The following is a 57,671-nucleotide window of genomic DNA, read 5'->3' on the forward strand; positions in this document are numbered from 1 at the left end:
TGGCAAGTATTATAAGGATGGTTACAACCTGTATAAACGAATGGAGAAATACATGCATAACCATCTGCTGTTCCTTCATGATAAAAGAGTTCCGCACAATAATAACTTAAGTGAGCGTCAGGCTCGTAAGGTAAAACGTAAAATCAAGCAGGTCATGACATACCGGTCATTCAGCAGTCTAGAGTATTACTGCGATGGATTGGGTGTGCTGGTTACGCTGCGCGAAAATGATCCCAGCAATATTTACACGAATGTGTCAGAGATATTTGATAGAAAATACCGGTGGTCCGACTGATAAAAGTCTAGATCACCGGTATTTTTATCTCAAGTTGGGGTCTGAACAGTAACCCAAAAGGAAAGGAGCCCCATCATAGTGAAGCTCCCATGCTTTAAATCATTGAATTATATATTTTCCCTTATATCAAACTGTTGCCTCATACAGAAGCTTGTCACCAAAATAAACCCTCTTAACTCCGATTTCTTTGCTCTTATTAAAATTGAAACTGAGCATATACCCCGTAGTCAGATTAAAGTAGTCAAGATACTCACTTATCTGCTTTTCTCCACTTTCGTTATATCGCTCGCCATGCCAGATTTTCAATTCAATGATGTATTGGTGTCCAAGATAATCAATTATGATATCTGTCCTTTTCTGGTCTCTCGTTTGAGCTTCAATATAATAGTTCCCAGTTCCATTGATAATGGGTTTTAGGTAAAGAAGAAACTGTTCTCTGCCATCCTTCTCTTTAAATTTATCCTCAAGCGGGCCATAGATCTGCTGATAGGTCTGTATAAAATGTTCCAGAATAAGACGTACATTTAGCTTGCCGTTTTCAACAAATATATTTTTGGCAAGGTCACCCTCTCTAAAAAACACACTGCTTTTCATCTCTTCTTCAGAAAGAAAAAGATTGTACAACCTTGTTTCAAATATCCTGTTATCTATCCTTACGCTATTATTGGCATTTCTGACAAAGCCATACATTTGCATGAGAACGATATCCCTCTGATCCGGATTCCATGTAAGTTTGGTTCCTTCCATGAGGATACTCCTGAGAGAGGCTTTTAATTCAGGAAGGTTATTAAGCTTTCCTGTCAACGATTGGAACAAAGTGTTGTCCTCAGATAGTATCATCTTAACAGCTTCATCTATACCATCCCTCGTCCATCTATCTTTTGCATTTACTATTTTTTTGCTCACCTCTGTATCTAGCAGTTCGCAGATACGGCTGACAAGAAAAGGATACCCATTAGTAAAATCCCTGATCATGCCTGCCATCTCCTCAGTATTCATTCCGGTATGATGGTCTGCCTCATACTCATCCAGCATTCCTTTTATACCATCTGCCGAAAGGCTCATATCAATAGTAAAGTCCGCAGCGATATTCCATGGACTGTTTTCTTTGGAATCCGCCTCGCCACGTATCTTAGACTTAAGGTGCTTGACATCCGTCACTCCTGCAAGGATAACAGATTGGAAGGTTTTATAATTGGGATTCTTTTCTTTTTTTAAATATCCAGATCTTAATTTTCCTAAAAAATCAAGAAAAACCTGATTGTTAGTAGCAGTATCAACTTCGTCCATTATCCATACAATGGGTCTGTCTGCTTCTTTACACAGCTCCTCAAATATCCTGAAAATATCATTGAGCTTAGCATCTTTCTCCTGCAATGAAAGATTTTTAAGCAAATCATAATACTTCACCGGAAGCGCAATGTCCATACTGTCTTTTGCATCACAGAGCACTCCCGCAAGCCCCTTTACAAACTGATTCTCATCAATATAATCAGCACCGGTAATATCCTGAAAATCTATACTTATAACATCATATCTATCCGAAAGATACTGCTCTAACGCGGTAAGTGTAGTTGTCTTTCCATACTGACGTGCTCTATTAATAGTAAAATACTTGCCAGTATCAACCAGCTGCTTAGTTATCTCTCCAACTCTTTCAGAAAGATCAACCATGTAATGTTTTGTTGGAACACACACCGCAGTTGTATTAAATGTTTTCACGCATATCCCCTTCGTTACTGTATCGCCATTTATCACGTCATCTATACATAATAATATCATCCCTGATATCTTCCTACAACGCTCGCCACAATTATACCATAGGCTTAGAGCCCAAAAAATGATAGAATGGTCAGTGATATGAATATACTAATAATAAATCCAATTCCATATACCTCAGAAACTGAGCATATAAAGAGAGCAGGCTCCATAAAGGATACCATGATATACGGCCTTGCCTCGGCTTTTGTCAGGGAAGGTCATAATGTCACACTCTTTATGGCTGAGTCCTATAAGATCACCGGGGAGGAAGATTATCCCTTTAAGGTGATATGGGCACCATGCAAGCTCGCCCGTATATTCAAGGTCCATAGGATCCCCTATATGCCAGAGCTGTCAAAATATATCAGACAGAACATTGATCAGATAGATATGATCATCAGCGGAGAGATCTTCGCCCTGCACACACTCGCAGCAGTCAGACTCGGTAAGGGCAAGACCATCATATGGCATGAGCTTGCCAAGCACAATAATCTCATGCATAAGATACCTTCCAAAATCTGGTATAACATCATTGCACGTATCTGCATGAGAAATACCCTGGTCATAGGCAGGTCAGAGGCAGCAAAAGAATTTGCTTCACGCTATTGCCATAATGTATCAGAGACTGTGATCGGACATGGCATAGACCTTGGTAAATTCGCTTTTTGCGGGGAAAAGGAAGATTATTTCGTCGTGGTATCCCAGCTGATAGCCAGGAAGAGAATAGATGGGATCATCAGGGCTTTTAGTGAATATGGCAACAAAAGCCTCAGCAAGCTGGTCATCATAGGAGACGGTGACAAAAGAAAAGAGCTGGAAGAGCTGGCCGGCAGTCTCTCTATCAGCGACCGTGTGGTCTTCACCGGGAAGCTTGGCCACGACAAGATGCTGCCCTATCTGCAGCATGCAAAGGCAATGCTGATCAATACTGAAAAAGACAACAGTATGATCTCCATAATAGAGTCCATTGCCTGCGGTACACCTGTGGTCTCCACTCCTGTGCCCCTTAATACACCTGAGATCATAGAAGGCAGCCTTGGCATCATAGCAGAGAAGATCAGCAGCAAGCAGCTGGCTGACATTGATAGAGATAACTCATCTTATGTAGAGAACTGCAGATTATATAGGGATAAGCTATCCAATGAAGCTAAGGTGAGGGAGTTTATAAAAGTGTTTACTAACAGATAAATACTATAAATGACAAATACATGCCCTATCCAAAAGCAATCGTTTTGTTCAATAGTCATTTAGCATCTGTCCATTGCAACAAACTAATACTCCAAATAGGGAAATTCTACTTTAGATGGTTTTCCACCCTCAACTATAGGCCGCTCTCTTTCACCAATCTTGATTGCTGGTGCCCCTGCAACAATAGCATAATCAGGAACATCCTTTACTACAACAGCATTTGCACCAACAACCGCTCCCTTTCCAACCCTTACATCACCTATAATTGTAGCTCCTGTATAAATTACTGCATAATCCTCTATCCAAGGATATTTACCTTGGTTACGATTCTGTCCAAGTGTAACATTTTGGAAAACAGTCACATAATCTCCTATATGAGAACTTCCTCCAATTACTATGTTATTGGGATGCGGAAAATACAGCCCTTTACCAACCTTAACTTCTCCGCCAAGCTTGATAAAATGTTTATTATAATAATATTTTGCTATTCTCCTGCATACAAAATGCCTAAGTCCAAAAGTTTGATTGTTTTTGGAATACCAAGAAATATTCATTGCATTTCTTACTTCAAACCTCCTGATATACCTAACTATATTCCTAAGTGTATTATTTTTCATATAATCCTCAATCGCCACTCCCAACACTTTTCAATCCAACAATTATCATAACCATCATAAAAAGATATAAGAATTCTAATAACATCATCGTTGTGCAGGGGCTTCTTTTTTCCACTCTATCATCAGGACATCATCTGATCTATACAGATCATAAAAGAGCCTCCTGGCAACGAGCTGTGAATTATCAGCATGATCATCCCACGATACCAGTTCATACCTACTAAGTCCAAAATATTCTATGAACCAAATCGTCCCCTCTGGTGCTTCTCCCGGAATATTGTAGACCATAAGCTCATGCAGCAAGCTGTTATCTCCTGCTACCCTTTGGACTATTGGAGATAATCCTAGCGTTCCATTAACTGCTATCTTATTTATCTCTCCATTCATTGTACATTCCACCTCATTTATATCTTGAAGTAGAAGCTGAAGCCGCATGTCTGTATATCTTTTTTGCTCAGCAAGACAATTGCCATAAGTCAATGAATAGATCAAAAAGCACCATGTCAGTGCCAGAGGAATCAGACAATAAATATATCGCGCTCTATCAAGCCAGATAATATGAAATCTATCTGATATCACAATGCAGGATACCAGTGATAAATATACGCCTATACCTATCATAGACCTGGGATAATAATTGTCCCTTTGCAAGACAACAAGCGCTCCAAATATCAGCAGCGCTGCAAGCAGTAATACCAAAAGCCATATAAACAACCTATACATTAGCTGCAAGCGAGAATAAAACACCTGTACCACCAAAGCCAAAACTATCAAAAGAATGATCAGAAGTAACCAGCTGTTCTTGTAATCAGATAAAACGCATGAAAACCATGTGGAATATCGTGTAAAAATCAAACCTGCGCCAAGATGTGAAAGCTCTGTGTTCTCATGGCGCATCAATACAACGGCAAAAAAGAGCAATGCTGCAATATATACAACTGCCGAACGAAGCAGGAATAAAAGGGAGTCTATGATCGACTTTCCTTTATGAGTATGCAGATGTGCCACATAAAAAAGCGCAACCATAGGATATACTCCGGATGCCGACTGATATGATGAACACATAGCTATTATGCATATAAAGGATATTATCTCATAACGCCAATGGGACTTTTTTCCATAGCTATCACTAAACATAAATGGGAGAATACTGATGCCAATGGCGAAGGCCATATAGGGCGAGTCGTATTTATAAGATATACACCCCAGGAAATACGGGCACAGTCCTAATTGAGCGACAGCACCCACTCGAAGGATCTTCTCCAGCAATGATGCCTTAGTGCTCACATCAAAGAACAGACAAATAAGCATAAGGCCACTCAGCGAAAGAATGATCACGGCAATCAATTGAGGTAAGGGCGAAATATCAGAAAGGTACCAATCCGCATGGAGGATACTTGAGACAAAAGTATTGATATATCTGGAAAAATCAAGCCAGCCATGGTAGCCAAAAGCCTTTCTCCTCACATCATCCGCATAAGTAAAATCAGCGCGAAACAAAGCGGTATAAGCCACAAGATACACTCCAAGCAACATAAAGAAGTATTGTTTTGTATCTTTTTGACTCATCTTTTGGATCATATTCTCCTGCCCCTTAATTAATTAAATTATTTTAGATATTATCACATTATCACCCGCATAAATACACGGTCAAGAGCACTTTTAAATAAATCGCCTGTATCCTATACTCACATTCGACTACGATTTAATTGCCATCAGCGGAATCCGTGCCACACTCAAAGGGATTTTTCTGATAAAATAGTCAAGACGATGTGTCAGTCACATTTTTACGATATATTCGATAAAGGGAATACGTTATGAAAAAAGTATTATTTTTTACCCATAATCTCAGCCACGGCGGTGCTGAGAAAATAGTAAGATTTGTACATGAATATATTAATAGCCATGACTGCGGATGGGAGTCATGGCTATGTATTGTATACAGTGATCCGGATATCGAGAGTGATGTGAAAAATCTCATCATCATGAAGCATCATTCAAGGAAGACAGACAATAAGTTTTCCAAGGGCATCAATGTATTAAAGCAGATCAAAGAGATGAGAGCTATCAAAAAATCTCTTGGAATAGATGTCTGCGTCAGCTTCCTCTCGGGTGCTGATATCATCAACGTCCTGTCAGGAACAGGCGAGAAGCAGATCGTCTCTGTCAGAAATGAAGAATCCAGGTTCGTCAATAATATACTGCAAAAAGAATACAGGCTTATTTCTTATAGGAATTGCGACAGGATATCTGCCGTATCTGCAAGAGCCAAAGTCGATCTCACCAGCTTCTTTGGTATAGATCCACATAAGATTATAGAGATCCCAAATCCTGTCAGCAGGCCCCAAATCAACCAGGTTGACGATAGAGCCTTTACGGACTTTGTCAAAGACAGATTCGTGATTATGAATGTTGCACGCCTGTTTGAAGCCAAGTCTCAATTACAGCTGATCAAGGCTTTTCAGAAGCTTCTTGATGAACTAAAGCAAGATAGTATCTATTCCAAAGCAGATGCCGGCTCCTCTTCTATCGCCAAGAGTCCCGTCCTGGTAATCGTGGGCGATGGCCCGCTCAGAAAAGACCTGGAAAACTATATAGCAATAAATAAACTGGAAGATAAAGTACTCCTGGCGGGAGAAAAAAGAAATGTCGCTTCATACCTAGCAGCAGCAGACCTCTTTGTCCTGTCATCCAGAGCCGAGGGCATGCCTAATGCTCTCTTAGAAGCCATGGCCTGCGGCCTGCCCTGTATATCTACAGATTGCGGAGCGAGGGAAATACTGGCTCCTGACACTGACCCGATGTATCTCACAGACAGTATAGAAAAAGGCAAATACGGCATTCTGATCCCTACCTGCAGCAATGACCCTAATGACAAGAACTATCTGATCATGAGCAAAGCCATAGAAATGATGTTAAACGATGAGGAAATGCGATCTCGTTATTCCAAACTAAGCAAAGAAGCTCTGGAAAGATATGACAAGGATCATATTGGAGAAGAGTGGATAAAGCTACTGAATGAGACGGGTGGTAATAGATAAAGCTCGCAGGCGCCTTGCCTTCATAGATATCCCATCATCTATCTGCCGTGCGGATCCGGGGCATGTGAAAGCTCCCGTTCAAAAGAGGAGCATATCTACCTACAAGCCAGCAAACAGGTATCAATACCACTGCCCCAAGATAAGCTATTATTGGATTAACGATAGCTCTGTTTGAAAGAATACCAAGCCCCGTCTTATCAGCCAGATACTCAAAGATCTTATTAACAACAGACATACCGTGACTGCCTATAACAAAGTATAGGAGGGAGTATTGCCCAAAGAAAGGCAAAAGCTTCAAGCCCGGAAACAAACGCGATGAGAAAAGGCCCGATATCAAGCATAGGAAAATAAGAGGCAGAGTAAGCGGCAGCATGCCCCAAAGATTTCTAGCCGCGCCCACTGTAACCAGAGAATAATCATACCGGCTACCTACAAACAATACTATAAGTATATAGGCAACACCGGTCAGTAAAGCTTTTACCTTTAGATGACTGTACCAGTGCGGCTTTTCATATTTCTTTAGCAAATGCCCCATCACAAAGAAAAGCTGGCATACAAGGGCAGTATCTGCGCTCCATATCCGCTTCTCCCCGCCAATAGCTATAGATAATCCAAATCCAACTATCGAAACAGCAACACTGCAGATCAGTAGCAGAAGGTCATTTGATCTGGACAAACTCTTTATCAGCAGAAAAATGATGTTAACAAGAATCAGGCAGGCAATGAACCAAAAGCACTTGCCATAGATCACGTTACGAACAGCTCCATATAGCTTGCTCATGATCAGTAAAGGACTTTGGATGATCCTCTTCACCTCAGACACGCTGAGAAACGGCTCCAATAGCCCATATAGAGCATATACCAGGAAGAGTTTGACTATCCTGTTATAGAAAAATGAAGGCGCGCCCTTCCCTTCATATTTGGTCAGATAACCTGATACAAGAAAAAATGCCGGAATCATATACATTGATAGCAGAGCATTCTCTACTATATTAGTATCAGGTGTGTGATTAAGCAGCACGAGCAGCACTGCCAACCCTCGCATATTATCAATCCATTGTTCACGTCGTTGTGACATGCTCCCCCCTAGGTCCTGATCATTCCCCTGTAATCATCATATAACTATAGTATATTCGCAGCGACCTTTATCCTCAACCGATTTATTCTGAAGACTTCAGTATTTCAAATAATCCAACAGCACCTCTCCTTTGTAGTCTTCCATGATAATGCTATTAAACATTTCCCTATCATATACATTCCCATCGAAATGTACTCCGTCCTGAGACTGGTCAGCAGAAAAATAATCTATCATATCAAAATAGTCAGGATTGATCTCATATAACTTAGATGAAGCAAATTGCTCTGACATTGCTTCTGCAGAATCTTTATTACTCTCGCATACAGGACAGGGATATAAATGAAATTTGACTCCTCTTTCATTGCAAAGCTCTGCGATTTTACCCACATACTGATCTGCCAGTTCAAAGGGGGATGAAAGCTTGTAACTATGAGAGTGATCAGCAAGATAATTAAGATATATTTTCCTGTTGACTGCTGATAAGTGCAAACCTTTTACTACCAACCCGTTCAAGAAGGGTCTTCCGTATGTATCTGCCATAATATCCAGAGTATTATCATCCAAATGATACAGTGTATCTGTCAAAGCAAAGGGCATAACAGCATATGTATATCCAAGATTCATGCTATAGGTCTGCTTTAAAGAGGCGGGCAGCACGATCAGAAACACATCTGTAGCTGAAGGATGATGATCAAGATACTCTTTAGCCAGTATATACTGTCCCGACATTGTTATCGCTGCATTGCTGCCTATGATAGCAATATCTTCATTTTGCTCCTGGAGATCATTAAAAAGCTGCCTGCACACGCTGTCACCTATTATAAGTTTAGTAGTTCCATCTTCACTCTGCGCACGGACAATCGCCGGCATTATTTCATCCGGACCACCGCCAAAGTATTCGCTGCTGTCCGTCAGATCAGCCAGTATCCTATCAAAGGGTTTATACATTGACATTATATCCAGGCACAACAAAACTATAAGCAGTAAAAAGGCAAGCAATGCAGCTTTTTTATAAAAACTCTTCATAATACACCTACAGAACTTTCGATAACGCTTTAGAATCTGGCATAAATAAACGACGAGGAATCTCCGCCATAATCATGTATGACACCGATCAGTATGATCACTATAAATGCAATATATACACTCCACCGTAAGGGTCTTGTCATTTTATTGAGGACTTCTGTAATACTTATTCCTTTTTCGTGGACAATATCCACCAAAGCAATGAATATTATTTCTACCAGCAATATAATAAAGCGTCGCTGCTCCATCCCAAACAGCCATGAGCCCGACGAAACAGTAAGCCCTAACTGCATATCTGTTAACATCAGTCGTAAAATTTCTAATCCCGAAGACAAAGAAGATGCTCTAAAGAATAACCACGCAAAATCCACCAAAGTAAAAGTGATCATTATCTGAAAAATCCTGCGAAGCCAATTATTACGCTGCACTTTATCAGTGCCACGAAAATGCAATCTGACAGGTTGTATAATACCTGCCAGAACCTGATAAATGCCATGCAATAGTCCCCATGCAAGATAATGTACACCTGCTCCATGCCAGAAACCACTGACAATAAACGTAATGATCAAATTGACAGACTTACGAAGCTTGCCCTTCCTATTACCGCCCAAAGGGATATATACATAATCTCTAAGCCAGGATGACAAGCTTATATGCCATCTACTCCAAAACTCTGATATGCTGCATGAAAGATATGGCTGTTTGAAATTCTCAATCAGTTCAAATCCAAGGATCCTGCCTATGCCAAGAGCAATCAATGAATATCCTGCAAAGTCAGCATATAACTGTATAGCATACATAATAAGAGCAAACAGCATAGCAGCGCCTGTCTGAGCTGTATGATCATCAAATGCCGCATTAACTATAAGCGCGCATCTGTTCGCTACCAACAGCTTCATGAAATATCCATACAGGATGGTAATAAAGCCTCTTTGAACCTTCTTCTCATCAAAAGATCCGGGCTCCCTGATCTGTCTGAGGAGGTTACCACTCCTCTCTATAGGTCCGGAAAGTATAGCAGGGAAGAAAGATATAAATAACGCATACTTGGCAATATTACGCTCAGGAACTGTATCTCCCCTATATACATCTATCAAATAACCTATAATAGTCAGCGCATAAAAAGACAGGCCAATGGGCATCAATAATGTAAATAGCGTTGTGGATGGATCAACCGCTGCACCAAATATGTGCAGCAATCCACTTTTAAAATAATCAAAGAATTTAAATACAGATATGATGCTTATCAAAAGCACCAACGATAATGACAAAGCAAGAGTCCTACGTTTCCCTTTACCATCCGCACCATCTAAATGATGTGAAATCCCAAAAGAAAAGATAGTCAAAAGAAGCAGTACTGCTAAATAGCGCAGATCCTGGCAAACATAAAAAAACAAGCTTGCAGCCAGGAGCCAAATGTATCTATACCTGGCCGCAATCAGCCAATTGACGCAAAATACTATTGAAATAAAGATAATAAACTCAAACGAGAAAAAAGTCATTTGCTCAAGAATGATGCATCTGAATGATGCATCACATTATCCCCCAAAATAATTGAAAATAAGCACGGCCGAATACAATCAGGATTGATGTCGTTTTTTCATTCATGTCTTTCCACCGAGAATAGGAACAAAGCAGTTAATACTATTCGCAATACAGCAACTTATCGCCGTAACCACCACCACAGACATAATCAGCTCGATTCCCCATGGAACTGATACTAATGAAAATACTTTAAACATGACCGTTATAAGTGGTTTATGTACTGCGAATATAGCCATAGTATTTATACCCAAAAAAGATAGTACAGATTTATTAATTGGTGAAAACTCCAGTATTTTAGCCATCCCAAGGACCATCAGGCAACCGGAAACAGCAACTATAATGAATACTATAGGGTTTCCAATAGACCTTTTGGCCATTAAAACATAACCATTATTGGTTGTATTATTGAGCCTATACAATTGGCTTCCTGCACATCCAAGGATGAATAAGACTATATATGTAGTAATACCTCTGTTGTGTTTTTCAATAAAAAAGCCATTAAATATATATCCAAATAAAATGAATGAACTTGCGAGAATACCAACATCAATACACCAGGGATAGCCGTGATCCATACCTGGTAATAGTATAGCTATTACATAAAATATAAATGATATTATCGCTTGCAGGTAGATATTAGGAACAACATTAATTACTATTTGGGAAATAATTACCGCTATAAGCATCGTCGGTAAAAACCAAAGAGAAGTGAGTGAGTTTGCAGAACCTAAAGTTTTATAGCTACCATAAAGAATGTAAAGAATATTCTTCCCGTTTAATTCTGAATATATCATAGCCCAAATAAAATAAGGGACTATAAGAACTTGGATTTTTCGTATGATAAACGAAAGATTTATCCTGGATTGTTTAAAAGCAAGTCCCGTAGCAAAGAAAAACAAAGGCATGTGAAATGAGTATATCCAGCTTTTTATCCCAAAATATGAGTTTGCAAAGTTGATATGGCCTATTATTACAAGTATAATTCCAATTGCTTTAATGTAATCAATATATTTTTTTCGTTCAGTTTTCACTTAGGGCCCTCCGCCTATATAGCAAAAATTCTTTCTTTCATAATAGGCCAGGATAAAAGTATAAACATCTTTTAGCAATTATGACATCCTAATCATTTATCAGATAAATATTTATTTACAATAGTTAAATATTCATCCCAATTTCCCATATCTACCCATGACTTTTCAGATACAGGAAATGCTCCAACTTTCTTATCATCATTTATAAGTTTATTTATCAGATCGGGAACATTAATAAACTCTTCGTTCTGCAAATAGTCAAATATCTCAGGCTCCATAACATAAAAACCAGAATTAATCTGATAAATATAATCCGGTTTTTCGCGCATATTTTTTATCACTCCATCCACGCCTGTTTCAAGTGTTCCATATGGAATATGAATAGTCTTGATAGCGCTAACTACAGTGACAATGTTATTATTTCGTTTATGATACTGAAGTAAATCATTCAAATCCAGATCCACCAAAGTATCACAATTAGTCAAGAAAAATGTTGTATCAATCTTGTTCTTCAGAAAAAATAAAGCCCCAGCTGTTCCAAGTGGTTTGGTTTCGTGTATAAAATCGACATTCCAACAGTCACGCTTAGAGAAAAAATCCTTAATTATTTCCATCATATAGTTAAGCGAAATATAAAAATGATCAGCTCCTGCTTTCTGAAAATTTGACATTATCTCTTCAATTATTGTTTTGTCTGAAACCGGAATAAGAGGCTTAGGGATAACATTTGTAAGCGGAAGCAACCTTGTTCCCTTTCCTCCTGCCATAATAACAACAGGGCAATTAACTTTAACTATCTCCTTTGAATCATCAAATAACTGATCCCATTCTATAACATCACACAATACACCATTATTATCAACAATAGGCATGCATTCTATCTTCTGCTCATGCATTTTCTTTTTGATTGTGTGGATATCATCCCCCAGCATAGCATAAGTTATCTTAGCTCTTATTGATGTGCTTACAGGCAGAGAGAGATCCTGTTTTTTTAATATCGCACGCTGTATATCACCTATGCTAATAACGCCTATAAATTTACCGCCATCACAGACTATTAACAGTTTACGATCAACTCTATCCATAATTGCTAACGAATCAATCATAGACGTATTTGGATCAATAATAATCTCAGAATTAATCATTTCTCATTTCCTCAAATAATCCCTTTATTTCTTCTGAAACATAAAAGATATCTTCCTCTGTAATCTGGGTAGATGAAGGAATATTCAGTATTCGTTCAGCATAGTAGCTTGCTTTAGTGATTTTGTATGTTATCTCATTACGATAAGGTCTTTGCTCATTTATAAGCCCCCATATAGCTCGAGTCTCAATCCCTTTTTCGCGTATTCTTTGTATAATCTCCTTCATAGGAGCTTTAATAACGTTGCGATTAATTTCAATAGAATAGAACCATTTATTAGATGATGTCCCCGGCCTAAACTCTTTAAGAGATGCATACTCGCAGTCTTGTAAATACTGCTTATACATATCATAATTATGTTGTTTTCTGAGAACAAACTCAGGCAACTCTTCCAACTGCGCAACTCCCAATGCTGCCTGCAAATTGGTCATACGATAATTATACCCAACTTCATCATGTACATAAAAGACAGGATCTGTCTTTGCTTGAGTTGATAAAAATCTGATATGATCAACCTTTTGAGGATCATTTGACGTTATGGCACCACCACCACCGGTTGTTATTATTTTGTTTCCATTAAAACTATAGCACCCAAAATCGCCAATTGTTCCTGCGAATTTTCCTTTGTACTCGCCTTCTGTATATTGTGTTCCTAAAGCTTCAGTAGCATCTTCTATAACTTTTAGGTTATATGTGTGCGCAATCTCCATAATCGCGTTCATGTCAGCCATATTACCAAAAACATGAACTACTATCATTGCCTTAACAGCCTTTCCCTGATACGACAACTGATTGCCATCCCAATGGCATTCTTCCTCACAAAAGCTTCTGAGCTTAATCGGGTCTATACAAAAGCTATCGTCACAATCAATAAAAACTGGTATGGCAGATTGATACTTAACAGGATTAACCGCTGCTATAAACGTTAATGGCGGTACAAGAACAACATCTCCCTGTCCAATTCCAGCTTCAATTAAAGCCAAATGCAAAGCCGATGTACCACTTTGACATACTGCCACATTGGGAACCAATAAGTATTGAGCAAGAGCTTTTTCAAATTTGTTAACATAGCTACCAACAGTAGATACAAATGTCGAATCCAATGCGTCATTAACGTATTTTTTCTCGTTTCCTTCAAAGTTCGGAATAGATAAGGGTATAAATTTAGACATCAATTCTCATCTCCATTCATTATTACATTTTGCCGTCAAGTGACTTACCTTTTTCTATGTGTTCGAAATTTGGCAAATACTCCTTGATTATATTTACTATAATTTGCTTTGAATCCTTCCTGTCAAATGCTTGTACTAATTTATCTATCAATATACTTATTTTATGTTTATTTGGAACCGGCTTATCTATAATAACTCCCAAAGAAGAAAAACTCTTCAAATCAATAACCTCAGTATCAGTATAAAATTCCTCGTAGGCCTTCTCGCCGGATGTATCCGATCCAGAAAAATGCACAGGATACTCAATACTACCGTGCCTTAATGCTTCAGCTTTATCAATTGCCTCTTCATCTGATTCACATTCCAATACGTCAAATCCGTGCGCTTTTAATAGTTCACGTGCAATATTATCAAAGGACATCATTTGTTTCGTTTCAAGTTTAGGAAAAAAAATACTTCTATTATCTCCAAGCATACAAGCCAGCATACAAATCTGTCCCGCTTCTTCTTGAGATACAAAAAACCGCTCCACATCATTTGGAGCTGACAAAGGTTGAAGCTTAGATATTCTCTTTAAAAAACCATCAGGAAGAGAACCATTGGAAAAAGCAACATTTGCAAATCTCGCAGTTTTTACCGGAAACCTATCCGAGTATGAAAAAATCAGATCCTCCATGATTCGTTTGGAGGCTCCCATTATATTCACAGGGTTAGCTGCTTTATCAGTAGACACGCAGAAATAGTCTTGGGGTGGATATTCTGCCAAGAGATCCAAAAGGAAGCTTGCGTGGATTACATTATTTCGTAGTAACGCTTCAACACTATAGATGTCCTTTTCAGATCTAACATGCTTGTGCGCAGAAAAGTTGCCAACTATATCAAAACCTTTTCTATCGCGGAACATCTTCTCAAAAACAGTAGAAGCAAAATCCATAGGATAAGTTATATAATCATCGGGCACAAACATGCCCTTTGTAGACCTTAAATCCCTTGTCAGTTCAGCCAAAGAATTCTCATTTACATCTACCACAACCAGACACCCCGGCTTAAAAGGGAGAATAGCCTTAATAAATGAAGAACCAATCGATCCAGCCCCTCCAATAACCAATACACTTCTACCGGAAATCTTTTCGATGAGAAGTTCTCTGTTTCGCTCAATATCTTCACGAAACATCGAAATATCCCTTTTAGTAACATATTCATTTACAAACAAATCAACATTAAACATTTACGTCACCTTACTTATTTATTCTCTTTAATAGCGCAGGCGCTATTTTGTGAATGATCCATCTTAATGATCCTCTGTATTCAAAAATCACCAATATGTAACATAGCATTGCCAATATTATACTAAAAATATCAAAATCAAGAAAAGTGTTATATCCTGCAAATACTATGGACACAAGAGTAACAAGAATTAGTTTTTTAATATTAAATCCAATATAAAAGCTCTTTTCCCCAAAATAAGTTCTTAATGCCAAAAACACAATATACGATATTCCGGTCGAAATTGCTGCTCCTTTTCCACCAATCAACGGAACCAGTATTGTATTACCAATAAAGTTAACAATGCATGCAATCAATGCAACGATTATATGTAACGAACTTCTTTGAGTAAAATTTATACCCCCAACAGTAGTTTCTGAGATTGTATACATAATAGGCTCGAAAATCAAAAAGGGCATTATATATGCTGCATCTCTATACTTCGCCCCCAAAACAAAAACAAACACATCCTTAAATAATACAAGCGTGATGCCGAGTATAAACATTACTAATGTCACTGCTTCAAAAGCTCTCTTATAGAATTCCTTATCTTCTGGATTTTGCGTATAATGCTCAATAGACTTTGGCGCCCATACAGTATTAAAGGATGACTGCACAACACTAAATAACGATATAAACATCATAGCAGAAGAATAAATACCAACTTCTCTATAACTACAGAAATGCTTAAGTGAAAGTTTATCCAAGCTCTGAAATAAAGTTGCAATTCCCGTGGATAAAATAAAAGGAAAACTGTACTTAACTAACAGTTTTATTTCATCAACATCAACAGGTGAAGTTTTACCATAAAAACACTTCCATTGAGACAATAAAGCCAAGACAAGGCATACTGCAAAGGAGACAACAAGCGAAATAACAAGCGAATGTATATCTGACATTATTCGTATTTTCAACAAAACAATAGCCAACAGTACATATGATAACTTCTGAGTCACATTAAGTATTGCATACAATGTATTATTATGATTCAATCTAACAGTCAGACTGCAAAAACGATAAATAACATTTATCATTATATGAATAGCCAATAACGTTGTTACAGTCAGATCAAATTCTATAGGAATAATTTCTGTCACCGCTCCCGAAAGATATATACATAATACAACAAGCGAAACAAGAGCTGGTAGTATAAGTACCTCTTTGATAAGCTTTCGTTTATAAGCTATATCCTCTGATCGATAATAAAATCTTACCAATCCCTGATCCAAGCCTAAACACATAAAAATCATTGCCAGATTTGTATATAGCGTAAATATCGAAAACTGTCCATATTCAGTCGGATCCACTAATCTCGTAATAATTGGAGTGGTCAGTAAGCCCACTAAAAGATTCAAAAATGTACCCACTCCAACAGTAAATAATCCTTTAAAAAATGACTCTCGTTTCATATAAGCACCATCAGTTTTTATAGATTTTTCTCCAATCATCAATATAATAATCCCATGAGAGAAACCTACTTATTCTATCACGATTTTGTTTTGTCTCATTAACATACTTACTCTTGCTCTTCAAAAAGAGATTATCCTTAAGAATACATGTCAATGAATCAAAGTCCTTATATTGCAAATAGAATATATCCTCTTCAAGTTCAGGATAAGATAACCATTCAGGATTAATAACAAGACTTCCACAATAAAGATGTTCGCACATGGTTGATGACAACACATCTGTTGGCTGAGCTTGAATAAATATATCTGTAATAGATGTAATATCTATCAATTCATCAACAGTCAAAAATTCACGGAAGCACATTACAGAACAGCCTGTAGATAAAGCCTCTTTATAAACAGTATTTATGTATTCATCTCCGCCAGTCCCATATGTCATTTTTAAGAGTATATGGATGTTTCTCCTGTGTTGTTCATCCAAGGCTTTTATACTATCAATAACCTTAAGGTGTTGTTGTAACGGGTTTGAATTTTGTCCAATCGAGATAATTACTTTTTCCAATCCTATATTCAATTTTTTTCTGATATCTTTTTCTGAAAATTCATACTCCTTAAAACGTTCAAAAGAAGGTGAACCAAACTTAACGATTGAGCTTTTATTTATATATTTACTTCCGGTCATCTTTACAAATTTATCATTAAGCCTATTACCATTCAGAGCAATCTTATCTGTCATTTTAAATGCCAGATGATAGGCCAGTCCAAATCGATTTTTCCTTAGTACATCACTTCCCCACGCCACCAAAACAGTTCTTTTACCAGCCATCTTCGCAATCGGCAATAAACATAAGTTCAAATCTGACAAAAACTGGAAAGTAATAAGCTCATAGTCATTAACTATCCTACTCATAAAAATAAAGACCGAAAGAATTTTTGCTAATTTTCTATTTTTTGTCTTAGGAGAAAAAACACTTATACCTTTTTCACTATAATATTCTTTAAACACCTTATTTCTAATTGAAACAATGGCAATTCTATCATTAAAAGGAATCATGGTGTGTTCAATAAGAGTCTTCACCCATATCGAATCAGCATTCCCAACAACCAGTATTCTCATTAAAGCTCCTCTTTAAATCCTTAGCGACATAAGATCTATAGCTGAAACGCCTTATCTAGATATTTTGATAATTGATTAACTGTTTTGTTTACCCCCAGTTTATCAAATAGCATAAGTCGAAAACCATCTATTATACTACATATGATATAAATAAAAACAATACAGAATAATCCGTGAACAACTTGATATAATGAATTAATATATTTGGTACTTCCCATGAATATCCAAAGTTTATCCCTGATCAAAACAAAACTATGAATAAAGAAAACTCCAAATGATGTTTTCCCCAAAAACGTAACCCATGGAGTAATAGTAGAAAAAGCAGTTCTTTTATTATTCACAACCATAACAAATATTGCATATGATGCAATAAATACAGGAATCGAATTATATGCATACATTGATTTTTCTACAGCTGGAAGCCAAAACTTACATATCGGTAAAATTCCAATTGATACCATCATAAATACTGAGTATCTACAAGACAAGCAGACACTATATTTTCGAATATAACCAGCCAATAAATACACAAAAGAAAACCAAAGAATGGAATACCCTTTTTTCACAATAAACGGATCCGAGCAATAGCCAATTGTTGGATATACACTAAAGAGAATAAATTGAATAATAAGAATTCGCTTAAAAACATCTTGTCTTATTGATCTGATAATTATATTTAATAAAGGGCTCACGAGCAGTATAGCAGCATAGCAGGTCACATACCAATTGCTTTTGCTCCCTATAATTGGAAAGACCTTAATAATATTTTCAAAATTAAGCTCAGAGATGTTTGTTAAAAAACAGAAAACAGATATACATGCAGAATAAAAAAAGATAGTTGTATAAAACGATATGAATCTTCTCCACGAATATTCTTTTACGCCAAGGTAATAACCGCTTATAAACATATATAGATTAACAGAAACATGACAGAAAGCCTCTATAATCCATATCAAATAAAATGACATACTAGTCTTATCAGTTAATTCAAGCACTTTTCCTTGATTAAGATAATGTAAAAAAAGTATCATCAACATAGAAATGATTCTTAGTAATTCTATGTTATAGTTTTTTTCATGTTTGATTTGCATTTTTGTCTTTTGACCGCCTTTAAATCAACCATTTTCCTTAATTATTCTACACGGGTTTCCATATGCTACAACATTATCAGGAATGTCCGATACTATAACACTTCCAACACCAACAAGTGTTGTATTTCCAATTGTCAATTGTTGCTTAACAACCGTACCAGCACCAATGTGACTTTTCTTGCCTACTTTAACTCCTCCACAAAGAATTGCACCGGGGCTAATATGAGCAAATTCCCCAATATAACAATCATGTTCAATTATCGCGCCGCTATTTATTATAGCGCATTCATTAATCACAGTTCCTGCATTAATGACAGCATTTTTCCCCACAAAAACACCATCATGTATTTGGGTATCCTTGGCCACAATTGCAGTAGGATCTATAATTGAAGGTATCCTAAAACCAATTTGAATTATATGTTCGTAAAGTCTTTCTCTGATATGTGTATCACCAATGCTTCCAACAGTAATAAATGCTTCACTCCAGCCTTCTGTATATAACCTGGGAAGATCTGCATCGCAATAAACTTTGATCGAGTTTACCTGTATGCTGCTATCATCTTTATCCACAATGGCAACTTCATCATAGGAGCCAGATGAAATCACTGAATCAATAACAGATTTACAGTGTCCACCATTTCCAATCAAAAGAATTTTACGTTTATTCATTATTATCCCCTATTCTTTTTGGCGGATTATATAGATTTCAATAACCCCAAAATAAGTATGTATATTTTATTTTCATTTTGTTTCTATTCTGCATTCTATATCCATAAAAATATAATGAAATAAAAACCAGAGATCAAAAGCATAAAAAACAAAACATCTAACATTGTTTCGCGTAAGCATGGTTAATACCTACTTTGTGTCAGTTAGAGTAAGAATTGCAACTGCCATGCCTCGTCTTGTTTATGAGAATCCAGAATAAACCAGTTAATTACAAACTATTTTTCGATAAAAATCCTATTCATGATAGTTCTTCTTAGGTGCTTTACTAATTCATGCACGTCTCTAAATATGTATTTTATATTCCAAGGGTCAACACCACCTCTTCGTAACATTGAATTAATCTTAATAGCCTCTGATAACCCGAATCCCAACTCAATTGATTTGAACAAATAATACTTACCATTAAAAGCCAGGTAAGAAAACTCCTTTGGGGATAATCTAGTCTTTAAAAAGTTATACCGATCTATAAATACACCTACCCTTACTTCTAACCATTCTTTACTTTTCTTTGTTGTTAATGTATCTTTAGTAGCTGTAATACAATAAATGATATCCTCAGCGACAGCAACTGTTTTTGCATAATAAGATGTTTTCATAGAAAACATTACATCATTGGCAACAATTGTCTCATCAAATCTAATATTATTATCCTTAACAATTCTGGTTTGAATCATTTTTGACCACGGCGAATCCCACTTATATCGGAGTTTTATTTCACTTGAGGAATCACCATTCTTTATATAATCCTTACAAAGTTTTTCATGATGCAAATGTCTTATTGCTTGGGTATTTGTTCCCTCGTATACCGATGTTGGAGGAAAAAAAATAATATCATTATCTGATTTGATATATTTTTTAATATAACCAGTAAAACCATCAATAAAAAAATCATCCGCATCAGCAAATAAAAGAAATTTACCTCTAGCATTTTCCAACGCAATATTGCGACATACGCCCGCTCCTTTGCAATTAGAAGAATTGCGTAATAAAATACCATTAATTTCTGCTAAGGCTCTCTCTATTTGATCATATTGCATCGAGGTGACATTATCTGATTTATCATCAACTACGATTACCTCTACAAAAGATTCTGTATCAGCTGGAATAGACTTAATAAGCCTCATCAATTTATCAAAACTGTTAAAATGAGGTACTATAATAGTAATCATTATTTGTGTCGATTCTATCTCACCCATTTCATTTCCTCGTAAAGCTTTTTCCCTATGCATCAAAACAATAGACATATATTTAGATTTGTGACTATCCGATTGAATAATATCTTGATGTCAACACATGGATATTCATCATCAGAAGAATGACTAATAAGATATACTATTCATTCCCATTTTCAACAAATCGCTAACACCAATACAAATGATATAGTTTATTTTCATCTAAAAAACGATCAATACTAAAACTCATTTTCGTATCCTATTCAAATATGTATTACGGATTCTGTTAAGTAATTCGCATGCCCAAAATTGTCTTTTCAAAATCAAGAAAGAAAGTAATCTCTCTTGAATAGGCAAATATCCAACCTTGAATCCATTCATATTGACAGGCAATAAATAATCATTGTAGAAATCATTGAATATAACTTTTCTAGACGTATAAGAATCAGTATTCCTAATATTGCAAAAATACAGAACAATGGCCGTTCTAAAAATTGTCACCACTCTACCAAAATACGCATTTTTCATTGATTCTGTATTATGTTTTTTCAGATATTTTTCAAACCAGTCAAGCATCACTCTCATCTTGTCCGGAAAGTCTGACTGATATCGTTTTGTGACGGAGTTTTCATTAAGACAATATACATATCCAATATGATTAATAAATATCGCCTTTTGAGCAACATCATATACCATAAGATTAAAAGTCAAATCCTGAAGTTTTGGAAAATCAGGAACAAAACGTAAATTGTTGCTGATTATCATATTACTTCTATAAAGCTTATTACACGCCGTAACAGAATCAAATATTTTATAATTATATTCATACCTCCCGAGACGATCCATTGTCGAAAGGCGCAATTGTTCAAAATCTTTATCGGTATTCAATTCAATAATAGTATCACTTTGCTTTTTGGATCCAATTATCCTTTTCCCATTTTCGATGCGTTCATAATTGAAAATAATAATCTCATAGTCCATATTCAAATATTGCACCAACGAGGAAAAAACATCTGCCGTTACATAATCATCTCCGTCAGCTATATATATCCATTCGCCTGACGATAAATCAATCCCCTTATTTCTTGCTCTATTTGCTCCTTGATTATTTTGATTGACTAGTTTTATCCGATTGTCCTCAAGAGCATATTTTTGGCAGATTTCTTCACTTCCATCTGTAGAGCCATCATTAATCAATATCAACTCTATATTTTTGTAATCCTGAAATAGAAAGCTTTTAATACATCGTTCAATATACGGCGCAACATTGTATATTGTAACAATGCAGCTTATCAAAGGTTCATTACTGTTCATGGCATAATCCCTACACTTTGCAAACATTGGCGGCAATATCACTTATAAGCTTGGCTAAAGCAGCAGCATCACCCATTTTCACAAAACGATGACGATTATCTTCCTGAAATAATTCATGATTGGCTTTACTATCACCTAAAACCATCGTTTTATTCATCGCTTCATATATATATGCCTTACCTGGAATAGTTCTATTTGCTTTTTGTATATTATCATTAAAATGACCAGCCAAACATAAATCTGCCATAGCAATATAATCTGCCAATTCTTCTTGGCTCAGCCAATCTATGTATGTGACATTGTGAGTATGGGGCTTTTTATATTTTGATCCTATCGGTCCAATCATAAGAAAATGTATATTATCTGCATCTCCTAATAAGTCAATAACATCTAATACTGTATCAACCCCCTGCAGAGGAATAATGGTACCAAAATACAAAACCAATAATTTGTTATTCCACTGTTGGTATTTTTCTATACTCTTTGGAAAATAAATATTCTTATCAGCTTCTAGGTATAAGACCTCTAACTCCTTATCGCATATGTCAAATTCTTCAGTAAACCACATAGCATCAGAATTAGTATCAGCAATTATCAGCTTTGCATCTTTCAAAGTTAATGAATCTAATGTATGGCATATCCTAGCTCCTATGCTATCTTTTTTGAATACTTGCCGATCATAAACCAATGAATCGTATAATGAGATAAAAAAATCAACAACAATTGTCTTTCGAGACAATTTCCAGGATAGTACTGGAATTATAAGTTGACTCATATACGAAACAAAAATAACATCGTACTCCCTGATGGATGATAATAATAAAGCTATAAAAATTTTAATCGAGCTCAATATATGATTATTATGCTTTCCATAAAGAAGTTTAATCGATTTAGCATGTTGTTCAATCAGTTTTATCTCTTGAGTATTCCTTATATAGTCAATTCTATGTGTAGTAATAAATAAAACATTTTTCCCTTTGATGTACTTTTCTAGTTTTCCTTCCATTATGTTAATTAGATTATCTCCTTAATATGACTCTCTGAATATTTTTGACGACTACTGATATCGACAATCAAGTTTCCAATAAATCCCATTGCTATAAACTGGACACCTACAACAAGCAGCAAAACTCCCAACAATAACAAAGGCCTTCCACCTATGCCTATTCCTCTAAACCATTGTGTTGTAAGATAAAAGCAAATAATGAATCCTAGCAAAGCTGAATAGACACCTATCCTGCCAAATAAATACATCGGACGATCACTATACTTCAAGAGGAAATTGGTTGTAAGTGAATCAAACGCCCCCCTCATATATCTTTCCACACCATATTTAGACGCCCCGTGTTGCCTCTTATGATGTTCTACAGTTATTTCTGTGATTCTAAAACCGTTCCTATAGGCAAGAACAGGAATATATCTATGAAGTTCTCCATACAAATCCAGGCTTTCAACAACCTCGCGCCTAAAGCATTTAAATCCACAATCATGATCATGAAGTTTTACTCCTGATAAAGAAGAAGTAACCTTGTTGAACAATTTGGATGGTAATCTTTTCTCAGCCGGGTCCAATCTATTGAACTTCCATCCGACTACCAGATCATATCCCTCGTCTATTTTCTGTATAAACCTAGTAAATTCCTTTGGATCATCCTGCAGATCAGCATCAAGTGTAAATACAAGGTCCCCTGTCACATGGTGAAAACCAGCATTTAAAGCCGGAGATTTACCAAAGTTTTTTCTAAAGGAAATAAGATGAACTTTTGAATCCTCTGCTATAAGCCCTTTTATCACACTTTCAGTATTATCTTTACTTCCATCATTAACAAACCAGATTTCATATTCTGAAGCCTGCTGCGCATCAAAGCACATTTGAAGCCCAGAACGGACTTGCTTATATAACTCTCCTAATGATTCTGCCTCATTATAGGCAGGAACTAATACAGATATTTTTCTTCCCATAACAACTTAATAACCAATTATACTATTGGTCATTCCCCTTTCCTGTAATTGATATCTAATTATCTTGATACGCTTTATTTCATGCTTTGTATTTTCTCATCTTCATAAGATATACAACATTGTGGAAATCATCAGCGATTCTTGAATTTCAATATTCCCCCAATATATTATTTCCCATTTTTGTACTGTAGCAATAGTTATAAATTCGCAAATTATTGCTGATATATATTCGTTGATTTATCATCTACAACAAATACCACAACTAGACATTTCTTTAACCAATATTCTAACTAATATTCTATTTTTTTTGAAAAACAGAACATATTTTATAGCCATCAACCCAAACAGTGTACTGTTCTTCATATCCCTGATATTCAATATCATTTCCTTTTATGTTTCGATAATCACATATTATATACTTTGGTGTCTCTTCGGGTATTATTCGTTTCTTATCATCATCTGTTAAAAGATCAATTGTCCTTGATCCCCCTTTTAGGGAGAACTGACCGTCTTCACGCTTAAGAATCCAGTTTATTGCTTCATAACTCGTTGTTCGCCACTCCTCGCGGTCAAACTGATCTCCCACAGGGCGCCCAATAATATTCAGATATGCTCCTTCATGAGGATGATTACTCATTATCCAAGCAGCTTGAATAAGTATATAAACAAAGCATATCCCCACAACAATATGCCTAGTATTCCTTTTTTCATAAAAATAATTGATTCCAAAACACGTCAAAGTACAGAAAAACACAAAAACATAGTACATGTGATGCCAGCCAATATATATCCTGGAATGCATTAAGATAACAGCAAGTACATTCCCCCAAAACAAGGCAATAAAACATACATGCCACTTATATTTAGTAATAAGTGCGCTCCATGAATGACCACTTTGAATCCAGTCCTTAATTGATAGAACATGGCCAAATACAAAAAAAACTATATATAAAATAGGGATGCTAATACCAAACCAAACAAATAAATAATACCATGGCATTTCATCGCAAGTTATGAGTCGTCCCATAAAAAGCATAGTTTTATCCCATATGTCGTAATTTGAAAATGTCTCATACGTCTTTGAAAACGTTCCGAACGGATTCTTCCATGCCTTTGGTGTTATTAAATACCAAAAAAACGTAAAAGACAAAGATAAAATAACATATTTATATACAAGATTAAACGAAAGGATACTCTGTGCATTACGCTTTTCTGAAATAAAGGCAGTAATATCAGTCAATAAATAATAACCTATCATCAATGCCAAAAATGAAATTGCCATAAATCGTGTATTAACCGCGAGAGCTATAGACGCTCCTAAAAGGATTTGATTAATCGCCTTAGGATGCTCTATCGAATTAATCATAAAAAAGACAACAATCATGTTAATCGCAGCGAATACTAAATTTTTAATATCAAAAAATTGCATCGCAAAAAATCTCGGATATAACATCAACATAGCCGTTCCTATGATTGGCACAATTCTATTATGTGTAAATAACTGTTTTAGAGAAAAATAATAAAAAACATACCCAATGTAACAAATCAGAAAAGTTGCCAAGTGTCTTATTAAATAGACAGTCCTAGTTGGCAATGAAAAATTATATAAATCTTCAATTAAGACCAACGGAAGTTGAAGTGCCACCCCATAATAAGAATTATACTCTTCAAGAGAAGGATATTCCGACAATTGATCTATTTTTCTGTCAAAAATCACCTCGTTTATGTATTTATAAGTTACCAGTGAATGTCTTCTCTGAACCGCTTCATCCGTAGAAATACCATAATCTTTGTAAGCCATAATACCAGCCAAAAAATATACCGCGAAAAATAATATCACTGATACAGCAAATAAGTTATTTTTATATTTTTGAAATAATGTATTGTTACATTTTATTTCTTTTTTCATACATAATCCTTTTTCTATGAATTATAGATTCCTAATTGCTTCATATACTCTTTGACAATTCCTATCATCTGGAGTAAGAAAAAAGCCGTCAATCTTAGCAGCATAATTGGTATCAACATGGCTGCCATCATTCATTCGATCCAAGCAATAATCCACTACATCTTCAGATCTATCATAAACCGGTCCAAAGCCATCTCTTTTATAAGAAAAATAACCTTCTTTATAATGCTTTTTCCTAAATTCAGTAGCATCAAACTGATAGTAAACAACCGGTTTATGCATATAAGCAAAATCAAAAAACACACTTGAATAATCAGTGATCAAAAAGCTTGATCTGATAAGTAAATCCTGAACATCGTACTCAGATCTTTTCGCAACAATTACAATGTCTTTGATATCAGCTTCCAGATTTTCTTCAAACAGATACGCATAAGGTTGAAATGAGAAATGCAAATAAAAAATAATCTTATATCCATTATCTCTGGCCCATTGCGTCATGCGCTTATCATTTAAAAGAGACATAAATGCACTATAATATTCGCTCTTTAAAAATGTTTGTTCTTCTTCAGCACTAGCCCTCTTCTTCATAGAATCAGACGTACGAAGCCAGCTGCGAAAAGTTGGCATTATCAGTATTATCTTCTCGGTGCATGATGTCTTCATGGTTCGATACAGCTTGTCATATCTGCACAAGCCTGTTAATGCTATCTTATCATCAGGAATAGAATATCTTGCCTTGTAGTGTTCATATTCAGGTCTTGCACCTGTTGTCATTAATGAATATCCGGATTTTCTGTAGTCATAATGATTATCCAGATCATCCTTCTTAATTCCATGACCTATAAATATTGTCTTTTGATCATGCCTTACAAATCTGTTTCTGAGTCTGTAATAGGATGCATAGGGTTTGTTGGCGTGCAGCTGTCCTCCCACACAATACTTTGCAGCCACATAGTAAAGTAGATGCTTGAAGGACATATAATATATTATTCTATCACCGGGAAGTCTTGATACATCCGGAGAACCCTTTACAATAATATAATAGGCACTAACATCCGGGTGTTCCCTCATCATATAATTCATAAAATGATAGCCATTATCGCGAGCTTCATTTTTCTTTTCGCCTATTAGCCAAATCTCCTGATCCAGAAGCTTTCTACAAACTGAGTGTACAACAATCCATGCTAGGCAGAGTCTTATATATGCAATTACAAATCCCGGTATTCTACTTATTTTATTGATCATGTTCATATATTATCCAGGTGCTACTATATAGTTTCATTAGCAGTGACCCTCTTCTTTGGGGCCTCAAATTCCATGATAAGACCGTCTGAAAATATCACTTTCCTGGGATAGTGACACCTTCTCTTCTCTTCCGGAGGTAACTCCATATACTTTGATCCATATGTTGTCTTCAAATGATAATCATAATCTGTCGGTATTATATAATTACGGTCTTCAAATGAATGTAGCACTCCCTCTCCAAACGTCTCTACAGGATAAGTCACTCTTTCCCCTGGATACTGGGAAGCAAAACGAGTATAATATCTACCTGTTTTAGATTTTCCAACAGATATCCAATCAAGCATTGCAAATAGCAATTTTCTGGGTATCAAACTGATTATGACGTTTTTAGGAAAGGGTAGTCTATCTGTAATATCCTTTTGTTCTATGATGCCTAATACTCTTCTGTATCTTTCCTTGGTCTGTGCAATCTCATCAATTGAGCCATCAGTGAGATCAATCGGGAAAATATCAACGAATATTCCCCATTTACTGACCGTCCGACCGTTGTCCTCTTGAAAAAGAGTGCCTTTTTTGCAGACTTTTGCAAAGCCGCGTGAATACTTTTTTTCTGTAGTTATCCAGGCAAGGCTAAATCTATCACCTAGTTTGTCAGAGCAAATATTGATAAACCTGTTAAAGTCCTCTCTGGGCATCATGATATCCAGATCATCATCCCATGGAATAAATCCATTATGACGTATCGCACCTAATAGCGAGCCTGCGCAGAGGTAATATCTTAACCCGTTATCTTTGCACAGATTATGGATTTCATCCATAATCTCCAATATCTCATTGTGCAGTTTTGGCAGATAGGCCTCTTTATTGATAGCTTCCATTTAGTTAATCCTCTTTTATAATTCGTTATAATATTTTTGATCTTTTATTTTTAAACATATTAGCCATTTTACTGATGAGCAGCCTGCTCTCGCTATTATATACGACTAGATCAACAGTAATTGTAATTGCAAAAGCTATTGCAGTTGTAGCTATCGCACCAAGTATCCATTCAAACGCAGTATCTATCTTACTAGTATAGTTCTGAGCAATCATATACACAGCACAACCAGTAGAAAGTGCGATCACAATATGAAGAATACATATACTCATACTTCTCTTGATAACATTGTGACTGAGATATATTGAATACTGAACTGTCCTGAAAATAGCTGATGCAAGGGTACCTATAGCAACACCTATAAGGCCAAATTTAATAACAAAACATATGGATAAAACTATGTTGATACCCGCCTCTATAAATGCACCATTTCTAGTCTGCTTATAATGTCCTATTGATGTAGTAATCGTCTGATATGGCAGTCTGAAGCAGCTAAATGCACCGGCTAGTGTTAGTATAACACCAAAGAGGGGCTGGCTATAGTTTACATCATTAACACCTTTAGTATATAAGAGAGCAAAAGGTGTAACCATCGCAGCAGTAACAGAGTATATTACTGAAGTCAGTGAAAAAACTATAAGCTCATATAAGCCCAGGTTGATCCTCATTTGATCATACTCTTTGCGAGCATACATATTACCAAATGCAGCACCAAATCCACTGACAAAGTTTAATAAAACCTTCCTTATATTCACTATTACATAATTATATACTGTATATACAGATATCAATCCAAGAGAGCTAAATACTGTCAGGATCATTATGTCTGTATTAGCATTAACAAAGTTTGCCACTTCATGGCCTACCGCATCCCAGCGCTGTTTGATCAGATCCTTTGAAGAGCTTGCACCTTTAATGATTGAATATCTTCTCTTGGTATACATGTTAAGGATGATCGGCCCCAAAACAAATACCAGCGAACTTCCCAGCTTCACAATATGTATTCCAAAGCCAAGTTTAATGATGATCACTGAAATAATAGTGCTGATAATAGTTTTGGCGATATCAAACAATGTAGTTATATACTGCCTTTGATCAGCAGTGAGTAGCATCTGAGCAGACAGACCAAAATAATACTGAGCGAATGTTGACATTGATATGATCAGTATCAGCGAGAAGGAAAATATAAAATCAAAGTCGTGATTCAATACAGTGGGATAAAAAGCTGCAAATGCCAAAACAAATCCCACAAAAATAAGAGCTATCCTGTGCATAAACTTTTCGGTCTGGCCAATAATTGCACTGATAGCATAAGTATCACATTCTGCTAATGGTTTATATAGAGAAGCTCTGGTAACCCCCCCAATTCCGGATTTCATTAATGCTATAACAGAAATGAACTGATTGATTGATGATGTCAGTCCATTATAGTTTGATCCAAATGTCGTCAATATAATCCTAGGCAGAATAAGGCCGCATATCAGAGTAACTCCTTCGCTGGCAAAACCTGCGATCATATTTATAAATGCTTTTTTACTTCTACTACTATCTTTCATTGATAACACTCACCATCTCAAAAAAATAACATCATCCTAGATTATCATTGACCTAACGAAAAAGCAAACTTCGAACATGTAATAGTATGTTATATAAGCTCAAAGATCTATATGCTATCTTAAGCGATGCTTTTTGGGGAATAGTTGCAGTTTTCTTCTCCGAAATGAATGCTCTTATAAGATTTCTGTTTTTTCTCCTATCAGACTTAGGCAGCATACAATAGCGGTTAATGATTGATAATACTAGTACATCGTGATAGTACAGGCATAGGTTTTTTTTACTCTTGTCTAATTTTTCCGATTCATCCAGTAGTCTGGAAGCGACATACGAATAACTGTCATAGGACTTTTTGTAATTCTCACTGGTAATAATAGAGTTTGACCTAAATCGTCTTTGATAATACTCATCAGGTATTGTCTGAACCCTACTAGCTCGTAGATATGCCAAAAAAGTAAAATCTTCATCTTCATGAATATGTATCTCATTGAAGACGAGATCTATCCCATTAAGAAAAACGCGGCTAAAAAGTCTGATACATACACTTGGCATATATTCTTTGTTTTTAAGCTCTATTTTAAGAGCCTCTTCCCCAGTCATCGTCTGGTAAAACGGGATTTTTTCTCTGGTATATTGATAGAGCACCTCACCCCCTTTATCAGCAAAACTGTGAGCACCAAAAGCTAATATATCAAGCTGCTGATCTACTGCCCTATTCATAAGCTTTGATAAACAGTCACGGCTTAAATAATCATCACTGTCAACAAAAAGTATATATTTGCCATTGCAGGCCTTCATTCCTGTATTCCTGGCACTGCCCAATCCTCCATTTTTCTTATGGACAACAGATACAATATCGTGATCTTTTGCATATCTGTCACATATCTCTCCGGATGAGTCAGTTGAGCCGTCATCTACAAGGACTATCTCATAGGAATCATAATCCTGATCCAGCAAACTCCGAACGCACTCATCCAGATATTTTTCCACATTATAAACCGGCACTATTATGCTTAACTCTGTATTTCTATGCTCATTGACCATTTAATTTTTATCTCATTTCAGAATATTATACGCTTAGTTATTCTTTGATTGATTTCCCCTCTACTACTCGCAATATAGTACTACTGACTCCTTCAGTATGTTTCAGGTAAACAACATCCACACCATATTTTTCAAGCTGTTTTTCTGTGGCCGTCCATCTCTCAGAACCTTTCCAGTCATCTCCAATAAAAACAGCATCAAATCCGATAGATTTATATAATTCTTCTTTATCGAGTGTATTTACAATAATTGTCTTATCTACACTTTTGATATTATCTACGATAGTACAGCGTTCCTGTTCATTTATTACCGGAGTTTTGTGCTTATAATCCTCAACCAACAGATCCGAGTTAACTCCCACCACCAGGTATTCACAGTACTCTTTTGCCTGATTAAGCAAATTCAAATGACCTATATGAAACATATCATATACGCCTTGCGTATAACCTATTTTATATTTTTTCATATCTCTCGCTCGCCTGTATTATAACAACGGATTCCAGCTCCATCCACTCACCTGTTTATCCTACCATAAATACGGCTATCATTCACTGTTTTCTTTCCTTTAAATACCTTCCGGCATCGATTACAAAGCTATACACCATCATCATCATGATAATGCCGATAGGAAAGGCAGATATAATGCTGATTGACTGAATATTATTCATAGAGCTTTCTGAGAATACCAATGCTATAGGCAGTATTATCAGTAGGATGCACCAAAGCAATATCACTGCCGTATGTGGTCTCTCATCCTCTTCTATCTTCTTATAGCTATAGCAAGCTGCAGTGTAAGCTATAGAATCAAAGCTGGTAGCATAAAAGGCAATCATGCAGAGCATGATCCATATCAGGAAGACATCGCCTGCAGGCATAGTACGAACGATACTCATGATCAGTTCATACAAATCTCCGCTTGCTTCATAACGGCTTATATAGTCTGCTGCTCCAATGCTCTGAAGGCCAAGGCTATGATTACCCAACACTATAAATGAACTGATAGTGGATCCTACGCCAAAGACATAGCCTCCCATAATGGTCTGCCTGACAGTACGTCCCCTGGATATATTACCGATGAAGAAGGGTGCTGCTATGCACCAAACCATCCAATATGCCCAGTAATAAATTGTCCAATCCTGCGGAAAGTTATTAGTCCTGGCCGGATCCATATATGTACTAAGGCCTATGAAATTCTGGATCATCTTACCCATTGATTCCACGCCGTTTTCTATAATGAAGCGTCCCTGACCACCTAGCAGTAAAAAAGCTATCTGTAATCCGAAGAAAAGGTATATACAAAGCTTTGCCAGAAAACTGATACCCTTAAATCCGTGAAGTACCGCATATGTATATACCAGACAGGTAATGATCAGAATTATTATAGTTACTGCTGTCCTTGATATGGATACCCCAAATAATGTAACAATAATCTCAGCCATAAGCGGAGTAGCAACCGAAAAAGTGGTTGCAGTACCCGCCAGTAGTGCAAAGAGTGCAAAAAGATCGATCACACGCCCCATGAAACCATGAGCATTATTCTCGCCGATAAATGGAAGACATGCTTCACTGTATCTTTGTTTATCCCTCTTCCTGCAATGGATCATAAAACCAAATGCAGCTGCCAGTACAAGGTAAAAGGACCAGGGTATAAAGCTCCAATGAAAAAGGGGAAATACACCTGCCCATTCCATGATATTGTCTCCCATCTCTGCAACATGTGGATTAGTTGCATACATTACCCACTCTGCAAAACTGTAAAAGAGAATATCCGCAGCCAGACCACAGGTAAACATCATGGATCCCCAGGTAAAGAAACTATACTTCGGTTTTTCTTCCGGATCTCCCAATACAATATCTCCAATTTTTGAAAAGGATAAAAATATAGAGATTGCCAAGAACCCCAGGCCAATCAGTATGTAATAGCTGCCAAGGCTATCCCCAAAAAAGAAACGTACCTTGGATATGGCCAGATTAGCCTCTTGCGGAAACACAAATAAATATACTGCCAAAGCCATTATAATAACAAATGGCACTAATGTTATCATCCAGTCTATTCTGTTACTATCAGCTATCTTATGCTTATTGTCCCCCATTTATACTTCCTCCCATTTCTCGTAGCTTTTATCCAGCTCTGCCAGTTCCTGCAGACTATCAACCTCTATCATATCGCCTTTCTGCATAGGATATATCCCCAGCTGATAATCCTCAAAATGACAAAACATAGCCAGGTCATCCCAGTATATATCTCTGTTACCGGCTTCAAATTCCATCTCCAGATGTTTCCTAAGGCGCATGCCATCTTCCATAGTCCACCGGGATACAGAGTAGAGCTGCCAGCCATTACTTCCTCCCGTCCTGGAACAGGATCTGACTATACCGTCCTTCACTTCCATCAGCCATTCATCGGTATGAGAATCAGTCCATATAGCATTGTAGCCTGACCTGACAAACTCAGGTTTTAATATTTGGGGATTATATATTATCTGATCGCCATCTAAAATAATACAATCGCCCAGATATTCACGGGCCACATAAAGCGAGCTTATATTATTGCAGCTGTCATAATATGGATTCTCAATTAACTGTATAAAAGGTTTATCCTTTGACCAGCTCTCAAACTGTTCTTTAAGATATCCTACTACTAAATATATCTCCCTTATCCCATTGGCTTGCAGTGCATCCACCACGGTATCTATCATTGCCGTACCATTCACTTTTACCAATGGTTTTGGAGTTTTAAGCGTCAAGGGCTGCATCCTCGAGCCCACCCCCGCGGCCATGATAATAGCCCTTTTCACAAGATGTTTCTCTTCCACTTCAGTCCTCCACTATTAGTCGCCTCTCATTATTTGAGTCCTGGTACCCGCTCATCTGCAAGGTAACGATAATAGTCCTTGGCATACCTGTACTGCCTGAGTGAATACTCTCCAAACTCCACACCAAAACCCGACTTATATTCGCACCAGTTGGACCATAACAGTCCACAGGCTGATATGTATGCATATATCTTGAGTCTGGTCATATGATCACATCCATCTTCAAAATACATATCTATAAGCCGGTCTACTTCCTCACGATCATACAGACTATAGATAGCAAACATCGCTATATCCACATGAGGATCCTGCATACCTGAGTATTCCCAGTCAGTTAACTGTACTTCTTCCTCAGCTTTTTCATCTGTTTTATAAAACAGAAAATTATCCGGTACCGCATCTATATGCGTCAGACAAAGCTCCTTATCCATACTGTCAATAAAACCTTTGAGCTTTAAGACATGTTCTTTGGTTTGTTTATAATCCTCATAAACAGAAGGTCGTCCCGCCCATAGATTTTCATAAAAATCTATTTGTCCAAAGATATCAAAGCGGTGATCAACCACAAGTTTCATATCATGAAATTTTTTTAACTTTTTCATGCATATCCTGACGTCAGAGAGATCCCCGGGATCACATACACGTACTCCGTCCAGGTATGCTGTGATCTTATAGCCGTTTGCAGGATTGATATATACAGGATCATCACAGAGTCCCCTGCCGCTAATGGTTTCAAACACCCTTGCTTCATGCCTTCGATCTATGAGCATATCAGTGCCCTCACCGGGTATACGCATAATATATTTTTTTGAGCCTACAGTAAACAGAAAAGATCTGTTAGTCATTCCTTTCTTCAAAACCGAAATATCGACTACCTGTCCGGGATCAGTATGGAAAACATTTGCGATAAGGTCCAGAGCATCTGATTGAAGCTGGTCTGAATTCTCATCTACCTCTCTAAGCTGCTCATACGTATTGATCTCGAGCACATCCCTGCCGGCTACCAACCTGGCAGGGATCATCATCCTGTCAGACTGATAGAGCGCTATCTCCCAAAAATCATTATCATGTAGTCCGCTGCTTGCAGCATCCATAATATTCTCACGTATAACTTTCGCATCATTCCGGGTCAGATAGGATATCCCTATCATGCTATTACCTTTTTCTGCTAAAGCCACTCTCACAAGTTCTCTTTTCCGGTTTACCCTGACTTCACTTTCAGGATCCTCTTTATCAGATACCATATACCAGGAATATAACTCATGCTTACTAAATGGGTTATATCGACACCATATATCAGAAGGGATGATATATGTATCAGATATGTCATCAACCGCCAGCAATAGTGAACAGAGATTATTTTTACGGCTATACTCAGGGTTAACTATAAGCTTGACATTATATTTGTCTATGAGATATTCAAAGCTCTCCTTCATAAAACCGACAACCACAGTAATGTCATCTATACCGCTTTCATGCAGCTGTCCTATCATTCTCTCGATCAGTCTTTCATTATTGACCTCCAGCATAGCTTTTGGTGTTGTCATATTGATAGGTACCATTCTCATACCAAATCCCGCCGCGAGAATAATAGCATTCCTGGGTCTGCTGTTTTTGAATGTTTCCCTTGCTTTAGAAGTGAGGCTGTAGTCCTTATCCAGATATCCGTCAGATACCAATGACTTTATGCTATGATTCACTGTCCCCAGGCTATACCCTGTGGACTCTGCCAGGATTCTCTGATTAACAAAGGGATGCTCATTTAATTGTTTGATAATATCTGCTTCATGTATGTTCATGAACATATTATAACTCCTTTTTGATGAACATGAGACCATAATTATTTCTGACACTAATTTATTAGCCGCTTATAGCTTCCAAAAACCAATCTTTGCCAACATTCTCTTAAAGGCTGCCTTGGCAAACACAGGCACTGCAGCTGTTACCGATCCCCCATCTGCCATATACTTGCTGTAATACTCCCTGATATCACTCCCGCTGCCTTTTTCTATGCATAAGGCAAGCTCTGTCTTTCTTCTCAATACAAGCAGCCTGGGATTCTGCTCAAATACATCTCTATATTTATTGATGATCAGCTCAAAACCATCTATTTGCCGTTTCAGGCTTCTGGTGATAGCCTCATCGGAATAATAATAGTTAGTAAGACATTCATTTATGGAGGTTACCTTGTGATCTTTACATATCCTGATCCACAAGTCCAGATCCTGGCAGGAAGGAAAAGCTTCATCAAACATCCCCACCTCATCCAGGATAGACCTTCTGATCACAGGAACAGAACATCCTCCGATGGCATTACCGCCTACAATCTCAGGAAAAATATCGTCGTCTTTAATATATGGGTAGAATCTTCTCACTCGATTGTTGGAATAATAATTCATCCCGCCATATACCATCGCCACCTGTGGATCATCAAAAAAAGGCAGGTGGCGTTCCAGCTTGTCAGGTTCCCAGCTATCATCATCATCAAGAAGGGCTATATATTCCCCCTTTGACATGCGGATACCTCTGTTTCTGGAATAACACGCTCCGCTATTAGATTCATTAACATAATAACAGATACGATCATCCCCCAGGGCTGACAAAGCACTGCTTATCTCTAAGCTTGATTCTTCATCGGGATGATCATTTATGATAATAAGTTCCAGATTATCATATGTCTGGTCCAGTACACTTCTGACTCCTCTCATGAGAACATCCACAGGTCTTTTATATGTTGTGATTATTACTGATACCAATTTTTGAGTTCTTTCCATTTATCCACCATTATCAATCTTCTCCGGGAAACTTGCATTCTACAATCCCATGACGATTTACTCTGTCCTCCAAGGGAGGCAGCTGCATATAATCACCATAAGCATCCGTAAGATATCTTACATAACCCTTGGGGCACTTAAACAGCTCTCCCTCAAATTCCAGTTCTGTAGTCTCTCTTATATCATCATAATGAAGTATCCAGCTTCCATAAGCTGAATCTGTAAATGCCAGCCTGTCCTGAGAACTACTGCCATTATATCTTTGAGCTACGCGGTCATAGAGTCTGATCAGCGAATCTCTGCTGTAAAACATTGCCATTATCTCTATTGGAATAAAAAGAGCGTGCTTGATATACCTCACAGGGCCTGTGTGTCTCATCCACTGCTTGTAACCACATTTCATAAGCATCATCTTCTTGGACAGCTCATAAGGGACCGATTGCAGTATCCGCTGATAGGCCTTAGAAGGAAATATATCATATGGAAAAATGTCTATAAAAAAGCCATTTTCGCATTCGCTATCCTTGGTAATCTCTTCTACATATACCGTATCTCTCATTCTGAGCTTGGCATAAGACTGTGCATAGTTGATATCACTCTCCCTGGTCTGCAAAAAGAATCGTTTATCAAGCAGAGCCGGAGCCTTACTGATAAAAATCTCGTAGTTCTCTCTAAGCATTCCCACGTCCGCATCATCATCCCAGGGAATGAATCCCTTATGCCTGACTGCACCCAGCAAGGTTCCGGAGTCCAGATGATAATCCAGTTCCAGAATATCGCACACTCTCTTAAATTCCTTCAATATATCCAGCATACATAGCTGAACTTTTCTCAATAATTCATCATCCATTATCAATACCCTGCTATTATTTTTTTGCCTTTTTTCTTCCACCGGTCAATAGTCCGTAAATCCCCGGAGTCCAGCGCTCCAGAGCCATGCTTAGGCCTATGCAATAGCATAAGATCATGATCGCTGTTGCGAAATAACCAAGCACCATAAATAATACAGTCTCAGGAAACAGCGTAATAAGTATCTTTTCCAATATGGTAGTGGGTATCTGATGGAATATGTATATTGGAAAACTATACCTGTAAACCAGCTCCAAGAGTTTTAATAGTCCACCCCTGAATGAGATGACCGTAGCAGAAGCCAAAGTCCAAAATACCAATCCCACCCAGATCACCAATAGCTTGATCACTTTATGGACAAACAGTCCCTTGCTGAGAAAAAATAATGGGATCAAAGACACATATACTGCAGCTACTGCAGGTTTATTCACTTTATTTATATCCCGGAAATGTATATCATACTTTACCAGATAATACCCTGCAGCAAAGTATACGATTGAAGTAACTGTATATGAGGAGCCTTTAATAAACCAGGAGGCCACGATCAGCACAAGTAAAGCTGCAGCAGTCAATACAGGGGCTTTATCTATAATCTTCTTAATAACCGGAGCAAAAATATTTAATACAAAGAGATTTCTTACAAACCACAGGGGGCCATATATAAGATGGACCGCGTTGCTCGTTCCAAATCCAAGATATGCGTCCAAATATTCCAAAAGTCCCCAATCAGCTACTATCTTGTCAGGATTAGAAAAAAACACCTTTAATGACGGACTGAGCTGAACACAAGCGTAAAATACTATCCAAAATGTGTTGATGATAAAATAAGGGACTAAAAGGCTTCTTATCTTTTTGAGGATATTATCTTTCCAATCAATTGGCTTCTTATACAAAAGAACTCCGGATATCACGAAAAATCCCGGTACAGCACAAGTCGGAAGCACGTCAGAAAGGATTTTCTTTAGTATTTCAAACCATTTTGGTAATTCAAATACACTGTTACCTGTAGCAAGATTTATACCATTATAGTGAGTATGGATCATCACTATCATAATGGTCAAAATAGCTTTTAATACACTGATAATCTTTGAATCCTGATCTGATATCAGGTAGTTTTTTTCATTGCTCATTTTTAATGACCTCTGCAACTGCTGCTACATTTCCTCTTTCTACCAGCCTACTCTCCTCCAGGCTTATAGTCTCTGCGCATCCCCCCACATCATATGTGATGACAGGAGTCCCGCATGCTTCTGCCTCCAGATTGACTGTAGGAAAGGTATCCTCATAGGTCATATTCACAAAATAGTCAGCGGCATTATATATCTCTACCAGTTCGCTGACATTGTTAGTTCTTGATAAGGGCAGGATATGACAATCCTTTTGGCTAAGATTCTCTATCTGTTCTTTATCAAGGCCTACCAGCACTATCTGATAGTGCTCAGGATCCAGCATGTTATCAAGCTTTATAAAGTCACCCAGCCCTTTTCTATCATTCCAGACATTGGCTACGCCAAGGATCATCTTCTTGTCAGCAAATCCGTTATTATCCTTGAAGCTGCTGCAAGCAGGCTTAAACGCCTCTCTGTCTACTGTATTGCAGACCACTTCAACAGGATACTCAGCCAGAAAGCTCTCCTTCACCATATTGCTCAGCCAGACTGACGGAGTTACTATAGTCAGATCCTCTACTCCTGTAAATGCCTTCTTTTTCCTCTGATAGTTATCATAGGAATTGTCTCTCATGGACTTTGGATACTGATCAAGCTGAGGACAATGCTCACACTGCGTCTTCCATTTATCACATCCTATGTATATGAAGTGAGCACAATGACCTGTAAATGTCCAGCAATCATGCAGCGTCCACTTCACCTTCATCTGCGGCCTGGACTTGATCCAGTCAAAGAGCATCTCATAGTTGATATAATAGCCATGAAGATTATGAAGCCATAGGAGGCCAGGGTTAAACTCTTCTGCCCATTTTATAAATCTCCGGGTAGCTGCCCTGGAAGCCAGACCATGCTTATCTGTCAGCCTGGTATAGATACCGTGCAGATATACATTTATCTTGCCGCTGATCAGATATGCGTATTTCTCAGCTTCCGGCGGGATCTCAGGCTTTCTGCCATAGGCCACCCTGACTTCATAGCCATCCTCATCATATTCCCTGGCTATGTCCAGAGCTATCCTTCCTGTAGAAGTATAGCCAAAATATTCATTTATTATCAGGAGTCTCCTCTTATCCATCTATGAAACTCCCATCTAGCAGCACGCATTCTATTCCGCCGCCTGCCGCCTTCCTGATCTCATACACATCCCCGCTCTGAGCATTATCTATACCGGGGAACAAGCTATCATAAGCAGAGATGAAATCATCTGACAATGTTTGTATGTAAACATAGGTATAATTCTTGCTATCAAGTATATCCTGCAGCTGCTGTGCCGTAATATAGCCGTTTTCAGCTACCGGGCTATCGCTATAGTAACGCAAGCGAATATAATCTATATCACGAGCAAGCGACGGGGCTATATAGTACTGGAAGCAATCATTCCAGGGTATTCCGTTTACATCATCTTCTTCATTTACAAACAGGACCTTATCATCTGTATCAAGCACTATTCCTGCATGTTCAAAGCCGTGGAATTCCTGAGCCACCGGCCTGGTATATACATACTCGAACATTCTCCCGCCAAAAAGGCATGCAACAAATGCCAGAACAAATATTGACCAGTCATACTTATCGGCATATTTTTCAAGGATAAGATATATCCCATATAAAAACAATACATAGTAGCAAGGAGCCATATATCTGTCAAAAGACGGTAGATATGGCCCTGCTTCACCGTTTGAAGGAGCTATCTCTGAAATATACAGATAGAGATAGCCGGCGATATATACAAGTATAGAGATCACCGCTCCCGATGCCACCAGTATTTTATCCAGATCAGCATCTGACTCAGCCCTCTTGAAATAATAGAATACCAGACCGGAAGCAAATATAAGTAGAGCAGGCAATACCCCTAGCCCCAGTAAATACTTCTTTTCAAATAGAAAGCGGAAATAATTAAGAGTCGTAAGTCTATTGTAATCAGTTGTCGTCAGATATATCCGCGATACAAACCACAGGCCTATCATTCCTGCTATCAGAACTGCTATGACGAGCCCCTCTTTATGCCTTATCTTACTGCTGTTATGAAGGATATAGCCAAGCAGTAATCCTGCCACGCTCCCGCCTATGATCATCGCTATATTCTTGGCATCTATTCCTGTCCATAGTATGCTGCTCGCCATGCAGCCTGCCGAGATCAGCAATACTGTGCGGATCTTGACAGTATTATGATAGATAGCCATTCCTGCTGTGATCATAAAGCAGGCAGCCATAAATATTCCTGCTCTCTTGGAGGATATAATGATATACAGCGCGCTCATAATCTGCAGTATACTTATAAGATCCCTGTTTCTCATATAATCTGCCAGGGAAATATATGACATAGCCAGGCAAAGAGCCATGATAACATCTGCATAAAGACTGCCATAATTAGCTGTGACCGCCAGAGGAGTCAGAATAATGAACACGCTAAGGCTCAGGCTTTTGACAATTTTAAGTCTTCCATTTGCATATCTGAGAAGGGGTAACAAAGCGATCAGATTGACCATGGCATGAAATGCAAGAGGAAAGCTCTCGGTATATCCCATCCATGTCTTTAATAGATAATAATCCCATACAAGCAGTCCCTGAGGGTGCATTACATGGATATTACTGGATTTGCCCATCAGCGTACCTGTATAATACAGATCCTTAAGATAGCTTCCCCAATGAGCAAAATCATCAGAATATTCAAATGCTCTGCCCATAGAATTGAACACAAAAAATACGAGCGCAAAGGCTATGATAAGGCTCCCTGCAGAAAAAACGATCTCAAAAGTTTCGGAAGCACGTCGGACAAATGAAAAGATAATATATATGGCGCAGCCCAGTGAAATAGCTATAGTGCAATACACTCCAAGCTGAAGCTGACCTATAAGTCCAAATAACAGCAGTAGTACACTCACCCCGGCCACTCCTGCAAGAGCCAGATCTTCTACTTTTCTATGAAATATAAGAGCCAGGCCTACAGCCAGCAGCCACACTGATACTATTCCCATTTGTTTTCCTCTCCCACTAATCAGATTCCTGCATCATAGCATTCTCTGCAGAGATGACCATTCCGGTAAAGAGCATCATAAACCAGCTCATCTGCAGTATCTCCATTGAATTCACCGTTACGCCGCTTCCCAGCATGAGAATAGCAGTCATTACTGTGACATAGAAGCTCTTCCTGTCCTCTCCTCGATAGGCTGCAATAAAGGTTCTCACTATCAAAAGGACTATAAGTACAAATCCCACTATACCAATTGAATAATATATCTTTAGATACAAGCTTTGAAGCGCCGGCCTGGTATGAAGATCCAGGCCTAACAGCTTCTCAAATATGCCTGTAGGGCGCCTTTTGGCAAATACCTCCTGCCAGTCTGCGTATCTGTAATCCATCTGCGCAGAAGACAGTATACGATTATCAAAGAGCTTCCATACACCATGAGTCTCAGGTATTACAACAGGCAGGTATATCACCGCTACGACTATGATCAGGATTGCAAATATTGCTGCCAGTCCCAGCATAGCAGTCTTTTTCTTGTACAGAGCCACTTCCAGGATATACATCAGCATCACTCCTGCCAGAGCAGCCAGCAGTATCATCTGTATACCTGCATCTGAGAAGAATACCATATAAGGTATTGCAAGAGCCATGGTTATGAGCTTTATCACTGACCTTCTGGCAAACATCCCTATAAATATAAATGCCAGGACCATAGCATATGCCATCTCGGTATCATTGGAGTAAAGGTCCCCATCTGCATATGTTACAGTAAGGAGTCTGCCTCCAAAGGCAAATATCCTGTGGATAAGATTAACATATACAATGATATATGCTGCCGAAGCCAGGACTCCCCAAGACTCCTGTATCCTCTCATAATAGAGCCTGCCCATGAAATACATGAGGATACCTGACATGACCTTGATATATATCAGCCACTCGCTTACATCCTTGATAAATGCAAAGGATAGGAGTGCTATAAGTGCTATGACCACGTAATCAGCTGTGGTGATCATGTTCCTGATATCAGGTCTTGTGAGTCTGTACTGGTACAGTAGCATTACCAGCACCATGAGGACCATGACAATATCAAGCCATTTCTGCATATACAGCAGATCCACTATTTGTTTGGCAAAAAGAAATAATGACATATTGTTATTATCTTTCTTATTATTAGTAAAGTCTGAGTAAATGTCGTTAATGCTTAGAGTGACAGGATCTCACTTGCATATTTGCCTATAGAAATATTCCTGGTCAGGTTCTTATCAAGGTATTGTCTGCCCCTCTCTCCCATAGCGGCAACTTTGGGATCTGACCTATGCTCTGTATAATATCCTATGAGCTGCCTGATAGCCTGATAATCTCCCGGCTCTACTACCTTGCCGCAGCCTGACTCTTCCACGATCAGCCTGGCTTCAGAGCCCTCTTCCAAAATACCCAGGACCGGCTTGCCTGCTGCCATGACGCCATATAGCTTACTGGGTACAGACACACCCTTGATGCCCTTGGCATTTACTACGAAATGTACATCTCCGGCATTGAGGCTGTATACCAGGTCTTCCTTATTCTGATAAGGGATATATACTATATTATGCTGATCCTCTTTCTTTGAATATGCCTGCATCTGTTCCAGGACGCTTCCCTGCCCCACAAAAGCAAAGACTACGTCATGAACATTGTCATACTCTCTGATGATCTTTTGTATCTCCAGCAGGTCATAGTATAGTCCTATATTGCCGGAATACATGATCACATACTTGCCATCAATCCCATACTTCTTCTTAAAGGCCATCACCTTCTCATGATCAGGCGCAAGAGGTACGATCTCGTTTTCATTTATCCAGTTGTTGATATGGACATAGGGCGGCGTATTTACAGGGAATCTCTTCTTAAGAGTATCTATCATATCCCTTCCCACTACTATGATCTTATCAGCCCTTTTGCAGCTGAATTTATCCATAGCCATCATTAGCTTAAGGACAGCAGGATTTTTGGAAAAGGATACTGCCATCACCTGCTCGGGATTAAAGTCCTGGATGTTATATATGAGCCTGGCCTTCTTCAGGTACTTGCCTATTACTCCCAGGAGTCCTCCAAGTATAGGAGGCTGCGATATGGTATAGATATAGTCCTGATGTCCTGTTCTCGTAGTAGCAGCAACAGCATATATAAAGTATGCCATGATATTGACCAGCCTGCTGGCTGAGTAGTTCTTTCTGAATTCAGGTACCCTTATCCTGAGTACATCGACGCCGTTTATATTCTCATAATAATACAGATGCTTCTTGTAGCGCTTGTCTATCTTGCCTGTATAGCTGGGCACGGTGCATATCACTGTGATATGCAGGGATTCATTAAGTCCTTCTGCCAGCTCAGTGAGGATCTGACCGGTGGATGCCACATCAGGATAATAATAGTGGGCATAGATCAGCATGTCCTTTTTATCCCCTGCTGCCCTATCGCGTCCCTTGGCAGAATCCTTAAGGCACGCAGCCAAAAAGCTCACCTTGCCCGATATGCTGCGGGGAGGACCTGTCACTATCCTCACCTTATCAGAGGCGCCTTTTATAGCATCCGCCTTCGCATATTCCACAAATTCTACTGTGCCTTCAAGGCCCTGTTCCTGAAGGTCGTGTGTAACCCTGCGTATCAATGTCTTCTCTCTTACAGATTCTGATATGGTAAATCCTCTCAGTCTCTGTATCCAGGCAATGGGTTCATCCACGGGCAAAAGCAGCGCAGCATCATTTAGAAAAGCTGCCACTTTGCTATCATGTAATGCAGACATCACAAGATCAGCCGTGATCAGTACCACAGTCTGTCCTTTTAGTTCCCGGACCTTATCTGTGATAAGGGTAACCGCTTCATCTATATTGGAAACTGATATATTTAGGCCTAATATTCTGCTGGTAAATGTATTTATCAATGCGTAATCTCCGCTTCAGTTAATCTCGCAAACGCTTCGCTTTTTGCTCGTTATAAAATCACTGCTGACGCAGTTCTACGGGTACGGGCTTATAACCCCGCACCCGTAATCAAGATATTCCCACCACCTAAAGGTGGTGGGTTATCTTGATTATTTTATATATTCCTATATCCGTCATCTTCCTCTTGGCTTTGATATGCACAGAGAACAGACCATAGTGATCACTATAGCGGCAGCCATGGATATCAGCACCATGGATGCAAGGATCCCTCTATAATACTCTATCCTTATTATCTGACCGTCAAACTCCTGCATGGGATCCTCTTCGTCCATATAATTAAGGACCCATACCTTATCATCCAGCCTCAGCTGTTCTATCTCTTCCTCATCAAAGAAGAGACTCTCGTGGTCTTCAGCACTGCACATCCACTGCCTTGCATATATCTTGTCAGGCATATTCGCAGTCCCGGCATATATTGCCCCGCCACATATCCCTGCGCATACAGCTGCTATCATCACAGCTTTGCCATAACTTATCAGGAAATTGCGACAACTGCCAAGATATCCACAGGGAGATATGTATGGCAGTCTGACTTCTATCTTCCTGCCCTTCCATAAGATATCAGAACTTCTCTCTCCCATCATCTGATACATAGCTTCTCCCACTAATAGGAGGGACATATTCTTAAATGAATTATTAAATAGAAAGGGTTCAGCCATGCCTGCAAATACAATGGCCAGAAAAGCTGCCAGCTTGACCCAGGCCCTCTCATCATCCCCTGACTGATACGCTTTCATCATATGATCAAAGGCCAGTAAATATATGATCACTACAATGGCAAAGGGGATGATCCCGCCTTTCATAAGGAGATTAACATACGAGCAGTCCAGGTTCAGACTGTGATACAAATATGAAAAATCCTGACCAAAGGGAGTCTGTCTGTAACCAGTAAGGAAATATCTGGAGAGAGTCATCCTGGTGGTAAGGAGTTTATCAAATAGCTCAAAAGCTCTTCCCTTTAACAGAAGGGGACCGGCCACGCTGACCACAACAGCTGAAGGAGTAAGGAGATACAAGATGATCTTTTCTACGAGTAAGAGCTCCCGCTCACCCCCGGATCTGTATCTAAAATAAAGGGCCAGTATCACAAATGCTATATGAAAAAGTATGCCGGTGATACTGACAGAATAGATAAATACAAAAAGTGCGCCAAAGCTGGCGATTAACAGATACTTTGGCAGAGCCTTGCGAGTGGGATTTACAGCCATGATGATACATATCACTATTATCATATACATGATCTGCAATACATTGGGGTGTGCATAGCCCAGTCCCCATCTGATAACATACCCAAGGCCCAGTTTGGCATGGATAACAAAGTCCCTGGGACGCAGCCAGAGTAGCTGCGTGACTATCTGGATGGCAAAGGTCAATGACCATGTTACTGCAGCTGCCCTAAAGACCTTCTTCATATCCATATTTTTCACAGCTACTATCATCATCATAGTCATGATAGTACCCTGATTGCCCGCCACTCTCCAACTGATAAGTCCTGCTATGAGGAGCACAGCTATGTATATCATCTCCATCAGGGAATGCTCTTCCAAAAGGAGCTTTGCTGCAATGAGGAGCCATCCGCCAAAGAATGCCAGCCTGTATATATTGCTGTTATCCAAAACGCCCAGTCCTTTTACTGCCATCAATGAACAGAAATAAAGATAAAAGAGCAGGCTGGTCAATGGTATGCTCACATTATGCAATTTGTCTTTCAGCCTGTTTTCCTTCACTATTAGCTGCTCCTTTTATCTAGTATAAGCTGGCAGTCTGATCCACAACCCTGTCCCAGTTATATTTCTCACATATAAAGTCTGCCGCCTCGTCCTTGTATTGCTGCACCAGGGACGGATCCTGAATAAGGCGTGATAGCACATCCTTTAGATCATCCACATCAGAATGAGCAAAGACAGGTGCCTTATCCTCAGTCACTTCAATATTCTCATCTATATCACTTACCAGGCAGCAATTGCCATAGCTCATAGCTTCCAGGAGGCTGATAGACATACCTTCCACATCACTGGGAAGAGCAAAGAGATATGCATTTGACAAGAGTTCTTCCAGAATCTCCCCTTCTATAAAGCCTGTCATGATAATCCTGTCATCTTCAGCAGCCATGCGTTCGATGGATTCAAGATATTTCATGGAATTACCGGAACCGCCGCATATCACCAGTTTTTTGTCTGTATCTGTCTGCTTAAAAGCCTCGATCAGATAATGGATTCCCTTCTCAGGTACGATACGGCTCAGAGTCATGATATAGTCATCACCCTTTAGTCCATACTTTTCACTGATAAGAGAAGGCTTCTTTTTCTGAGGCCGGCTGACAGCATTGGATATATAGAGAGTATCTCTGTTATAGGTTTTCTTAAAATAGTCCCTGACATTTCCGGACAGCACTATCACTTCATCAGCATACTTTGCTGCAAACTTCTCTCCGGTCTTTATCATACTGCTGGCAAAGCCGCCCCATTTGGCTCTCTGCCAGTCCAGACCGTGTATAGTAGCCACAGTGTGAATCCCAAGGAGCTTGGGCAGCCATATCATGAGACACGGCCCCTCCGCATGGAAATGAATGCAGTCATAATGTCCAAACACTGCTCGGATAGTAGCAAAAAAAGAATAGACAACTGCGTTGAACTTGCCATCCTTGACAGTAGGGATCATAAGTATCCTGATGCCTTCCTTATAATTGCCCTTCTTGCCCTTATAATGATCAAAATCCTCAGATGACAGATGGTATCCGCCTCTGTTATAGCAATCAACCTCATAGCCCCTGGCTTTGAGCCTGGTAGCCAATTCCCAGACTACTACCTCTACTCCGCCCTCCCTGGACGGGACATGCTTTTGGCCGATCATGGCTATATGCTTATGTTTTTTATTGTTCTGTGGAACAGCCATAGTTGGTCTCCATTAGATATTATATCCGTATTCCCTTTTCATCAGTTCCTTTAGTGAACTGTAATATGCTTCAAAATCATTATTGTCCCTGATATAGTCATAAGCTTTCTCAGCACAGTTCCTTACACGATCAGGATCAGCACAAAAGCTCCCTATAATAGCAGCCAGAGACTCATAATCGTCATAATCATAGCTGGCGCCTGCTCCTGCTTCCTCTACGCAGTATGCCAGGCCACAGGTCCTGGTGCATATAACGCCCAGACCATTTCCCATTGCCTCCAGAATCACCATTCCTGCTGATTCTGCCTTGCTTGGCAAGAGCAGCATGTCATATTTCTGATAGAGATCATTCATCTCAGAATAAGGGATATTGTCATACAGGCTTACCTTATCTTCAATGTCATACTCCCTGATCCTGCTAAGGAGCATCTTTTTATGTGCCTTCTCATCTTCGCTCTCACACTGACCGATTATCGTCAGATGGACAGGGCAGTCCCTATCAAGGGCAACCATAGCCTTGATCGCACCGATATGATGCTTATAATCTCTATACTTACCTATATCAAGCAGTCTTAATACTCCGCCCGGCATATAGTCCTTATGAACTGCTTCCTCGCGAGGCCCCGCTTCATATACAAGCGGCAGATGATAGCTATGCTCATCGTGATAAGTCCGCTCATCAGATGAAGGATCATATTTAACAGGAGTATATATTACACCTGGCAGGATCTTTTCCTTGATGCGCTCCCTGAGCCCCGGGTGTGACGGACTATGATAATAGGGCTCCTGCACATACAATACAGTATGCTCTATACCTGCCAGCCTGCAGCAGATGGATATCACTCTGGATACCCTGCTCCTCTCCCTGGTTATGACAAGGTCGGGCTTCATGGCTTTGAGGCTATTGTATACCCACACAGGAGAGGGGATGAACTTCTTGAGGTCCTCGGATTCCGCTGCTCCTCCAGAAAGTGTCTTATGTCGTATATATGAGCCAATAGAAGTGATCAGGCTTTTCTTCATAAGAGCGGGTTCCACGCCTCTGTGCTCTTCAATAAGTCCCACATACTGAGACCAGAAGGTCACCTTATGTCCGGCCTTTATCAGTCCTTCCACGATACATATTTGATTTGTATGGTATCTTGGTGCAACAAATAATATTTTCATCAGCTTTATTCACTGTATATATCAATCAGCCTACGGCAGTATTCTCCAAGGCTATAGACCTTTAGCCTGCCCTCTCCACGGCCTATGGCCAGGCAGTTATCACTATAGGTCTTCACCAGAGCTTCATTATTCCATAATCTATATATCTTATCTGTAAGTTCATCCGGGTCTGATGCTGTAAAGAGTTCTCCGGTCACGCCCTCGTCTATAAGCTCCGGAATGCCCCCAAGCCTGGACGCCAGAACCGGAGTCCCCGCAAGCTGGGACTCCATCACAGAGAATGGACAGTTCTCATATACCTCCGAAGGAAATACCGTAAACAGCGCTCCCTTTATCAGCTCTGTAAGGGAAACTGCTCCCTGGAAGCCCACATTAGTGATATTACTGCAGCTGTTAACCTCATCCTCCAGATCACCATTTCCAGCAAATACAAAGTCTATCTCAGGCAGAGACCTGCATACACTTACCAGAGTCCCTATGCCCTTTTCCCAGCTGTATCTGCCAAAGAACAGTACATATGGGCTTTTCCTTTGCAGTATGACCGATACTTTGTCATCCAGCATGTCAGTACCGGTATCAGCTCCGCTCTCATCTATAAAATTATGCAAGGTCACACATCTGCCCTTAAGATCAGGATTATGGGACAGGACATCATTCATAAATGCGCTGGGACATATGACCTTGTCCACCTGTCTGTAGGTCCCCTTTTTTCTGTACAGAATAGCCTCAAGTGAAGCCAGAAAGCTCTGCAGCCGCGAATCATGTATACAGCGGTATTTGGTGCAGTTCATGACCTTGCCGTCTATGCACCTCTGGCACAATTCACCTGTGGAAGGCACCTTCATCAGATGTCCCGGACATACCCACATACTATCATGAGCTGTAGATACTATCCTGACCCTGCGGCCGCTATCCTTCTCCCATGCTCTGATCTCATCTATGATAGAGGGAGTCAGCTGGAAATTGATATTGTTAAGATGCACCACATCAGGCTTCATGTCTTCAAGGAGCCTTAGAATCTTCCTTCGAGCGTCAAAGGAATATATGATCTTAAAAGGATATGTCAGTTTCTTTAGCTTAGAACCCCGTCCTGTAAATGACATATCTTCAGTGTAAATACCGGCATTGTTGCCTACTATATTACCTTCATGTGCCATGCCAAAATACTGGACTTCATGTCCCATAGCTGACAAGGCCTGACCTATCTTAAATATATATGTTTCCGATCCGCCATTTGGATAGAGAAACTTATTAACAATCAGTATTTTCAAATCCCATGCTCCGCATCTATATCATGAATTTTGACCCTGCGTCATATTATACACTAATTTCCATTCAAATACCGCTTTATTCTACCACGGCCATGATCTGAGCCAGATATGCATCATAACCCGCAGCTGCGTTGTCCTGCCTGCTGATCAGCTTGTGCTTGGCCAGGGGATGTTTCTGACTGCCGCCCTCCCTGAACCAGTCATATTCCGTATCCAGCTGTCCTATATCCAGAGCCCTAAAGCCGCTATCATACAATCTCTTTACCAGAGATTTGGCAGCCGGTCCCAGAGATACCAAAAAGATCTTGTCCTTGTCATGTTGCTCGCAAAGCTCTACGATCTCATCCATCCTGGCGTATGCATCAGAAGATGGACATATGATCCTCTCTACGCTCTCACATTCATCAAAGAGGTCATTGCCTACTCCGTTATGAGTCATTGCACCCTCTACCACCACTATCCTTTTGCCCTGCCATATTTTTCTTATCTCCCTGAAGTATTCACCGGATCTGCTCTTATCCTTCATAGACATATAGCATCTGGAGAAAAAGGCTGATCCATATCTGTAGTCAGAGCTGCAATACTGCAGATATTTCTTTCTGTAAAAGAACAAATGTTCCTTCCAAAACGCAGCAGTTGAAGGAACATACTTATCAAGTCCGTTAAATATATCCGGAAGAGCCACGATCAGTCCCTCATCCCTGGAGGTGATGATCCCGGCAAGTTCACCCGACAGCTTCTCATCATAGCTTTGAAAGCCTATCTTCCTCCCGGAGATCATGAGCATCTCTCCGTCTCCGAATCTGACCAGGCTCTTATCCGTATCCTGAAGGATGCGGATGGTCTCATCAATATCTGCTACATGTATCTGCCTGCTCATATCCCCCTCATGCAGGATATATGAGACATCTGAGAGCAGCTTTTTTATTCTGTTTTTGATAATTGATGGGATACTTACTGTCATATCTTATACTCACTTCCATGGATCACGACTTTGCCAATCCGAACTAAAGGCCATCTAAATACACCATTTATTTCTTGCCTATAAGGCACTTTAACCTGCCGCTCAAGACTATAGTTATCAAATGAATACTGATCAGGATGGCTGCAAATATGATCAGCTTCTTAATGTGACTGATCATATGAAGGCCTGATAATAGATACTGAAACAGTGTCAGCAGACTCAGGTTAAAGCACAGGTAGCATATGGAATTGCGGCCTATAAACCTCACCTCTTCATCTGCTGCGCCTACTACTCCCTTGAGCTCACGGCCATTCCAGGCCTTGCAGATATTCCATAGAACCACAATTGATGCAAAGGCATTGATCCAAAAGAGCGGTATGATGCCATATTCACCTGTTCTCATATTCACTTCACTGTTAACAAATATAAGCAGTGTAACGATAATGGCGGCTGGTATGATGTATATCATCCTGATATCCAGCAGGTCCCTGCCCCGGACTTTGTGATCTCTAAGGATAGCTCCGCCATGGATAAAACCTGCACCAACCATACCGGCATCCATAGCCCATGGAAGCCTGAAGGGCAATAGCAGAGGCAGCAGGTTGCCTGTCAGAGCTATGATAGCGATAATGACAGTCTGTACATATACATTATCTGTAGACGCGCAGACCATCGCATATATAAGGGAAGCTATAAACAGCGCTGTCAGAAACCATATCCCTGTTAGCGGAACCTTGGTAGTATTGACCAGGAATATGTGAAAGAGTGCTTCTGAAACAGAGATATCCGTTGCAGACCTCACGAATAGCCAGATAAAGAAATGAAAAAGAGTCCATACGAAATACGGAAGAAGAAGTGTTCGGATCCTTTTACTGATAAAAGATGATATCTCTTCTTTTTTCCAAAAGTAGCCTGTCACAAAGAAAAACATAGGCATATGAAAGGCATGAAAGAAATAGCTGAAGGTCCCCCAGAATCCAACATGCCCTATGATCATCAATATAATGCCTATTCCCCTGAATGTATCAACGTACCCCACTCTTTTCATAAGTATTACTTACAGCTCCTTAAATACTTCTTTGTGAGACCTCTCCACAGCCTTGCCATTTTCTATCTCATAGATCTTATCCGCATTGCGGATAGTGGTCAGCCTGTGAGCAATGATGATCATAGTCTTAAGCCCCTTCAGGGAGTCTATGGATTTCATTACCGCAGTCTCTGTCTCATTATCAAGGGCAGATGTCGCCTCATCCAGGATCAGCACTTCCGGGTTATGATAAAGTGCTCTGGCTATGCCTATACGCTGCCTCTGACCGCCGGATAGTCTTACACCTCTGTCTCCCACCATGGTATCAAGACCATCGGGAAGTGTATCCACAAATTCTCTAAGCTGGGCGTCATCTACTGCCTTATTAAGTGCATCCTCATCAATGGCTTCAGGTCTGATACCAAAGGCAATATTATTTCTGATACTATCATCAGATAGATATATGACCTGAGGGATATAGCCCATATTGTGCTGCCAGGTTTTCATATTGCTCTCTATATCCATATCATCTGCGTAGATATGACCTATCTGGGGTTTTAACAGTCCCAGGATGATATCAGCCATTGTGGTCTTACCTGATCCCGAGCCTCCGATAAAGGCTACAGTATGACCCTTGGGAATCACCAAAGATGCATCGTTTATCACATTCTCTTCAGAATCCGGATAATGATAGGATATATGTCTGATCTCTATCTGGTCCTTCAGTCTCCAGGACTCGTCGCATACAGCTTCTTCCTTACTTTCCTCATAATCTTCAATGGATTTCAGATCATTATATATGAGATCAAAGGAAGCTGATGAATACATGATATTAGTATAATGCTCATTGATCCTTCCCACTGAAGGCAGGAGTCTCAGCGCTGCAACTGCAAATACAGCAAGCTGTCCCACAAAGGCAGTAAGGTCCTTTTGACCAAAGTTGATCTTGACTATAACTCCGGCCAGCATTCCTGTCATACAAGCTGCTTCAACCAGATACTTTGGAGCAATGCCCGTCAGTCTCTGTTTTCTCAGTACATCAGTATATCCGCCAAACACTCCTTCATACTGTCCTATGAAGAATCTCTCCCTGCCCAATACCTTGACTTCCTTGATACCACTCAGAGCCTGGTTCATAGTCTGATAGAGGATGCCCTTGTATTTCTGTCCTTTCTTGCCATTGGTAATGCTGGCGCTGTGAGCGATCTTTCTGAATACCACCAGGAGTAATACCAGGATAATACCCAGAATGACAGTTATAGACTGGCTGACCTTAAAGAGATATATGATCATCACAAGGGATATAACAAGCTCAGCAATCAGCTGAAGAATATGGATGATACCCTTTATAAAGAGATCTGTATCCTCCTGAAGGCTTCTCTGAAGGACAGCGATATTGGTGTTGAGATGAAATGTATAGGGCTCATGGATATATGTTGTCAGGAGCCTTACAGAGATCCTCTTCTGCATCTTATAAGCATATCTGTATATAATGTCATTCTCTATAAGCATAAATGTGTTTTTGACAATATATACCACCATAATAGCTACAGCTATTGCTGTAAGGAAGGTTCTCTCTCCTGTAAAGCCTCCCCACCTATATATCAGATCCAGATATTGATTACTGTGGATCTTGGAGGTATCCAGCATCACATCTATAAAAGGCATAAAAAGAGTAACGCCCAATAGCTCCAATACGCTGGCCACTATGATCATAAAGGCGATCCAGACCAGCGCTCTTTTTTCTTTTCCAGTAATAATATAATTTAGTTTACCTATCATCTCTTTATCTCTATCTTTCTTATCTCATGCCTTGTTTACTCTTCCGTATTTACTGACGATCCTTCCCGGAGGCGTTGCTATCAGGCCATATACAGCCTTCTTGTACCTGTCTCTTATCATCTTGGATTTCTTGATCCCGGGAGACGTTGAGCGCCCGCCAAGATGTACTATTGCAGCAGTGTTTACCTCCATGGTAGATAGTCCGGCAGCTGCCAAAAACAGAGCTGTGCAATATTCTTCTCCATAAAGGAAGGTTTCCGGATACATCAGATCATAATGCTTAAAAAAGTCAGGGGTATACATATACGCACAGCCTATGATCTTAAAGTGATCCTCATGAACAAGATGTCCCGGCTTCCCTTCCTTCTTTCCCAGGTATAGATTATCCCTTATCTGATCAATGTCATACGAGCGTATCATGTCTTCATCGCTTAATATATCAGTGGGTGACAAGTTGGATCTGGCTCTATTCTTAAAATAGCCTTCTATAAAAGTCCTGATCATCCTGAGTCGCATAAGCTTCTTTTTAAAATATACAAAAAGGGCCGGACTATTATCAGGATTGATCACAACCGGATCGATAAGGCCTGCAGCTGCCCTGCAGCTGCTATATTCCCTGACCATGTCATACAGGATATCATCGCCGGAAAAGACAAGGTCCGAATTTGCCAGAAATACAAAATCGTAACCCAAAGACCTGAGCCTTGCGATACCAAGATTATTGCCCCTGGCAAATCCAAGATTCTCATTACTTTCTATTATCTCGACCCTTAGATTCTTGTCATATCTGTCTTTCAAGACTTTGACGGATTCATTACCCGAAGCGTTATCTACTATTACTACGTGTATCTCCACCCCTCGTTGAAGGAGCAGGCTGTCAACACACACTATTGTATCTTTAAAAGCCTTGTAATTAAGTACAACAACCCCAACTCTGTCCATGCATTCACCTTAGCTGCCTTCCCTGATCTATGATATATGCTCTTTAGTGTAGCTCTATAGAGCCTGCTCTCTGCACATAATCCATGATATATTACCATAATTTCGCTTATTCTTCCACCTGCGGGGCCGACAGCTTCCATGGTCCTGACCACAGGACTTTGGAAGCTAACGCGAGGAGGCCATACATCAGCCAGTTTGACCAGGTATTTCTTATCAATACGATAATTGCAGGATATCACCCAAGGCAGATGATTCGTAGTAATATTATGAGGTAGGTGTCAAAAGTTCCTTTTGACACCTTATGACTAACGGATTGTTCCGTTTCTTCGAAACTCTCACAATGCTAAACATATTTGTATGTATATCCCGGGAGGTGAACACTGTGAAATTGCTGTTTGTAGACATTGATACGCTGCGGCCTGACCATATGGGCTGCTTTGGATACCTTAGGAATACCACGCCCAATATGGACATGGTAGCAAGAGAAGGCGTGATCTTTGATAATTATTATTGTTCGGACGCTCCCTGTCTTCCATCAAGAGCCAGCCTTATCAGCGGTATGTTCGGCATCAAGAACGGTGCTGTAGGCCATGGCGGTACAGCGGGAGACAGGCGTCTGGAGGGCCCGGGCAGGAGTTTTTGCGATAGCTATGACATGGATAATTTCAATAATATTTTCAGACGGGCAGGCATGTATACTGCATCTGTCAGCACCTTCCCGGAGAGACATTCATCCTGGTGGTTTTCCGCAGGCTTTAACGAGACCTTTAATGAAGGACACAGAGGCGTAGAATCAGGCGAAGCTGTGCTCCCTTACGTACTTAAATGGCTGGATGACAATGGCACTCAGAGGGACGACTGGTACCTCCATGTGCACCTCTGGGATCCTCACACTCCTTACAGGGCTCCCATGGACTTTGGCAATCCCTTTGAGGGAGACGGCCTGGCGGGTACTTGGATAGATGACGAGACACTTGAGTCCCATATCCATGCGGTGGGACCTCACAGCGCCAGCGAACTGAACATGTTTGATGATAATGAAAATCCCGATCTCCCCCGCAATCCGGGTAAGATCTCATGCAGACAGGACCTGATCAGAGTATTTGACGGTTATGACTGCGGCGTAGCATATACCGACAAGATTGTGGGAGAGATATTAGACAAGCTGCGCACCCTGGGCATCTATGATGATATGGCCGTCATCATCACCTCTGACCATGGTGAGAATTTCGGCGAGCTGGCTATCTATGCAGAGCACGCAACTGCAGACCACGCCTGCTGCCATATACCCTTTATCATCAAATGGCCCGGCGCATTAAAGGGTCATACAGATCATGGACTTCATTACAGCCTGGACCTCCTCCCCACCATGAGTGATCTCCTGGGCGTAGATAAAGGATCAAGGTGGGACGGACAGAGCTTTGCAGATACTCTTATAAATGGCACAGATCAGGGTAGGGAGAGTCTTGTCATATCCCAGATGGCACATGTATGCCAGAGATCAGCCCGCTTTGGCGACTGGCTCTATATCAGGACCTATCATGACGGCTTCCATCTCTTTGACAAAGAGATGCTCTTTAATATCAAAGAGGACGTTCATGAACAGCACAACCTGGCAGATCAGTATCCTGAGATATGCGCAAGGGGTGCCAAGATCATCCTGGACTGGCACGATGATGCCATGCTATCCAGCCCTTATACCGTTGATCCCATGTGGACTGTAATGTCAGAAGGCGGCCCCTTCCATGTAAGAGGAGCCCTGGATCTATACTGCAAGCGTCTGGAAGAAACAGGCAGATCAGAAGGCGCACAGGAGCTGCGCAGAAGACATATGCATATATGATTACAAAAAAGGCAGAGCATAGATGATCAGCCATCTAGGCTCTGCCTCTTTTTATCTTATATTTATTTTGTTAATTTATTTCTCACTCTGCCTTGCTATATCCTCGGCCACTATCTCTTCGCCGGTCCTGTCCTTTAGCTGTTCTTTGGACAGCTCCGACAGTCCGTTGTTGACGCAGGCGCTCATATCGCAGGTGGAGCACTTGTCCAGGTCCTCCTTGCTGACCTTGCCGTCCCTTAAATCTCTTACGATCTGCAGCTCATACATGCTGTACTTCTGCTTCTTGTAGAATCTCAGGAACTTGTGGACGAATACCCACCAGGCGGGCTTCCATATGTACTTGTGCATAGCAGGGGATACGGAGCCTATCATCCAGCAGTCTCTGTCGCAGTGTCTTACTGTATTTCTCACTCTCTCAGCAGCATCGCTGTTCCAGAGCTCATCCCAGGTCTGCTCATTGAGATTGCCCATGACCTCTTTGTCCTTGGTGCCGTTGCAGGGCATCACATCTCCGTAGGGATCGATAAAGAAGGTATCAAAGCTCATGTCGCAGGGCAGCAGACGCTTCTGACCGTATATATAGTTGATCAGGCCGTGGTTAAAATATGCTCTGAACCACTTCTTGGGACTATTCGAATTAAGGAGCTCATTGATCAGCTTCTCAAAGTTCTCAGCCACCATAGGCCTGTCCTTGATGATATTCTTGGCCTCTACGAAATAGAAGCTGTTGTGAAGAGAAGCAGTGGCAAATTCCATATCAAGCTCATCAGAGAGCTTATAAAGAGGCAATAGGTCTGCAGCATTTCTGTCCTGGACAGTCATGCCAAAGCCCACATCCTTCATGCCCATTTCCTTTAGCTTCTTTAGCGTAGTATAGCCTCTGTTAAAGCCGTCCGGTAAGCCTCTGATCTCATTATTGGTCTGCTCCAGGCCTTCTATGGAGATCCTGATACCCACATTTGGGAACTCCTTGCACAGATTTATGATCCTGTCAGTAAAAAAGCCGTTGGTAGAGATCACTATCCTGTCACTGATCTTGTCCAGCTCCCTTACGATATCCTTGATATCCTCTCTAATAAAAGGCTCGCCACCTGTGATATTGGTAAAATACATGGGCGGGAGCTTCCTTATAGTCTCTATTGAGATCTCCTCATCGGGTCTTGAAGGTGCCTTGTACCTGTTGCACATATTGCATCTTGCATTACACCTGTATGTTACAATGACTGTTCCGTTTAACTTCTTCACTCTGCAACCTCTTTTCTTATACTTTCATAATCTTTCATAATTCAAGATATCTTTCATAATCTTTCATAATTCTTCATAAAGTCAATATTCTTTCATAAATCTTCATGATTCCTCATCTTCTCCCCGGCAGTCTCTTCTTCACTATTCCCAGCATGTATTTCATCTCATCGGTCCGCCCAAAGAAAGCCACAAAAATCACATTATAAATAACCGTGATCATCACAGCGGTGAGCAGGAAATAGATTATTGTCACTTCGGGAAGTGTATACTTTGCCAAAAAGATGCACACTCCCAAGCTGCCCAGCATCACTGCATGATATTTAACAGAGTCCGCAAAAAAGAGCTTTACATCCTTGTCAAAGCAGCCCTTGTAGATCACATAGGGCCT

At 39.5% G+C, this 57,671-nt stretch carries 47 protein-coding genes and 1 pseudogene (1 of these 48 running past the window's edge); 4 read left to right on the plus strand and 44 right to left on the minus strand.

What is annotated here, in order from left to right; genetic code table 11:
• A pseudogene (locus tag G636_RS20715) lies at positions 1-295 on the plus strand (IS66 family transposase); the annotation flags it as partial.
• A 126-nt stretch (positions 296-421) separates the two neighbouring features.
• Here the strand turns inward: G636_RS20715 and G636_RS0100010 are convergent.
• Positions 422-2,017 carry an AAA-like domain-containing protein gene (locus G636_RS0100010; RefSeq protein WP_026506331.1) on the minus strand — a complete coding sequence of 532 codons (1,596 nt, stop codon included), beginning with the start codon at positions 2,015-2,017 and terminating at the stop codon, positions 422-424.
• Between the two features lie 138 nt (positions 2,018-2,155).
• On the opposite strand from G636_RS0100010, the gene G636_RS0100015 reads away from it, so the two are divergent.
• Entirely contained in the window at positions 2,156-3,244 is a 1,089-nt protein-coding gene (locus G636_RS0100015) for a glycosyltransferase (RefSeq protein ID WP_026506332.1), read from the plus strand.
• An 83-nt stretch (positions 3,245-3,327) separates the two neighbouring features.
• Here G636_RS0100015 and G636_RS21015 read toward each other — a convergent pair whose 3' ends face one another.
• Complete coding sequence (locus tag G636_RS21015; RefSeq protein ID WP_051226336.1) at positions 3,328-3,861, minus strand: hypothetical protein; 534 nt, start codon at positions 3,859-3,861, stop codon at positions 3,328-3,330.
• Positions 3,862-3,945: 84 nt separating this feature from the next.
• A complete protein-coding gene (locus G636_RS0100025) occupies positions 3,946-5,442 on the minus strand; it encodes a glucosyltransferase domain-containing protein (RefSeq protein WP_026506333.1) in 1,497 nt (498 codons plus the stop codon).
• A 236-nt stretch (positions 5,443-5,678) separates the two neighbouring features.
• Here G636_RS0100025 and G636_RS0100030 point away from each other — a divergent pair, with 236 nt between their 5' ends.
• Positions 5,679-6,902, plus strand: coding sequence for a glycosyltransferase (locus G636_RS0100030; RefSeq protein WP_026506334.1), 1,224 nt, complete (start codon positions 5,679-5,681; stop codon positions 6,900-6,902).
• A gap of 34 nt (positions 6,903-6,936) precedes the next feature.
• On the opposite strand, the gene G636_RS0100035 is transcribed toward G636_RS0100030, so the two are convergent.
• From G636_RS0100035 to G636_RS0100225, 39 genes are all read right to left on the minus strand, one after another.
• Positions 6,937-7,980 (minus strand): acyltransferase family protein, encoded by a 1,044-nt coding sequence (locus G636_RS0100035; protein ID WP_026506335.1) that lies wholly within the window; start codon positions 7,978-7,980, stop codon positions 6,937-6,939.
• 96 nt (positions 7,981-8,076) lie between these two features.
• On the minus strand, positions 8,077-8,934 hold the full coding sequence (locus tag G636_RS0100040) for a hypothetical protein (RefSeq protein ID WP_196802981.1): 858 nt from the start codon (positions 8,932-8,934) through the stop codon (positions 8,077-8,079).
• Between the two features lie 101 nt (positions 8,935-9,035).
• Positions 9,036-10,148 (minus strand): MBOAT family O-acyltransferase, encoded by a 1,113-nt coding sequence (locus tag G636_RS0100045; RefSeq protein ID WP_196802982.1) that lies wholly within the window; start codon positions 10,146-10,148, stop codon positions 9,036-9,038.
• A 462-nt stretch (positions 10,149-10,610) separates the two neighbouring features.
• Positions 10,611-11,582 (minus strand): acyltransferase family protein, encoded by a 972-nt coding sequence (locus G636_RS0100050; protein WP_026506338.1) that lies wholly within the window; start codon positions 11,580-11,582, stop codon positions 10,611-10,613.
• Positions 11,583-11,674: 92 nt separating this feature from the next.
• Positions 11,675-12,727, minus strand: coding sequence for a sugar phosphate nucleotidyltransferase (locus G636_RS0100055; protein WP_026506339.1), 1,053 nt, complete (start codon positions 12,725-12,727; stop codon positions 11,675-11,677).
• Positions 12,720-13,898 (minus strand): LegC family aminotransferase, encoded by a 1,179-nt coding sequence (locus G636_RS0100060; protein ID WP_026506340.1) that lies wholly within the window; start codon positions 13,896-13,898, stop codon positions 12,720-12,722. The genes G636_RS0100055 and G636_RS0100060 overlap by 8 nt, the downstream gene beginning before the upstream one ends.
• Positions 13,899-13,920: 22 nt before the next feature.
• The gene (locus G636_RS0100065; protein WP_026506341.1) at positions 13,921-15,126 is read right to left on the minus strand and encodes a polysaccharide biosynthesis protein; all 1,206 of its coding nucleotides are present in this window, start codon (positions 15,124-15,126) and stop codon (positions 13,921-13,923) included.
• Positions 15,127-15,136: 10 nt separating this feature from the next.
• Positions 15,137-16,612: a lipopolysaccharide biosynthesis protein gene (locus G636_RS16570; protein ID WP_051226337.1), complete on the minus strand. Its 1,476-nt coding sequence runs from the start codon at positions 16,610-16,612 to the stop codon at positions 15,137-15,139.
• The gene (locus G636_RS0100075; RefSeq protein WP_026506342.1) at positions 16,584-17,690 is read right to left on the minus strand and encodes a glycosyltransferase; all 1,107 of its coding nucleotides are present in this window, start codon (positions 17,688-17,690) and stop codon (positions 16,584-16,586) included. The genes G636_RS16570 and G636_RS0100075 overlap by 29 nt, the downstream gene beginning before the upstream one ends.
• A gap of 35 nt (positions 17,691-17,725) precedes the next feature.
• Entirely contained in the window at positions 17,726-18,781 is a 1,056-nt protein-coding gene (locus G636_RS21235; RefSeq protein ID WP_026506343.1) for an acyltransferase family protein, read from the minus strand.
• 24 nt (positions 18,782-18,805) lie between these two features.
• Positions 18,806-19,450 carry an acetyltransferase gene (locus G636_RS0100085; RefSeq protein ID WP_026506344.1) on the minus strand — a complete coding sequence of 215 codons (645 nt, stop codon included), beginning with the start codon at positions 19,448-19,450 and terminating at the stop codon, positions 18,806-18,808.
• Between the two features lie 275 nt (positions 19,451-19,725).
• Positions 19,726-20,706, minus strand: coding sequence for a glycosyltransferase family 2 protein (locus G636_RS0100090; protein ID WP_026506345.1), 981 nt, complete (start codon positions 20,704-20,706; stop codon positions 19,726-19,728).
• Between the two features lie 222 nt (positions 20,707-20,928).
• Entirely contained in the window at positions 20,929-21,996 is a 1,068-nt protein-coding gene (locus G636_RS0100095; RefSeq protein WP_026506346.1) for a glycosyltransferase, read from the minus strand.
• A 10-nt stretch (positions 21,997-22,006) separates the two neighbouring features.
• Positions 22,007-23,002, minus strand: a complete 996-nt coding sequence (locus G636_RS0100100) for a glycosyltransferase (protein ID WP_026506347.1) — start codon at positions 23,000-23,002, stop codon at positions 22,007-22,009.
• An 8-nt stretch (positions 23,003-23,010) separates the two neighbouring features.
• Positions 23,011-23,958 carry a glycosyltransferase family 2 protein gene (locus tag G636_RS0100105; protein WP_026506348.1) on the minus strand — a complete coding sequence of 316 codons (948 nt, stop codon included), beginning with the start codon at positions 23,956-23,958 and terminating at the stop codon, positions 23,011-23,013.
• 298 nt (positions 23,959-24,256) lie between these two features.
• On the minus strand, positions 24,257-25,867 hold the full coding sequence (locus G636_RS0100110) for a hypothetical protein (RefSeq protein WP_026506349.1): 1,611 nt from the start codon (positions 25,865-25,867) through the stop codon (positions 24,257-24,259).
• Between the two features lie 21 nt (positions 25,868-25,888).
• The gene (locus G636_RS0100115; protein ID WP_026506350.1) at positions 25,889-27,118 is read right to left on the minus strand and encodes a CDP-glycerol glycerophosphotransferase family protein; all 1,230 of its coding nucleotides are present in this window, start codon (positions 27,116-27,118) and stop codon (positions 25,889-25,891) included.
• A gap of 17 nt (positions 27,119-27,135) precedes the next feature.
• Entirely contained in the window at positions 27,136-27,990 is an 855-nt protein-coding gene (locus G636_RS19110; protein ID WP_051226338.1) for a LicD family protein, read from the minus strand.
• A gap of 25 nt (positions 27,991-28,015) precedes the next feature.
• The gene (locus G636_RS0100125; RefSeq protein ID WP_035778322.1) at positions 28,016-29,545 is read right to left on the minus strand and encodes a lipopolysaccharide biosynthesis protein; all 1,530 of its coding nucleotides are present in this window, start codon (positions 29,543-29,545) and stop codon (positions 28,016-28,018) included.
• A gap of 52 nt (positions 29,546-29,597) precedes the next feature.
• The gene (locus G636_RS0100130) at positions 29,598-30,587 is read right to left on the minus strand and encodes a glycosyltransferase (protein WP_026506352.1); all 990 of its coding nucleotides are present in this window, start codon (positions 30,585-30,587) and stop codon (positions 29,598-29,600) included.
• Between the two features lie 37 nt (positions 30,588-30,624).
• Positions 30,625-31,053 carry an adenylyltransferase/cytidyltransferase family protein gene (locus tag G636_RS0100135; RefSeq protein ID WP_026506353.1) on the minus strand — a complete coding sequence of 143 codons (429 nt, stop codon included), beginning with the start codon at positions 31,051-31,053 and terminating at the stop codon, positions 30,625-30,627.
• Positions 31,054-31,135: 82 nt separating this feature from the next.
• Positions 31,136-32,680, minus strand: a complete 1,545-nt coding sequence (locus tag G636_RS0100140) for a BCCT family transporter (protein ID WP_035778325.1) — start codon at positions 32,678-32,680, stop codon at positions 31,136-31,138.
• Positions 32,681-33,403, minus strand: coding sequence for an NTP transferase domain-containing protein (locus tag G636_RS0100145; protein WP_026506355.1), 723 nt, complete (start codon positions 33,401-33,403; stop codon positions 32,681-32,683). It lies immediately after the preceding gene.
• A 29-nt stretch (positions 33,404-33,432) separates the two neighbouring features.
• Positions 33,433-35,202: an NTP transferase domain-containing protein gene (locus tag G636_RS0100150; protein WP_026506356.1), complete on the minus strand. Its 1,770-nt coding sequence runs from the start codon at positions 35,200-35,202 to the stop codon at positions 33,433-33,435.
• Between the two features lie 69 nt (positions 35,203-35,271).
• Entirely contained in the window at positions 35,272-36,177 is a 906-nt protein-coding gene (locus G636_RS0100155) for a glycosyltransferase family 2 protein (protein WP_026506357.1), read from the minus strand.
• A gap of 13 nt (positions 36,178-36,190) precedes the next feature.
• Positions 36,191-37,027: a LicD family protein gene (locus G636_RS16580; RefSeq protein ID WP_035778328.1), complete on the minus strand. Its 837-nt coding sequence runs from the start codon at positions 37,025-37,027 to the stop codon at positions 36,191-36,193.
• A gap of 16 nt (positions 37,028-37,043) precedes the next feature.
• Entirely contained in the window at positions 37,044-38,156 is a 1,113-nt protein-coding gene (locus G636_RS0100165) for an acyltransferase family protein (protein ID WP_026506358.1), read from the minus strand.
• Complete coding sequence (locus G636_RS16585; RefSeq protein WP_035778330.1) at positions 38,146-39,270, minus strand: glycosyltransferase; 1,125 nt, start codon at positions 39,268-39,270, stop codon at positions 38,146-38,148. Before G636_RS16585 ends, G636_RS0100165 begins: the two co-directional genes overlap by 11 nt.
• Positions 39,263-41,170 (minus strand): hypothetical protein, encoded by a 1,908-nt coding sequence (locus tag G636_RS0100175; protein ID WP_026506359.1) that lies wholly within the window; start codon positions 41,168-41,170, stop codon positions 39,263-39,265. The genes G636_RS16585 and G636_RS0100175 overlap by 8 nt, the downstream gene beginning before the upstream one ends.
• A gap of 16 nt (positions 41,171-41,186) precedes the next feature.
• Positions 41,187-42,311: a hypothetical protein gene (locus tag G636_RS0100180; protein ID WP_026506360.1), complete on the minus strand. Its 1,125-nt coding sequence runs from the start codon at positions 42,309-42,311 to the stop codon at positions 41,187-41,189.
• Positions 42,312-42,364: 53 nt separating this feature from the next.
• Positions 42,365-44,086 (minus strand): glycosyltransferase family 4 protein, encoded by a 1,722-nt coding sequence (locus G636_RS0100185; protein WP_242826890.1) that lies wholly within the window; start codon positions 44,084-44,086, stop codon positions 42,365-42,367.
• A 174-nt stretch (positions 44,087-44,260) separates the two neighbouring features.
• Positions 44,261-45,787: a hypothetical protein gene (locus G636_RS0100190; protein ID WP_196802985.1), complete on the minus strand. Its 1,527-nt coding sequence runs from the start codon at positions 45,785-45,787 to the stop codon at positions 44,261-44,263.
• Positions 45,788-45,893: 106 nt separating this feature from the next.
• On the minus strand, positions 45,894-47,042 hold the full coding sequence (locus G636_RS0100195) for a glycosyltransferase family 4 protein (protein WP_051226340.1): 1,149 nt from the start codon (positions 47,040-47,042) through the stop codon (positions 45,894-45,896).
• Positions 47,043-47,054: 12 nt separating this feature from the next.
• Positions 47,055-48,158 carry a glycosyltransferase gene (locus G636_RS0100200; protein ID WP_196802986.1) on the minus strand — a complete coding sequence of 368 codons (1,104 nt, stop codon included), beginning with the start codon at positions 48,156-48,158 and terminating at the stop codon, positions 47,055-47,057.
• 56 nt (positions 48,159-48,214) lie between these two features.
• Positions 48,215-49,480, minus strand: a complete 1,266-nt coding sequence (locus G636_RS0100205; RefSeq protein WP_026506365.1) for a glycosyltransferase family 4 protein — start codon at positions 49,478-49,480, stop codon at positions 48,215-48,217.
• 76 nt (positions 49,481-49,556) lie between these two features.
• The gene (locus G636_RS16590) at positions 49,557-50,360 is read right to left on the minus strand and encodes a GT-D fold domain-containing glycosyltransferase (protein WP_196802987.1); all 804 of its coding nucleotides are present in this window, start codon (positions 50,358-50,360) and stop codon (positions 49,557-49,559) included.
• Between the two features lie 151 nt (positions 50,361-50,511).
• Positions 50,512-51,492 (minus strand): acyltransferase family protein, encoded by a 981-nt coding sequence (locus G636_RS0100215; protein WP_026506366.1) that lies wholly within the window; start codon positions 51,490-51,492, stop codon positions 50,512-50,514.
• A 9-nt stretch (positions 51,493-51,501) separates the two neighbouring features.
• Positions 51,502-53,253, minus strand: a complete 1,752-nt coding sequence (locus G636_RS0100220) for an ABC transporter ATP-binding protein (RefSeq protein WP_026506367.1) — start codon at positions 53,251-53,253, stop codon at positions 51,502-51,504.
• A 24-nt stretch (positions 53,254-53,277) separates the two neighbouring features.
• Complete coding sequence (locus G636_RS0100225; RefSeq protein WP_026506368.1) at positions 53,278-54,195, minus strand: glycosyltransferase; 918 nt, start codon at positions 54,193-54,195, stop codon at positions 53,278-53,280.
• 382 nt (positions 54,196-54,577) lie between these two features.
• On the opposite strand from G636_RS0100225, the gene G636_RS0100230 reads away from it, so the two are divergent.
• Positions 54,578-56,038, plus strand: a complete 1,461-nt coding sequence (locus G636_RS0100230) for a sulfatase (protein ID WP_026506369.1) — start codon at positions 54,578-54,580, stop codon at positions 56,036-56,038.
• 75 nt (positions 56,039-56,113) lie between these two features.
• On the opposite strand, the gene G636_RS0100235 is transcribed toward G636_RS0100230, so the two are convergent.
• Both G636_RS0100235 and G636_RS0100240 read right to left on the minus strand, forming a co-directional pair.
• The gene (locus tag G636_RS0100235) at positions 56,114-57,283 is read right to left on the minus strand and encodes a radical SAM protein (RefSeq protein WP_026506370.1); all 1,170 of its coding nucleotides are present in this window, start codon (positions 57,281-57,283) and stop codon (positions 56,114-56,116) included.
• Positions 57,284-57,395: 112 nt separating this feature from the next.
• A protein-coding gene (locus G636_RS0100240) for a lipopolysaccharide biosynthesis protein (RefSeq protein ID WP_026506371.1) crosses the window boundary here: on the minus strand, positions 57,396-57,671 show its 3' portion. It continues 1,260 nt past the right edge of the window; 276 of the gene's 1,536 nt are visible here — the last part of the coding sequence; the start codon falls outside the window, past its right edge — the gene reads right to left on this strand; it ends in the stop codon at positions 57,396-57,398.

Origin of the sequence: Butyrivibrio sp. MC2013 (assembly GCF_000424585.1) — a bacterium.
Classification (GTDB): domain Bacteria; phylum Bacillota; class Clostridia; order Lachnospirales; family Lachnospiraceae; genus Butyrivibrio.

Bases quoted from the DNA above. Each gene is read 5' to 3' on its own strand.
- G636_RS16570 (WP_051226337.1), bottom strand. From the start codon at position 16,612: ATGATTGGAGAAAAATCTATAAAAACTGATGGTGCTTATATGAAACGA.
- G636_RS0100195 (WP_051226340.1), bottom strand. From the start codon at position 47,042: ATGGCTGTTCCACAGAACAATAAAAAACATAAGCATATAGCCATGATC.
- G636_RS0100220 (WP_026506367.1), bottom strand. From the start codon at position 53,253: ATGATAGGTAAACTAAATTATATTATTACTGGAAAAGAAAAAAGAGCG.
- G636_RS21015 (WP_051226336.1), bottom strand. From the start codon at position 3,861: ATGAAAAATAATACACTTAGGAATATAGTTAGGTATATCAGGAGGTTT.
- G636_RS0100065 (WP_026506341.1), bottom strand. From the start codon at position 15,126: ATGTTTAATGTTGATTTGTTTGTAAATGAATATGTTACTAAAAGGGAT.
- G636_RS0100040 (WP_196802981.1), bottom strand. From the start codon at position 8,934: ATGTCAATGTATAAACCCTTTGATAGGATACTGGCTGATCTGACGGAC.
- G636_RS0100155 (WP_026506357.1), bottom strand. From the start codon at position 36,177: ATGGAAAGAACTCAAAAATTGGTATCAGTAATAATCACAACATATAAA.
- G636_RS0100180 (WP_026506360.1), bottom strand. From the start codon at position 42,311: ATGTCATTATTTCTTTTTGCCAAACAAATAGTGGATCTGCTGTATATG.
- G636_RS0100165 (WP_026506358.1), bottom strand. From the start codon at position 38,156: ATGAGCAATGAAAAAAACTACCTGATATCAGATCAGGATTCAAAGATT.
- G636_RS16590 (WP_196802987.1), bottom strand. From the start codon at position 50,360: ATGAGCAGGCAGATACATGTAGCAGATATTGATGAGACCATCCGCATC.
- G636_RS19110 (WP_051226338.1), bottom strand. From the start codon at position 27,990: ATGGAAGCTATCAATAAAGAGGCCTATCTGCCAAAACTGCACAATGAG.
- G636_RS0100055 (WP_026506339.1), bottom strand. From the start codon at position 12,727: ATGATTAATTCTGAGATTATTATTGATCCAAATACGTCTATGATTGAT.
- G636_RS0100175 (WP_026506359.1), bottom strand. From the start codon at position 41,170: ATGGGAATAGTATCAGTGTGGCTGCTGGCTGTAGGCCTGGCTCTTATA.
- G636_RS0100130 (WP_026506352.1), bottom strand. From the start codon at position 30,587: ATGGTCAATGAGCATAGAAATACAGAGTTAAGCATAATAGTGCCGGTT.
- G636_RS16580 (WP_035778328.1), bottom strand. From the start codon at position 37,027: ATGGATGATGAATTATTGAGAAAAGTTCAGCTATGTATGCTGGATATA.
- G636_RS0100215 (WP_026506366.1), bottom strand. From the start codon at position 51,492: ATGAAAAGAGTGGGGTACGTTGATACATTCAGGGGAATAGGCATTATA.
- G636_RS0100105 (WP_026506348.1), bottom strand. From the start codon at position 23,958: ATGGGAAGAAAAATATCTGTATTAGTTCCTGCCTATAATGAGGCAGAA.
- G636_RS0100090 (WP_026506345.1), bottom strand. From the start codon at position 20,706: ATGGGTGAGATAGAATCGACACAAATAATGATTACTATTATAGTACCT.
- G636_RS0100060 (WP_026506340.1), bottom strand. From the start codon at position 13,898: ATGTCTAAATTTATACCCTTATCTATTCCGAACTTTGAAGGAAACGAG.
- G636_RS0100015 (WP_026506332.1), top strand. From the start codon at position 2,156: ATGAATATACTAATAATAAATCCAATTCCATATACCTCAGAAACTGAG.
- G636_RS0100140 (WP_035778325.1), bottom strand. From the start codon at position 32,680: ATGGGGGACAATAAGCATAAGATAGCTGATAGTAACAGAATAGACTGG.
- G636_RS16585 (WP_035778330.1), bottom strand. From the start codon at position 39,270: ATGGATAAGAGGAGACTCCTGATAATAAATGAATATTTTGGCTATACT.
- G636_RS0100135 (WP_026506353.1), bottom strand. From the start codon at position 31,053: ATGAAAAAATATAAAATAGGTTATACGCAAGGCGTATATGATATGTTT.
- G636_RS0100030 (WP_026506334.1), top strand. From the start codon at position 5,679: ATGAAAAAAGTATTATTTTTTACCCATAATCTCAGCCACGGCGGTGCT.
- G636_RS0100035 (WP_026506335.1), bottom strand. From the start codon at position 7,980: ATGTCACAACGACGTGAACAATGGATTGATAATATGCGAGGGTTGGCA.
- G636_RS0100225 (WP_026506368.1), bottom strand. From the start codon at position 54,195: ATGGACAGAGTTGGGGTTGTTGTACTTAATTACAAGGCTTTTAAAGAT.
- G636_RS0100125 (WP_035778322.1), bottom strand. From the start codon at position 29,545: ATGAAAGATAGTAGTAGAAGTAAAAAAGCATTTATAAATATGATCGCA.
- G636_RS0100045 (WP_196802982.1), bottom strand. From the start codon at position 10,148: ATGCCCATTGGCCTGTCTTTTTATGCGCTGACTATTATAGGTTATTTG.
- G636_RS0100025 (WP_026506333.1), bottom strand. From the start codon at position 5,442: ATGATCCAAAAGATGAGTCAAAAAGATACAAAACAATACTTCTTTATG.
- G636_RS0100075 (WP_026506342.1), bottom strand. From the start codon at position 17,690: ATGAGAATACTGGTTGTTGGGAATGCTGATTCGATATGGGTGAAGACT.
- G636_RS0100150 (WP_026506356.1), bottom strand. From the start codon at position 35,202: ATGAACATACATGAAGCAGATATTATCAAACAATTAAATGAGCATCCC.
- G636_RS0100115 (WP_026506350.1), bottom strand. From the start codon at position 27,118: ATGAACATGATCAATAAAATAAGTAGAATACCGGGATTTGTAATTGCA.
- G636_RS0100085 (WP_026506344.1), bottom strand. From the start codon at position 19,450: ATGAATAAACGTAAAATTCTTTTGATTGGAAATGGTGGACACTGTAAA.
- G636_RS0100190 (WP_196802985.1), bottom strand. From the start codon at position 45,787: ATGGCAGTAAAAGGACTGGGCGTTTTGGATAACAGCAATATATACAGG.
- G636_RS21235 (WP_026506343.1), bottom strand. From the start codon at position 18,781: ATGCAAATCAAACATGAAAAAAACTATAACATAGAATTACTAAGAATC.
- G636_RS0100095 (WP_026506346.1), bottom strand. From the start codon at position 21,996: ATGAACAGTAATGAACCTTTGATAAGCTGCATTGTTACAATATACAAT.
- G636_RS0100110 (WP_026506349.1), bottom strand. From the start codon at position 25,867: ATGAAAAAAGAAATAAAATGTAACAATACATTATTTCAAAAATATAAA.
- G636_RS0100100 (WP_026506347.1), bottom strand. From the start codon at position 23,002: ATGGAAGGAAAACTAGAAAAGTACATCAAAGGGAAAAATGTTTTATTT.